This window comes from Sinorhizobium chiapasense, assembly GCF_036488675.1.
GTDB classification, from domain to species: domain Bacteria; phylum Pseudomonadota; class Alphaproteobacteria; order Rhizobiales; family Rhizobiaceae; genus Sinorhizobium; species Sinorhizobium chiapasense.
On sequence record NZ_CP133148.1, the window covers coordinates 2211203 to 2267002 of the forward strand.

At 61.8% G+C, this 55800-nt stretch carries 56 protein-coding genes and 3 pseudogenes (1 of these 59 running past the window's edge); 35 read left to right on the plus strand and 24 right to left on the minus strand.

Annotated features, from left to right (window positions below; all coding sequences use genetic code 11):
• Window positions 1-282: 282 nt before the first annotated feature.
• The 3 genes from RB548_RS10705 (at window position 283) to RB548_RS10715 (ending at window position 2737) form a co-directional block, all read left to right on the plus strand.
• Window positions 283-1254 (plus strand): ABC transporter substrate-binding protein, encoded by a 972-nt coding sequence (locus tag RB548_RS10705; protein WP_331371302.1) that lies wholly within the window; start codon window positions 283-285, stop codon window positions 1252-1254.
• A gap of 146 nt (window positions 1255-1400) precedes the next feature.
• Entirely contained in the window at window positions 1401-2543 is a 1143-nt protein-coding gene (locus RB548_RS10710) for an MBL fold metallo-hydrolase (protein WP_331371303.1), read from the plus strand.
• A 65-nt stretch (window positions 2544-2608) separates the two neighbouring features.
• Complete coding sequence (locus tag RB548_RS10715) at window positions 2609-2737, plus strand: hypothetical protein (protein ID WP_331371304.1); 129 nt, start codon at window positions 2609-2611, stop codon at window positions 2735-2737.
• 159 nt (window positions 2738-2896) lie between these two features.
• On the opposite strand, the gene RB548_RS10720 is transcribed toward RB548_RS10715, so the two are convergent.
• Window positions 2897-3796 (minus strand): alpha/beta fold hydrolase, encoded by a 900-nt coding sequence (locus tag RB548_RS10720; protein WP_331371305.1) that lies wholly within the window; start codon window positions 3794-3796, stop codon window positions 2897-2899.
• 165 nt (window positions 3797-3961) lie between these two features.
• Between RB548_RS10720 and RB548_RS10725 the strand changes: the two genes are divergently transcribed.
• Complete coding sequence (locus RB548_RS10725; protein WP_331371306.1) at window positions 3962-4345, plus strand: winged helix-turn-helix transcriptional regulator; 384 nt, start codon at window positions 3962-3964, stop codon at window positions 4343-4345.
• A gap of 331 nt (window positions 4346-4676) precedes the next feature.
• Here RB548_RS10725 and RB548_RS10730 read toward each other — a convergent pair whose 3' ends face one another.
• The gene (locus tag RB548_RS10730) at window positions 4677-5324 is read right to left on the minus strand and encodes a TetR/AcrR family transcriptional regulator (RefSeq protein WP_331371307.1); all 648 of its coding nucleotides are present in this window, start codon (window positions 5322-5324) and stop codon (window positions 4677-4679) included.
• Window positions 5325-5526: 202 nt separating this feature from the next.
• Here RB548_RS10730 and RB548_RS10735 point away from each other — a divergent pair, with 202 nt between their 5' ends.
• The 3 genes from RB548_RS10735 to RB548_RS10745 all read left to right on the plus strand — a co-directional run bounded on the left by RB548_RS10735 (window position 5527) and on the right by RB548_RS10745 (window position 8457).
• Window positions 5527-6420 carry an NAD(P)/FAD-dependent oxidoreductase gene (locus tag RB548_RS10735; RefSeq protein WP_331371308.1) on the plus strand — a complete coding sequence of 298 codons (894 nt, stop codon included), beginning with the start codon at window positions 5527-5529 and terminating at the stop codon, window positions 6418-6420.
• Between the two features lie 21 nt (window positions 6421-6441).
• The gene (locus RB548_RS10740) at window positions 6442-6915 is read left to right on the plus strand and encodes a methyltransferase family protein (RefSeq protein WP_331371309.1); all 474 of its coding nucleotides are present in this window, start codon (window positions 6442-6444) and stop codon (window positions 6913-6915) included.
• 465 nt (window positions 6916-7380) lie between these two features.
• Window positions 7381-8457 carry a D-alanine--D-alanine ligase family protein gene (locus tag RB548_RS10745; protein ID WP_331371310.1) on the plus strand — a complete coding sequence of 359 codons (1077 nt, stop codon included), beginning with the start codon at window positions 7381-7383 and terminating at the stop codon, window positions 8455-8457.
• 134 nt (window positions 8458-8591) lie between these two features.
• Here the strand turns inward: RB548_RS10745 and RB548_RS10750 are convergent, their stop codons facing one another.
• Window positions 8592-9209, minus strand: coding sequence for a TetR/AcrR family transcriptional regulator (locus RB548_RS10750; RefSeq protein WP_331371311.1), 618 nt, complete (start codon window positions 9207-9209; stop codon window positions 8592-8594).
• Window positions 9210-9287: 78 nt separating this feature from the next.
• Between RB548_RS10750 and RB548_RS10755 the strand changes: the two genes are divergently transcribed.
• The gene (locus tag RB548_RS10755; RefSeq protein ID WP_331371312.1) at window positions 9288-10262 is read left to right on the plus strand and encodes an alpha/beta fold hydrolase; all 975 of its coding nucleotides are present in this window, start codon (window positions 9288-9290) and stop codon (window positions 10260-10262) included.
• 8 nt (window positions 10263-10270) lie between these two features.
• Window positions 10271-11230 (plus strand): alpha/beta fold hydrolase, encoded by a 960-nt coding sequence (locus tag RB548_RS10760; RefSeq protein ID WP_331371313.1) that lies wholly within the window; start codon window positions 10271-10273, stop codon window positions 11228-11230.
• Between the two features lie 12 nt (window positions 11231-11242).
• On the opposite strand, the gene RB548_RS10765 is transcribed toward RB548_RS10760, so the two are convergent.
• On the minus strand, window positions 11243-12151 hold the full coding sequence (locus tag RB548_RS10765; RefSeq protein ID WP_331371314.1) for an AraC family transcriptional regulator: 909 nt from the start codon (window positions 12149-12151) through the stop codon (window positions 11243-11245).
• Window positions 12152-12248: 97 nt separating this feature from the next.
• Here RB548_RS10765 and RB548_RS10770 point away from each other — a divergent pair, with 97 nt between their 5' ends.
• Window positions 12249-13001, plus strand: a complete 753-nt coding sequence (locus tag RB548_RS10770; protein ID WP_331371315.1) for an SDR family oxidoreductase — start codon at window positions 12249-12251, stop codon at window positions 12999-13001.
• Window positions 13002-13141: 140 nt separating this feature from the next.
• On the opposite strand, the gene tnpC is transcribed toward RB548_RS10770, so the two are convergent.
• The 3 genes from tnpC to RB548_RS10785 all read right to left on the minus strand — a co-directional run bounded on the left by tnpC (window position 13142) and on the right by RB548_RS10785 (window position 15479).
• Complete coding sequence (gene tnpC, locus RB548_RS10775; protein ID WP_331371316.1) at window positions 13142-14740, minus strand: IS66 family transposase; 1599 nt, start codon at window positions 14738-14740, stop codon at window positions 13142-13144.
• Window positions 14741-14814: 74 nt separating this feature from the next.
• Window positions 14815-15132 (minus strand): IS66 family insertion sequence element accessory protein TnpB, encoded by a 318-nt coding sequence (gene tnpB / locus RB548_RS10780; protein WP_158539472.1) that lies wholly within the window; start codon window positions 15130-15132, stop codon window positions 14815-14817.
• 23 nt (window positions 15133-15155) lie between these two features.
• Window positions 15156-15479, minus strand: a complete 324-nt coding sequence (locus RB548_RS10785) for a transposase (RefSeq protein ID WP_040669324.1) — start codon at window positions 15477-15479, stop codon at window positions 15156-15158.
• A 212-nt stretch (window positions 15480-15691) separates the two neighbouring features.
• On the opposite strand from RB548_RS10785, the gene RB548_RS10790 reads away from it, so the two are divergent.
• Window positions 15692-16081, plus strand: coding sequence for a cupin domain-containing protein (locus tag RB548_RS10790; RefSeq protein WP_331371317.1), 390 nt, complete (start codon window positions 15692-15694; stop codon window positions 16079-16081).
• A 217-nt stretch (window positions 16082-16298) separates the two neighbouring features.
• On the opposite strand, the gene RB548_RS10795 is transcribed toward RB548_RS10790, so the two are convergent.
• From RB548_RS10795 to RB548_RS10815, 5 genes and pseudogenes are all read right to left on the minus strand, one after another.
• Window positions 16299-16736 carry a VOC family protein gene (locus RB548_RS10795; protein WP_331371318.1) on the minus strand — a complete coding sequence of 146 codons (438 nt, stop codon included), beginning with the start codon at window positions 16734-16736 and terminating at the stop codon, window positions 16299-16301.
• A 146-nt stretch (window positions 16737-16882) separates the two neighbouring features.
• Window positions 16883-17458, minus strand: coding sequence for a DUF1801 domain-containing protein (locus RB548_RS10800; protein ID WP_331371319.1), 576 nt, complete (start codon window positions 17456-17458; stop codon window positions 16883-16885).
• Between the two features lie 139 nt (window positions 17459-17597).
• Entirely contained in the window at window positions 17598-18494 is an 897-nt protein-coding gene (locus tag RB548_RS10805) for a LysR family transcriptional regulator (RefSeq protein WP_331371320.1), read from the minus strand.
• A 324-nt stretch (window positions 18495-18818) separates the two neighbouring features.
• Window positions 18819-18911: pseudogene (locus RB548_RS10810) on the minus strand (IS5/IS1182 family transposase); the annotation flags it as partial.
• Between the two features lie 101 nt (window positions 18912-19012).
• A complete protein-coding gene (locus tag RB548_RS10815; protein WP_331371321.1) occupies window positions 19013-19513 on the minus strand; it encodes a T6SS immunity protein Tdi1 domain-containing protein in 501 nt (166 codons plus the stop codon).
• Window positions 19514-19735: 222 nt separating this feature from the next.
• On the opposite strand from RB548_RS10815, the gene RB548_RS10820 reads away from it, so the two are divergent.
• The 3 genes from RB548_RS10820 (at window position 19736) to RB548_RS10830 (ending at window position 21181) form a co-directional block, all read left to right on the plus strand.
• Window positions 19736-20143: a RidA family protein gene (locus RB548_RS10820; protein WP_331371322.1), complete on the plus strand. Its 408-nt coding sequence runs from the start codon at window positions 19736-19738 to the stop codon at window positions 20141-20143.
• A 173-nt stretch (window positions 20144-20316) separates the two neighbouring features.
• Complete coding sequence (locus RB548_RS10825; protein ID WP_331371323.1) at window positions 20317-20898, plus strand: dienelactone hydrolase family protein; 582 nt, start codon at window positions 20317-20319, stop codon at window positions 20896-20898.
• Between the two features lie 88 nt (window positions 20899-20986).
• On the plus strand, window positions 20987-21181 hold the full coding sequence (locus RB548_RS10830; RefSeq protein WP_331371324.1) for a hypothetical protein: 195 nt from the start codon (window positions 20987-20989) through the stop codon (window positions 21179-21181).
• Between the two features lie 100 nt (window positions 21182-21281).
• Here the strand turns inward: RB548_RS10830 and RB548_RS10835 are convergent, their stop codons facing one another.
• Complete coding sequence (locus RB548_RS10835) at window positions 21282-22718, minus strand: mechanosensitive ion channel domain-containing protein (protein WP_331371325.1); 1437 nt, start codon at window positions 22716-22718, stop codon at window positions 21282-21284.
• Between the two features lie 216 nt (window positions 22719-22934).
• On the opposite strand from RB548_RS10835, the gene RB548_RS10840 reads away from it, so the two are divergent.
• Window positions 22935-23954: a cycloisomerase gene (locus RB548_RS10840; RefSeq protein WP_331371326.1), complete on the plus strand. Its 1020-nt coding sequence runs from the start codon at window positions 22935-22937 to the stop codon at window positions 23952-23954.
• On the opposite strand, the gene RB548_RS10845 is transcribed toward RB548_RS10840, so the two are convergent.
• The 4 genes from RB548_RS10845 to RB548_RS10860 form a co-directional block, all read right to left on the minus strand.
• A complete protein-coding gene (locus tag RB548_RS10845; protein ID WP_331371327.1) occupies window positions 23855-24214 on the minus strand; it encodes a hypothetical protein in 360 nt (119 codons plus the stop codon). The two genes, RB548_RS10840 and RB548_RS10845, sit on opposite strands and share 100 nt — an antisense overlap.
• Before the next feature lie 280 nt (window positions 24215-24494).
• The gene (locus RB548_RS10850) at window positions 24495-25448 is read right to left on the minus strand and encodes a DMT family transporter (RefSeq protein WP_408642367.1); all 954 of its coding nucleotides are present in this window, start codon (window positions 25446-25448) and stop codon (window positions 24495-24497) included.
• Window positions 25449-25527: 79 nt separating this feature from the next.
• Window positions 25528-25944 (minus strand): VOC family protein, encoded by a 417-nt coding sequence (locus tag RB548_RS10855; protein WP_331371329.1) that lies wholly within the window; start codon window positions 25942-25944, stop codon window positions 25528-25530.
• A 677-nt stretch (window positions 25945-26621) separates the two neighbouring features.
• Entirely contained in the window at window positions 26622-27587 is a 966-nt protein-coding gene (locus RB548_RS10860) for an MBL fold metallo-hydrolase (RefSeq protein ID WP_331371330.1), read from the minus strand.
• A gap of 563 nt (window positions 27588-28150) precedes the next feature.
• Between RB548_RS10860 and RB548_RS10865 the strand changes: the two genes are divergently transcribed.
• Window positions 28151-28504, plus strand: a complete 354-nt coding sequence (locus RB548_RS10865) for a hypothetical protein (RefSeq protein WP_331371331.1) — start codon at window positions 28151-28153, stop codon at window positions 28502-28504.
• Between the two features lie 235 nt (window positions 28505-28739).
• Here the strand turns inward: RB548_RS10865 and pdxR are convergent, their stop codons facing one another.
• A complete protein-coding gene (gene pdxR / locus RB548_RS10870; RefSeq protein ID WP_331371332.1) occupies window positions 28740-30146 on the minus strand; it encodes a MocR-like pyridoxine biosynthesis transcription factor PdxR in 1407 nt (468 codons plus the stop codon).
• 118 nt (window positions 30147-30264) lie between these two features.
• Between pdxR and RB548_RS10875 the strand changes: the two genes are divergently transcribed.
• From RB548_RS10875 to RB548_RS10890, 4 genes are all read left to right on the plus strand, one after another.
• The gene (locus RB548_RS10875; protein ID WP_331371333.1) at window positions 30265-30681 is read left to right on the plus strand and encodes a cupin domain-containing protein; all 417 of its coding nucleotides are present in this window, start codon (window positions 30265-30267) and stop codon (window positions 30679-30681) included.
• Window positions 30682-30721: 40 nt separating this feature from the next.
• Window positions 30722-31177 carry a carboxymuconolactone decarboxylase family protein gene (locus tag RB548_RS10880; protein WP_331371334.1) on the plus strand — a complete coding sequence of 152 codons (456 nt, stop codon included), beginning with the start codon at window positions 30722-30724 and terminating at the stop codon, window positions 31175-31177.
• Between the two features lie 120 nt (window positions 31178-31297).
• A complete protein-coding gene (locus RB548_RS10885) occupies window positions 31298-32257 on the plus strand; it encodes a YeeE/YedE thiosulfate transporter family protein (RefSeq protein ID WP_331371335.1) in 960 nt (319 codons plus the stop codon).
• A 111-nt stretch (window positions 32258-32368) separates the two neighbouring features.
• Window positions 32369-33097: a hypothetical protein gene (locus tag RB548_RS10890; RefSeq protein WP_331371336.1), complete on the plus strand. Its 729-nt coding sequence runs from the start codon at window positions 32369-32371 to the stop codon at window positions 33095-33097.
• Between the two features lie 66 nt (window positions 33098-33163).
• On the opposite strand, the gene RB548_RS10895 is transcribed toward RB548_RS10890, so the two are convergent.
• Window positions 33164-33787: a TetR/AcrR family transcriptional regulator gene (locus RB548_RS10895; RefSeq protein ID WP_331371337.1), complete on the minus strand. Its 624-nt coding sequence runs from the start codon at window positions 33785-33787 to the stop codon at window positions 33164-33166.
• Between the two features lie 504 nt (window positions 33788-34291).
• Here RB548_RS10895 and RB548_RS10900 point away from each other — a divergent pair.
• From RB548_RS10900 to trxB, 3 genes are all read left to right on the plus strand, one after another.
• Window positions 34292-34825: a YkgB family protein gene (locus RB548_RS10900; protein ID WP_331371338.1), complete on the plus strand. Its 534-nt coding sequence runs from the start codon at window positions 34292-34294 to the stop codon at window positions 34823-34825.
• A 109-nt stretch (window positions 34826-34934) separates the two neighbouring features.
• A complete protein-coding gene (locus RB548_RS10905) occupies window positions 34935-35090 on the plus strand; it encodes a DUF1127 domain-containing protein (protein ID WP_331371339.1) in 156 nt (51 codons plus the stop codon).
• 63 nt (window positions 35091-35153) lie between these two features.
• A complete protein-coding gene (gene trxB, locus RB548_RS10910) occupies window positions 35154-36152 on the plus strand; it encodes a thioredoxin-disulfide reductase (RefSeq protein WP_331371340.1) in 999 nt (332 codons plus the stop codon).
• 233 nt (window positions 36153-36385) lie between these two features.
• On the opposite strand, the gene RB548_RS10915 is transcribed toward trxB, so the two are convergent.
• Window positions 36386-36919 carry an RrF2 family transcriptional regulator gene (locus RB548_RS10915; protein WP_331371341.1) on the minus strand — a complete coding sequence of 178 codons (534 nt, stop codon included), beginning with the start codon at window positions 36917-36919 and terminating at the stop codon, window positions 36386-36388.
• 364 nt (window positions 36920-37283) lie between these two features.
• Between RB548_RS10915 and RB548_RS10920 the strand changes: the two genes are divergently transcribed.
• The 5 genes from RB548_RS10920 (at window position 37284) to RB548_RS10940 (ending at window position 42185) form a co-directional block, all read left to right on the plus strand.
• Entirely contained in the window at window positions 37284-38492 is a 1209-nt protein-coding gene (locus RB548_RS10920; RefSeq protein WP_331371342.1) for an NAD(P)/FAD-dependent oxidoreductase, read from the plus strand.
• A 203-nt stretch (window positions 38493-38695) separates the two neighbouring features.
• A complete protein-coding gene (locus RB548_RS10925; protein WP_331371343.1) occupies window positions 38696-39571 on the plus strand; it encodes a LysR family transcriptional regulator in 876 nt (291 codons plus the stop codon).
• A gap of 107 nt (window positions 39572-39678) precedes the next feature.
• On the plus strand, window positions 39679-40122 hold the full coding sequence (gene msrB / locus RB548_RS10930; protein WP_331371344.1) for a peptide-methionine (R)-S-oxide reductase MsrB: 444 nt from the start codon (window positions 39679-39681) through the stop codon (window positions 40120-40122).
• Window positions 40123-40629 carry a peptide-methionine (S)-S-oxide reductase MsrA gene (gene msrA / locus RB548_RS10935; protein WP_331371345.1) on the plus strand — a complete coding sequence of 169 codons (507 nt, stop codon included), beginning with the start codon at window positions 40123-40125 and terminating at the stop codon, window positions 40627-40629.
• Window positions 40630-40955: 326 nt separating this feature from the next.
• Entirely contained in the window at window positions 40956-42185 is a 1230-nt protein-coding gene (locus RB548_RS10940; protein ID WP_331371346.1) for a bifunctional alpha/beta hydrolase/OsmC family protein, read from the plus strand.
• A gap of 35 nt (window positions 42186-42220) precedes the next feature.
• Here RB548_RS10940 and RB548_RS10945 read toward each other — a convergent pair whose 3' ends face one another.
• Both RB548_RS10945 and RB548_RS10950 read right to left on the minus strand, forming a co-directional pair.
• A complete protein-coding gene (locus RB548_RS10945) occupies window positions 42221-42610 on the minus strand; it encodes a YkvA family protein (protein WP_331371347.1) in 390 nt (129 codons plus the stop codon).
• 387 nt (window positions 42611-42997) lie between these two features.
• Entirely contained in the window at window positions 42998-45052 is a 2055-nt protein-coding gene (locus RB548_RS10950; protein ID WP_331371348.1) for an SMc04171 family calcium-binding repeat protein, read from the minus strand.
• 580 nt (window positions 45053-45632) lie between these two features.
• Here RB548_RS10950 and RB548_RS10955 point away from each other — a divergent pair.
• Entirely contained in the window at window positions 45633-47312 is a 1680-nt protein-coding gene (locus RB548_RS10955) for an ABC transporter ATP-binding protein/permease (RefSeq protein WP_331371349.1), read from the plus strand.
• Between the two features lie 48 nt (window positions 47313-47360).
• Here the strand turns inward: RB548_RS10955 and RB548_RS10960 are convergent, their stop codons facing one another.
• Window positions 47361-48959, minus strand: coding sequence for a winged helix-turn-helix domain-containing tetratricopeptide repeat protein (locus RB548_RS10960; protein ID WP_331371350.1), 1599 nt, complete (start codon window positions 48957-48959; stop codon window positions 47361-47363).
• Between the two features lie 450 nt (window positions 48960-49409).
• On the opposite strand from RB548_RS10960, the gene RB548_RS10965 reads away from it, so the two are divergent.
• From RB548_RS10965 to RB548_RS10990, 6 genes and pseudogenes are all read left to right on the plus strand, one after another.
• On the plus strand, window positions 49410-50162 hold the full coding sequence (locus tag RB548_RS10965; RefSeq protein WP_331371351.1) for an SDR family oxidoreductase: 753 nt from the start codon (window positions 49410-49412) through the stop codon (window positions 50160-50162).
• A 285-nt stretch (window positions 50163-50447) separates the two neighbouring features.
• A complete protein-coding gene (locus RB548_RS10970) occupies window positions 50448-51260 on the plus strand; it encodes a class I SAM-dependent methyltransferase (RefSeq protein WP_331371352.1) in 813 nt (270 codons plus the stop codon).
• A gap of 562 nt (window positions 51261-51822) precedes the next feature.
• On the plus strand, window positions 51823-52011 hold the full coding sequence (locus RB548_RS10975; protein ID WP_331371353.1) for a hypothetical protein: 189 nt from the start codon (window positions 51823-51825) through the stop codon (window positions 52009-52011).
• A 46-nt stretch (window positions 52012-52057) separates the two neighbouring features.
• Window positions 52058-52933 (plus strand): annotated as a pseudogene (locus RB548_RS10980) (sulfatase-like hydrolase/transferase); the annotation flags it as partial.
• A 149-nt stretch (window positions 52934-53082) separates the two neighbouring features.
• A pseudogene (locus RB548_RS10985) lies at window positions 53083-54614 on the plus strand (winged helix-turn-helix domain-containing tetratricopeptide repeat protein).
• A 118-nt stretch (window positions 54615-54732) separates the two neighbouring features.
• Window positions 54733-54999, plus strand: coding sequence for a hypothetical protein (locus RB548_RS10990; protein WP_331371354.1), 267 nt, complete (start codon window positions 54733-54735; stop codon window positions 54997-54999).
• 59 nt (window positions 55000-55058) lie between these two features.
• Here RB548_RS10990 and RB548_RS10995 read toward each other — a convergent pair whose 3' ends face one another.
• A protein-coding gene (locus RB548_RS10995) for an aldose epimerase family protein (RefSeq protein ID WP_331371355.1) crosses the window boundary here: on the minus strand, window positions 55059-55800 show its 3' portion. Its footprint extends 422 nt past the window's final position; only the last 742 of its 1164 coding nucleotides appear in the window; the start codon falls outside the window, past its right edge; its stop codon occupies window positions 55059-55061.

A 55800-nucleotide genomic window follows, 5' to 3' on the forward strand; every position in this document is an offset into this window, starting at 1 on the left:
CTGGATTGACTGCCAAGCAACATGCAGGACTGTTCGCAGTAACTTGCAACGTTCGTCCGAACTCAGAAAGTGGACCATGGCCGGTGAGTAATCAATGCTTACGTCTTCAAAAATGGCCACGAAAGTGCTTAAATAATTGAGATCGCGTGCACGGATAAGTCTCTTGCACGCGACCGGCGAATGCAGGGGCGTTCTTGTGAGGGCCGTCCGAAGAATCGCAGAGTCTGTCCCCACACGAAAGGGGGGACAATGTCGGGTATCATACTAGATAGACGACGCTTCATGGCATCTGCGGCCGCCGCCGCTGCCGTCGGGCTGATCGGCGGGCCGGGCTTCGCCGATGAGGGGCCGCCCGAGACCACGACAATCCGGCTCGCCTATTACTCGAACATCTGCCTCGCGCCGACTTTGGTGGCCAGGGAACTACTACGCGCGGAGGGGTTCAAGGAAATCCAGTACGTGCGGACCTCCGAGTCCTTTACGGTCCCACAACTCGTGGCCCGTGGCGACGTGCATTTCGCCAGCACGTTCGCGGGAACGCTGGCTTACTACCTGGACAGCGGTTTGCCGATCACAGCGTTGGCCGGTATCCATTCTGGCTGCTATGAACTATTCGCTCATGAACCTGTCCGGACCATTAGCGACTTGCGCGGCAGGAGTGTGGCCATCCAGGAGCTGAACTCTGACGGGCACCACTATCTGGCGATCATGGCTGCGTATGTCGGGCTTGACCCGCAAAGGGATTTCACCTGGGTCACGAGCCCCGAGGGCAACCCAATGAAGCTCTTCGCCGAGGAGAAGGTCGATGCTTTCCTCGCATTCCCACCGGAACCTCAGGAACTGAGAGCCCGCAAGCTCGGTCGAGTGATCATCAGCACGCTCCGGGACAAGCCATGGTCACAGTATCTTTGCTGCGCGCTCTATGGCGGCAGGGATTTCGTTCAGAGCCATCCCATCGCCACCAAACGCTATTTGCGCGCCCTCCTCAAGGCTGCTGATTACTGCGCCGAGGAGCCGAGGCTCGTCGCACGGCAGCTTGCCGGCATGGGGTTCTCTCGTTTCGACTACGCGCTGCAGACGCTCAGTGAGATCCAGTACCGGGGTTGGCGCGAGTACGACCCCGAGGACACGATGCGCTTCTACGCGCTCCGGTTGCACGAGGCTGGCATGATCAAATCCGAGCCGAAGCGGCTCATCGCTGAGGGCACTGACTGGCGGTTCCTTGACGAGCTCAAGCGAGAGTTGAAGGGGTGAGCGCTGCAGCCCCGCGCCTTCCTATCGCGGAATTTCGCGTACCGGAGCGATACCTGCCCAGATTAATGCGTTGAGAGCTCCTCGTGACCTGAATCGCTTGGATGCACACCGCTCTTCGGATGCAGTCATGGAGGAGGTTTGGCGTGATGACCAACGACCAGGACGGCACAGTCGTGCATCGGCGGGATGTGGTTTGCGGTGGCGGCGCGGTCATGTTCAATGCACTGTTGGTTTCATTGCTCGGCGACGCGAGACCAACATGGGCGCAGGGAATCAACGGCCCGATTCCGGAAGTCGACCGCGTAGCGGTCCGGGTTGTTGTCGACAGCTACCAGGTCGCAGTCGCGCCGAGCCTGAAGGCCGACAGCGTCGAAATTCAGCGCTTTGGATGGCCTCTAAGCGATCAGCCGCCGCAGAACGCGATCATCAGCGAATTCGGCCTGTCTTTGCACGCGGAATCGCAGCGCGGTAGCGAAGTCCGAAATGTGCTCGTGGACTTCGGCTTCACGTCCGAGGCCCTGGTCAACAATTCAAAGCTGTTAGGCGTTGATCCTGCCGCTCTCGACGCCCTGGTGTTGAGCCACGGCCACTACGACCACTTCGGCGGGCTCGTCGGCTTCGTGCACCAGAACAGGGGGAAGCTGAAACCGAAACTGCCGCTCTATGTAGGCGGCGAAGAGTGCTTCTGTGCCCGCAGGTGGACCGCGCCACCCTTGAAAGGCAACTTCGGCGTTCTCGACCGTAAAGCGCTTGCGGGGGCGGACGTGACGGTGATCTTCGCCGAAGTCCCGACCCTTGTCGCCGACCATGCCTTTACCACTGGTCAAATCAACCTCGCGAGTTTCGAAAGAGTGCTGTCGCCGAGCGCCATGAAGATCGGCGTGCAGACCGGCATCGGGTGCTATCCGGAACAGTTCAGCGAAGCCGAGCGTCAGCAGGGCGTCATCCCCGACCAGTTCCGCCACGAACTGGCGACGGGCTTCAACCTGAGGGGTCGCGGCCTAGTCGTGTTGACCTCGTGCAGTCATCGCGGGGTCGTCAATGCGATCAAGCGCGCCCAGGCGGTCTCGGGCATCAGCAAGGTCCACGCTGTGATTGGCGGCTTCCACCTTGCACCCCACCCGGTGGAGTACGTGCGCCAAAGCGTTGCCGCTCTGAAGGAGATCGATCCAGACTACGTGATCCCCCTGCACTGTACCGGCGAACCCTTCTACGAGATATTTAAGGCTGAGATGCCAGAAAAAATGCTGCGGTCGTTCACGGGAACCCGCTTCGTCTTCAATGCCTAGCGCTGGCCGGACAAATCCGTCCGCTCGTGCCCAGGCATGGCCGCGGCGCATATTGGGACACGGAATTGGGATGGCGGTGGCACACCTCCGATCTCCTGCTGCCCCTCCCCGGCCTCTGGAAAATCAGGCTCGACATATTGATCAGCGATTTCGAGATCACCCGGATCGAGGGAGAGACCCAGATCGGGCTGTAGTGATGGTTTCGATAGGTCCGCTTTCGGTGACGAAATCAGGAGAGCGGCGATCACCCAAGATGGTAGCTCGAACCTGAATGGGCGGCGGCGGAAGGCAGCGCGCTTGCTTCGCTGCGCCCACCCCCGCTTCATCCGCCGCGCGTGCTGTATGGCGTGTCGTCACAGCGCATCGACCCAGGCGACAATGGCCTTGGTCACGTCGTCCTTGCGGTCCTGCATGATCCAGTGGCCGGCGTGCTCCCAGTAATCGACCTTGGATTTGGGGTGGAGGAACCATCCGCGCATCCGCGCTGCTTGTTCCGGGTCGCGGCACAAGTGGTAGAACGGTACCCTGACTGTCCGCAGGAAATTCTCGCTCTGCTTACCCAACCCCACCTGGTCGGGGCCCAAGAACAGTGGGCCGAAGGATTCGCGTACGGCGTGGCTGGACGTTCCCTGCAGGCGTCGTGCGTGCCAGCGCTTTATTCCGGGGTCGGTGGCCGGATCGTACACGGACTGGAACAGGGCCGGACCGACGAGCCCGGGATCAGCGTGTTGCAGGTCTTGGGCGGTCTTCAAGAAGACGGGGCGCAACGCGTCGGGAAAGCCGAGCGAGCCGTCGACGGAGACGACTGCGCTGACGAGGTCCGGGCGCTTGACGGCCAGGCGGGCGGAGATCTGGCCGCCCATTGAATGCCCCACCAGGATGAACTTCTGGCCCGCGAAATCCGTCTCGATCAGCGCCTCTATGTCGGCGACGTAGTCGGCAGGATTGTAGGTGCCCGAGGGCATGACCTGGGAGCGGCCGTGCCCGCGCAGGTCGGCGGCGACGACCCGGTATGTGCTCTCAAGTGCCGGCAGTTGCCAGGTCCAGTCATGCGAATCGCCGGTCCAGCCGTGGATCAGCATGACGTTGGGTCCGGTCCCGACGTCGGTGTAGAACAGCTTCGCGGTGCGCGCGCCCGTCGCTATAGCGGACGCGCCGATCGCCATGCCGGGCGCAAGTGTGGCCGCGGCCGTCGTCGCCCCCATCAATCTCAGCAAGCCGCGCCGGGAAAAGTCGAGACCTTCGTTCGCCATGTAGTTACTCCTGTTGAAACGCACCGGGTAGCGCTCGACTTGGCGAGCCCGGGACCGAAATTGATCGTCTGCGAAATTGATCGTCTGGAGGCATCAAGATATACGTTGTAAATCTACGATCAATTACGCACCTAGAAGTGCGTAGATATACACGAGGATATCGGCATGCCGAGGACTGGGACTGCAGATGTGGACACGGTGTATTTCGCGGACTGCGCTGCGCGTTCGTTCTTTGATCAAGTAGCCAACAAGTGGTCGGTGATGATCCTGACCATCCTCACGGAGCGGCCGACTCGCTTCAACGAGTTCATGCGCCGATTGGAGGGGATCACCCATAAGGCGCTAACGCAGGCGCTACGGCGGCTCGAACGCAATGGACTGATCGCACGCAGAGTGCTGGCCACCTCGCCAGTCGCCGTCGAGTACTCGATCACCGACCTTGGCCGCACACTGCAGGTTCCATTCGGTGCGGTCTACAATTGGGCGATCAACCATCTGCACCAGATCGAGGAAGCCCAAGAAAGCTACGACGCACGGACGGCACTGTGAGCCGCGGGGTAGCCCCTACTGCATGTTTCCTTAAATCGTAGCCGATTTAAGGATAAAAACATGCAGCAATTCAAAGTGCTACAGCGTCCTTCGTGCGTCTGAAAAGACGCACGGCGCTGTAGTGATGCCCCAGTCTACCGGCTCATGCGACCGGATCACACGGCAAGGAGTGGTGTGCATGAGGCCGGGCCGATGAATGGCTGATATCGAGGCACTGAAGTCCGAAAGCTGCCGGTCCGCTGTCGGCCCGAAGCTGACATCGATAGTCGCGTTGATGTCAGTGCGAGCATCCAAAATATCAAGCAAGTACTACTTCGCGGCCTCGTCTAGGCTATCCGCCCGCGTGGTCGTTGCGACCGTGAGCGGCGATGAACATGGTGACGGCCGATCGGCAATAGGATTCGATTTCGTTGTCGTCCTCTGCTCTCGCCTCATCGAAGCGTGCGATAATCAGGAGATCGGACCCTTTGAAAAGCGCGGCAAACAAGCGGGCGGACCGGAGAGGATCGGGCACGTTCAGAACCGCCTTCGCGTGCAAACGACGCAACAGGGCCTCGATTTGGGCGATGATGTGGGCGGAGCCGGCTTCGTAATGGAGCTTGCTCAACGACTTTTGACTCGTCCTTTCGGCCATAACCACGGCTTCGACATTGCGGACGTCCGGGCGCAACAGCGTGCGAAGCAGCGATGATCCCACCGCCATGAGCTGATCTTCGGCCGAACCGTCGACGCCTTCAAAAAGGGCCTGTGGTACAAACTGATGGCAGCGGTCCGCAAAGGCCGCGCTGAACAGCGCCTCTTTGTTCTCGAAGTGCCGATAGATGCTGAGCTTGGATATCTTCGCTCGCTGGGCGACCTTGTCCAATGTCGTCGCTTGAAAACCCAGTTCCGCAAAGAGTTCGCCCGCGGCGTCGACTATCGTTTGGCCAAGCGCCTCGTTGGCGGGCCGGCCGCGCCGGCCTCGACTATTTTCGGTCACGACAATTCCAGTCCTTGACAGTATCTTTATTCTTGAATTACGATACTACGCAGTGTCCGAAATTCCAAGAGTGAATTTTATCGTGTCCTCCAAATCAAGTTTCCCTTGGCCGCCGAGCGTCATCGAATGCGCATCGCTGGACGATATTGCGCGCCAGGCTCAGCCCGCCCCTCCATCCATCCACAACACGGAGCTTATCACCATGGATGACGTCATCATCATCGGCGGCAGCTTTGCCGGCCTCGCAGCCGCTCTGCAGCTCGGCCGTGCCCGCCGCAAGGTCACTGTTCTCGATACCGGCATGCCGCGCAACCGCTTCGCCAGCCACTCGCATGGTCTGCTCGGCCACGATCACAAGCCGCCGCTGGACATCCTGGCCGATGCGCGGCAGCAACTGACGCGTTATCCCACGGTCAGGCTGGTCAATGCCCGAGCCGACAGCATCTCCGGCGCTATCGATGATTTCTCCGTCCTCACTGGCGATGGCGAAAGCCTTGCGGCGCGCCGCCTGATCATGAGCTATGGCATCGCCGACCAGATGCCTGATGTTCCGGGCTTTTCCGAAGGCTGGGGCACGTGCATCGTGCCCTGCCCCTATTGCGACGGCTTTGAAGTCGCCGGCCAGCACTGGGGCCTCGTCTGGTCCGGCCCGCAGTCGCACAATCAGGTCAGGCTGTTCCACGATTGGACCGACAGGTTGACGGTCTTCGCCGATGGTCACGACATTCCGCCAGATATCCGGGCCGATCTGGAGCGTCGCAACACACCTGTCGTCGAGGGCCGGATCACCGAGGTCGCCCATCAAGGGGGCCATAGCGCCACCGTCAAGCTCGATATCGGCCCCGATGTCGCTGTCGACATCCTGTTCGCGCATCCGCGCAACAAGCCGTCCGCAAGCCTGCATGAATCACTGGGTCTCGCCACAGTCGATACGCCCCTCGGCATCGCCCTCAAGGTCGACGAGCGCCGCGAAACCAGCATGCCCGGCATCTACGCCGCGGGCGACCTCGCCAACCCCCTCATGCCCTCGGTCACCACGGCATCATGGCAAGGCGCTATTGCGGGCATCTCCGCCCAGCAGTCGATGCTGGTTTGAGAACACAGACTGGAGATCAGCATGGCCGTCGAACCGGACAGCGCGGGTGTGCGCTTCCCTCCGCCCATCGTCTATCTGGGAGCGCTGCTGTTGGGGCTGGCGGCGGAGCGGTTCGTCACCCTGCGCTCTTTCGGCATCGACTGGCGGTTGCTGGTCGCGACGGGCGCGCTGCTGTTCGTTGCCGGCGCGGCGATGATGCTTGCGGCGGCGGGGCTGTTCCGGCGGCTGGGCACTAACGTTCCGCCGTCGCGGCCAACGACCCTCATCGCAACGACCGGTCCCTATCGGTGGACCCGCAATCCCATGTATCTCGGCATGGCGCTTATCTATGCCGGCCTTGCGATCGGCTTCGACGGGCCGATCGCCTTCGCCTTGCTCCCGTTAGTGCTGATCGCGATCCAGACGCAGGTGATAGCCCGCGAGGAGCGCTATCTCGAAGCGAAGTTCGGCGACGACTACCGCCGCTACAAGGCCGAGGTTCGCCGCTGGCTCTGACTATTCCGCCGCTGCCGCCTGCGGGGCCTTCTGATAAACCAGCACCGGCTTCCTTGCCGCGAGCTATCATCTTCTAAAGGTTGCGGGCTGGTGTCACGGAAAACCGCCTGGCCGGCCGACCCCGCCCTGCACCCGGGGAGATGTACGTGTCCAAAAATAGGGGCACCGAAGCCAGCATCAGCATCTCTCGTCCGACCGCTCTTGGAGAAGCCTGCCACACATGGAGTTCGAACACGTCACCTTCGACCTGCCACACGGCACCTTCACGCGCCGCAGGGTGGTGATCCCGATGGTCAACCAACCGATGTCGCAGACGCGTTCAGCTGTTTAGGGGACGGCATCGACACCATGACCGCTGTTGGCGCGAAGCTGACTTGCGGGCGGCCCCTACATTCTTCTCCTTAAATCGGTCGCGATTTGAGGAAATGCAGTAGCCATACAAACCCGATTCCGTGGGAGTTTTTCGTGGCCACTTCTTCGAACAGACTGCGCATTGCCGTGCTCTTCGGCGGGCGCTCCGCCGAGCATGACGTTTCGGTGCTTTCGGCAACCAATGTCATGCGGGCGCTGGAGCCCGAAAAATACGATGCGGTTCCGATCTTCATCACCCGCGAGGGGCAATGGCTGCTGAGCCGCTTCGAGAATGGCACGCTCGCGAAGCCATCGAGCGGCACCGAAGTCTCGCTCGTGCCGGGCGGCAAGGGACGCATGCTGGCGATCCCGGCCGATGGCGCGCCCTATGCGCTGCCGGAGATCGGCGCTCTCTTCCCGGTGCTGCATGGTCTTCACGGCGAGGACGGTGCCGTGCAGGGGCTTGCGGAGGTGGCCTGCGTGCCGCTTGTCGGCTGCGGCATTCTCGGTTCCGCCACGGCGCTCGACAAGGACATCGCCAAGCGGCTCCTCAACGAGGCGGACCTGCCGACCGCGCGATCCGTCACCATCCACCTGGGTGTCGCGCCGGCCTTCGCCGAACTTGAGCGCGCGCTCGGACTTCCGCTCTTCATCAAGCCGGCCCGACAGGGTTCCTCCGTCGGCGTCAGCAAAGTTGCGACCGAAGAGGACTACGCGGCCGCACTTGACGAGGGCTTCAAGCACGACCGCAAGCTCCTGGCAGAAGAGTTCATCCGCGGCCGCGAGATCGAGTTGAGCGTGCTGGAGGATCCGGAAGGCGGCCTCTTCGTTTCCCGTCCGGGCGAGATCGTGCCGGCCGAAAGCCACGGTTTCTACAGCTACGACGCCAAATACATCGACGAGGACGGCGCGGTGCTGAAAGTGCCGGCGGAACTGCCGCAAGAGATCGAAGTCCAGATCCGCGCGACGGCCGCAATGGCTTTCCGGGCCGTCGGCTGCGATGGCATGGCGCGGGTCGATTTCTTCCTGACACCGGACATGCGCTTCCTCATCAACGAACTCAACACCATTCCCGGCTTCACCGACATCAGCATGTACCCGAAGGCGATGGCCGCAAGCGGCGTCAGCTATGCCGAGCTCATCGACCGGCTGGTGGCGCACGGGCTGGGGCGCGCTGGTCTAACCGCTTGAAATTGCGCAAATTCCGTAACCGCTGTTTGGTCCCCACGTTGCCGTGTTCGCCCTAATCTGAGATCGGCCTTCCATGGAAGAACGAAGGGAGCTTCTCCATGGAGAGTACGTTGGAGGTTCTCACGAACGGCAAGTCAATGTTTTCGCGCATCCTTGGGAAGCCGTGCTGCGACGCCCGCCACTACATCTTCAACGATCTCCTGCAGTTCCGCTGGCTCGCTACCGTCGCGCGCCTGGATCGAAATACCCTGCATGACGGCAGCCAGATGGCGCGCCAAGCGCCGAACCTCGTCCGCGCGGGCAAAGGGCTGGAGCGCTTCCCCAATCCGCTCGCGCATAGCATCACGCCGCGTGGCCGCGGCGCGGGCGAGCGGGGCATGCTCCGGGTGACAAGCAACCATGCCGCTTGAGATCAGGCAGCCACGTTCAAGGTGAGGGTCGGTTACTGCTCTTACGGCTCCCTCGAGCAATACCCGTACTGCGTCCGCCAGCGACCCCGCCGATTTGATGGACGCTACATCCAGGCATCCGAGCGTCTCCTCATAGCGTGTAACTGCTTCCCGGTAGAGCTCCGCCTTGCTGCCAAAGGCAGCGTAGAGGCTTGGAGGCGCTATCCCTATCTCGTTCGTCAGATCACCGATCGACACCCCTTCATAGCCGTGCCGCCAGAACAGCCGCATCGCGGTCTCGACCGCCTTTTGCCGGTCGAAACTCCAAGGTCGTCCGCCGCGTGATTTTGCCTTGCTTTCCATAGCGAGCACTAAACAACCCTTGACAGGCGAAGTCAAGTACGTTGAATAGCGGCCGCTAAACAACATGGAGCGACACTCATGAGCCACTCGAGACGTACCTTCCTCGCCGGCGCGGCCGGCCTCGCCACCTTGGCCATCGAAGCCGCCCGTACGGCGCCGCAAGCTCAAGCGGCATCCGCTGGCAACTCTGTCCCTGGGAGAGAGGCCGATAGAGCACCTGCGGCAGCGCGCGAGCTATTCGCCGTGCGGTCGGCGGATGGCGTGATGCTGACAGGCGAGGCGCAGGGCGACAGCCAAGCGCCGGAGATCCTGTTCATCCATGGCCTGCGTCAGAGCCGCCTGAGCTGGGAAAAGCAGTTCGCCGATCCTGCGCTGGCGGGCTTCCGCATGGCGGGCTTCGACCTCCGCGGCCATGGCGATTCCGACAAGCCGACCGCGCTCGACGCCTATTCCGATGCCGATCGATGGGCGGACGACGTCGCCGCCGTAATCGCCGGCGCCAAGCTTCGCCGGCCGGTGCTCGTGGGATGGTCACTCGGCGGCTTCGTGGCCGGCGCCTATCTGCGCAAATACGGGGGTTCGGCAGTTGCAGGCGTCAATCTGGTCGACGCCGTCACCAGGCTGTCGCCGGATCTCCTCACCAAGGAGGCGGCGACCTTCACCGGCACCTGCACCTCGCACGATCTGGCAGAACGCACCGCGGCCACGGCCGACTTCCTCGCCGCCTGCTTCCACCGGCCGCCGACCGCGGTGGAGATGCAGCGCATGCTGGTCATCAACGGCATGACCGCCCGCGCGGTGAACGCGGGCTTCATCAAGACGGAGACAACCGATCTCGAACCCGTCTTCAAAGCCTATGCCGGCCCGATCCTGCTGACGCATGGCGTCCACGACCGCCTGGTTCGCGTCGCGATGTCGGAACGGATCAAGTCCATCCACGCTAACAGCCGGCTCTCGCTTTTCTCCGACAGCGGACACAGCCCCTTCTATGAGGAGCCGGTACGGTACGGACAGGAGCTTGCCGCCTTCGTGCAGGCCGCCAACAGGGGCTGAGGATCGACGTGAACCTGGATCGGCGACACCGTTCTTCAAACTCTACCATCGACATCACGGCTGCCCGCAGCCGTGACGCGGTACCGCCGTTCTTTCCGGGCTTCCGCACCCTGGACATGGACGCCGGCGGCGTTCGCTTCGCCGGCGTCATCGGCGGCGCAGGGCCGCCGCTCCTGCTGCTTCATGGCTTTCCCGAGACGCATATCGCGTGGCGCAAGGTCGGCCCAATGCTGGCACGTCACCACACGCTGGTCATCCCCGACCTGCCCGGCTATGGCGCCAGCCGGCCGCACGCGACGTTCCCGCGCTGGACCAAGCGGCGCGTCGGTGAAGCGTTGGTCGCGCTTATGCGGGCGCTCGGTCATTCGCGCTTTGCGCTGGCCGGACATGATCGCGGCGCACGCGCCGGCTACAGACTGGTGCTCGACCATCCTGGCATAGTAACCCGCTTCGCGTCGCTCACCGTCATTCCTACCCTCGATGCGATGCTGGCCGTCGACTATCGTTATGCGCAGAAGCGCTATCATTGGTTCCTGCTGGGCCAGGAGGCAGATCTACCCGAACGGTTGCTCGCGGCCGCACCGAATGAGTTCATCGATCGGGCCCTTGCGTCCATGAATGCAGAAAGCAGTCGCGTGATTGAGGCGGCGGCAAGGGAAGCGTACCGTGCCGCTTTCCGCGACCCAGCAGTCAGGCACGCAATATGTGAAGACTATCGTGCGGCGCTGGCTGAGGATCTTGCCCATGACCAAGCGGACCGCGCAGCAGGACGCAAGCTGGATTGTCCTGTCCTCGTGCTCTGGCCACACTCCCAGGAGAAGCCGGGCCGATTGCATGCGGCCGAGATCTGGCGGCTCTGGGCCGACGACGTCACGGGCGTGGCGACGAGCGGCGGTCATCTTCAGCCCGAAGACTGCCCCGATGAGATCACCGCGGCGCTCGTTCCCTTCTTCGCCGCTAGCCGGTGATTTATGCGCTGGCTAATCGCTTCTTGGGATGCTGCGAGCATATCGAGCGGGTGGCATGCCTGCATATCGCGCAAAGGCAACGCTGAAAGTGCTTGCCGATCCGTAACCCACGCGTTCGGCCACCTGATCTATGCCCAATTCACGGCTGCGCAAGAGCTGCTTTGCAAGAGCCATGCGCCAAGCCAATAGATATTCCATTGGAGGTAAGCCGACAATGCGGCTGAACCGGGCAAAGAAGGCCGAGCGGGACAGAGCCGCTTCGGCCGCGAGGTCCGAGACAGTCCAAGGATGTTCTGGGCGCGCATGCAGGGCATGAAGCGCGGCCGCCAAGCGTTCATCGGCAAGGCCGCGGCTCAAGCCCGGCGCGGCTGTCGTTTCCGTGCCGGATCGCAATGCCTCGATCAACAACACCTCCAACAGCCGTTCCAGCACGAGTTCGCGTGCCGGCCGCCGTTCGCGCGTTTCCTCGCCCACCAACTGCATCAGCGTGGCAAGCCGGGGTTCGCCACGAACGAGAACCACATCCGGCAAGAGAGAGACAAGCAGGGCCGTATCTGGCGCGCCGAAGCTGCAATGCCCGATCCGCATGCGCAGATCGGCAGGCCCGTTGTGGCGTCCGACACGGAAATGCCCGTCGCGGACCTGCGTCGGGATCATGGCGGAGAGATCGGCCGGCGCATCGATGCTCTCGTTGACCAGATCGCGCATCGCCGGCGCAAGCACGAAGTCACCGGCCTGGAGGACGAACGGTGGATGACTGCCGAACTTCACGCGGCAAGTCCCTTCCAGGATCGCGCAATAGAATGGTTCGCCGATGGCTTCACGATGAATTCGCCAGGACCCGGCACACTCCACCAATTTCGAGAAGCGGGCGGCAGGCTGTAGCAGCGTGACGATTTCTGCAAGCGGATCGACGGCCATATTCAGGACTAACGCTAAAGGAATGAAGACTATTGCCTATATTAAGTCCGTCATGCGGTCACTACCATAGGCTCATTCATTTTGTACGGAGATGCCTATGCCTACGATATTGATTACCGGTTGCTCGTCCGGCTTCGGTCTGGAAACCGCGAAACTGTTTCTCGAACGGGGGTGGGACGTGATCGCGACGATGCGCACTCCCGACGCGGAGTTGCTGCCTGCCTCCGATCGCCTGCGGGTGCTAGCACTCGACGTCACCGATCCGGCGAGCATCGCGCAAGCTGTCGAGGCGGCAGGCCGCATCGACGTGCTGGTCAACAACGCCGGCTTCGGTGCGCCATCACCGGTCGAATTGACGGCACCCGAGACAGTCCGGGCGCTTTTCCAGACCAATACGATCGGGACGCTGGCGATGGTTCAGGCCGTCTTGCCGCAGATGCGTCAACGGAGGTCAGGCGTCGTCATCAACGTCACGTCTACGGTGACGGTGAAGACGCTGCCGGTGGTCGGGGTGTACCGGGCGAGCAAAGCGGCGGTGAACGCCTTCACCGAGTCCCTTGCGGTGGAGGTGGAGCCGTTCGGGATACGCGTGCATGTCGTTCTACCGGGACGCTCACCGGAAACGCGCTTCGGGGCCAATGCCCGCCCCCACCTGCGCGGTGTGGATGATCCTGACTACGCGCCGCTGATCCAGCAATTTGTGAAGAACGCGCAGGACGACACGGGTCCCGTAACCAATGCGCCCGACGTGGCGGCGGCGGTCTGGAAAGCCGCAACCGATCCGTCCGCCCCATTGCGTATTCCGGGCGGTGCCGATGCCGAGCTTTGGATGGCCGAGGCAGGCATGTAACCAAACCAGACTTTCCTCCGCTACCTGTGGTGTTGGCTGACTTCCTTATGGTAGGCATTTCCCGCCTCAGCCTAGAGCGCCGTGCGTTCAAGTGAACGCACAAAGGACGCTCTAGCACTGTAAGCGGTGACGTGAGGCCGTTACTTCTTGAAGTTCCAGGGCATCAGAGCGTCGAGATCGCTTGATGGCCAACCTGCGGCGATACGCTCAAGCGTCTGCGTCAGCCAGGCCAGCGGATCAACTTCGTTCATCTTGGCGGACTGGATGAGCGTAGAGAGTGTGGCCCAAGTCCTTCCGCCCCCTGCATTTCCGGCAAATAGGCTGTTCTTCCGAACAATTGCCTGGGGTCTGATTGCACGCTCAACAATGTTGGAGTCTATTTCGATGCGCCCGTCATGGAGGAACTGTTCGAAGGCTTCCCGTCGATGAAGGGCATAGCGAATGGCTTCGGCGAGCTTTGATTTTCCAGAGATGCGGGGCAGCGTGTCCTGCCAGAGTTTGTAGAGATCGGCAACGACTGCAGCGGAGGCCTCCTGGCGGGCGGCTGCGCGAACATCGGGGCTTTGTCCGCGCACCTTTTCCTCAATCGACCAAAGTGCGCCCATCTTTTCGATTGTCGCCGTTGCCACCTTGGAACTGTCGTTCGCGTGCAGTTCGTAAAACCGACGGCGACCATGCGCCCAGCATCCTGCCAATAGAGCGCCGTCGTTTCCGCGGTCGGGGCGGGCAACACGGTTATAGGCAGTGTATCCGTCGATTTGCAGGATACCGCGATAGCCTTCGAGATGCCGCGCGACACAATCGCCGGATCGACTGTCTTCAAAACGATAGGCCACCATCGGCGGACCACTGCCGCCGAACGGTCGATCGTCCCGCGCGTACGCCCATAAATACGCTGTCTTTGCCGACCCCGATCCGGGAACAAGTGTCGGTAATGTCGTCTCGTCGGCGAATATTCGTTCACCTCGTTTGATCTGGCTGAAGGTGTAGTCCGCGAGGATCTCGAGTTCGAACCCGAGCTTACCCATCCACCGCGCCATGATACCGCGCTCGACCTCGACATGGTCGCGCAGGAAGATCGCCTCCTGTCGATAGAGCGGCAACCCGTCGCCATATTTGGAGACCGCGATATAGGCGAGCAGCGCTTCCGTCGGAATGCCGCTTTCGACGATATGCGCCGGGGCTGAGGCCTGGATGACGCCGTCTTCGTTCTTGAAGGCATACTTCGGGCGATGGGTGACGATCACCCGGAACTTCGGCGGAATGACATCAAGCCGCTCGGAGGTATCTTCCCCGATCAGGACCTTCTGTTTGCCAGCGTGTTCGGGCAGTTCGTCCGGCTCGATGACTACATGGACCCGCTCCAGGTGCGGCGGGAAGCCCTTGCGCGGGCGCGGCGCACGCTTTGCAGCGCCTGGATTGCGGCCCTTGGAAACCAGCGCCTCAATCGCGGCAATGCCAATGTCGATTTCTTCGAAGACAAACGCGCCCTGTTCGTCCAGGTCTGCCTCGATGGACTTGCCCTGCTTTTCCGAACGGCGGCCATACCTGTATCGATTGAAAGCTTTGAGGATCAGCTTCAACTTGGCGATCTGTTCGTCCGCGTCCGTATTGCGGGCCTTCAGATCAGCGACTTCGTCTTCCAGAACATCGGCGCGCGCAGCCTTTGCTGCCATCGCCATGACCATGGCTTTCAGCGCATCAACGTCATCAGGAAGCTCGAGATCGGCTGGTTTCATGCCCTTATGTAGAGCATGTTTCGGCGAGATTTACCCTCAGTTTCAGCCGCCTGATTCACTCTGCCGCAGGGCTTTTACCCAACAAATTCCGGTCGTTTCACCGTAGCCGAGCGGACCCGTTTCCAGTCCATGCCGTCAACGAGTGCAAGCAGTTGCGCGTGATTGAGCTGCACGCGGGCCGGTCCGATCTTCGGCCAGACGAACTGATTTTTTTCGAGCCGCTTCGAATATAGGCAGACGCCTGAGCCATCCCACCAGGCGATCTTTATTCTGTCTGCTCTTTTGGCGCGGAAAACGTAGAGCGAGCCATTGAAGGGATCACTTCCAGCATCACGCACCAGCGCCAAAAGACTGTCTGGACCTTTGCGGAAGTCAACGGGATGACTGGCCAAGAACACCTTCGTACCAGCCGGTATCATGCAGAGCGTACCGCGCGGATCAGCCTGACGAGATGTGGCTCGTCGATCGCGACATTCACCCGGATCACAGCGTCGCCGATCATGATGTCCGCGGTGGAGCTTTCGCCCCGAGCCGTATCAACAACAGCCTCCGCTTTCAGTCGGGCATTGCGCCGCCACGTGAACAATTGCGATGGGTCGATCCCTATGCGCCTCGCTATCGCAGAAACGCTCGCACCTGGCTCCATGCTTTCGGCTACCGCCTGAGCCTTCAACTCATTTGACCAACGTCGAACCTCTCGCGGCGCGCCCTCCAGGCGACCCGCAACGGCTTCGATCATATGGAACGTTCTATGTTCGGACATAGGTTCAGACATAGCAATTCATACCAAGCTCATTCCCTGAGCTCACACGAATAAACCCGATCCACCGCTATCGCCAGACGGGGTCAATGCACCGCTTACCTAGCACTTTGATTCTAGAGCATCTTATCCGCTTTCAGTGATTCCACTTGAAAGCGGGATGCTCTAGTAAATGAGATGGAGCCAATCGCATGAAATGCCTTCGCATCTATGCTACCCCGGATGGCGAGTCACATTTCGATGAAATCGAACTGCCAACAACGAAGAAGGCGGTACATCCCGACGCCGTTCCCTTCGACGTTACTGGCAGCTATCCGGCATCTCGCGTCCGCATCACCCACATCCCCGCAGGGATGCGCGAAGTTGCGTGGCATAAGGTGCCGGAGCCCGTGCTGACGGTGAGACTTGATGGCTCAGTAGAATATGAGACGAGCGACGGTGAGGTGCGCCACGTTCAGGCGGGTAGCTTCGTGTTGGTGGAGGACACCCATGGCAAAGGCCATCTGTCCCGCCATTCGCCGGAGGCACAAACCGTAATCTGGATTTCGCTACCGAACGGTCTTGAAATGCCGCCAGCATAGGTGTGCGCGGCACACCGCTCAGGCAATTCCGGACGGAGACCCTTACGCACTTTTCCGGGAATTGCTCTAAGAGTCCGTTTGAGAACGTCAGTGGCTGACACGTCGGAGCAGAAGACCGCCCATGGCGACGTGGATCATGGCTTCTGACACGTCGATGCGGGCCTCGGTCGCGCTCGCTGACATTGGTCACTCTTCGCCGTTTCTCTTCGTATCGCGCTCAGCTGAGTTCCTGGGCGAGTCCGATGAGAAGCCCTTCAGGCCCACGGATGTAGCAGAGCCGATACGCGTCCTTATACTGAACGACTTCGCCTACGAGCTGCGCGCCGCGCATGCGGAGCCGTTGGAGCGTGTCGTCGATGTCGTCCACGGTGAACATGACGCGGAGGTAGCCCAGGGCGTTGACCGGGGCGTTCCGGTGATCTGCGACGACAGGCGGCGTAAGGAAGCGGGAGAGCTCGAGCCGGCTGTGGCCGTCCGGTGTGCGCATCATGGCGATCTCGACGTGCTGATCGCCCAGTCCAGTGACACGTCCGGCCCATTCTCCTTCGATCATGGCCCGCCCTTCGAGCTCGAGGCCGAGTTCGCGAAAGAAATCAATCGTCCCTTCGAGGTCTTCGACGACGATTCCTACGTTGTCCATCCGCTTGAGCGCCATGTTTCCAATCTCCAAGGTGGCGTTCCAATCGATAAGGTGTCGCCTACTGCATGTTTCCTTAAATCGTAACCGGTTTAAGGATAAAAACATGCAGCAATTCAAAGTGCTACGGCGTCCTTTTCAAACGGTCTCTAAGGCAGTCTGTGCTACGTCATCCAGCCGGGCAGCTCGGATGCCTGCCTGATCCAGCTTGCCACCAGTTCCTCGTCGAGATGCTCGCCCTCGTGGATGTGGAAATAGCGCGTGTTCTTGTCCTTGGACTCGACCGGCGGAAGAGGACTGAGCGATGCGCCGCGGAAGAACGTCACCTTGATGTATTTCGTGAAGCAGTGATAGGCGAGGAACCAGCCCTGGCCCTCGACGCCATAGAAGGGCGAGTTCCATTTGACCGCCTTCTTGACCCCGGGGACGGTGCGCACGATGAGCGCGTCGAGGCGGCGCCCGGCGTCGCTCTTCCAGCCCGGCATGGCCGCGATATAGGCCTGCACGGGAGCGTTGCCCTCGCCCTTCGCAATCTGCGGGTTGCCGCCTGAAAGCAGGGTCGGCTTCGCATCCTTGGTCTTGGTTGCGGCGGCCTTGGTGGCTGCAGGCTTGGTCGCTGCGGGCTTGCGGGCCGACGATTTGGCGGCCGGCTGGCGCGGCTTCCCCGCCTTCGCAGCACCCCGCTTGGCGTCGGGCTCGTTCACGACCTTCGTCGGCTTGCTGGACGTCTTCTCGGCCATAACGTTCACTCCACTGAAAGACGGAGGCTACTTTAGGGCGTTAACGCATTTTGCCCAGCGCCTTACGGTAAAGCGATCGAGCCTTGATCCGTAATTTGCGGCGACTTTCCCGAGATGGTCGCGGGCGAGCCCTGATGCTTCAGCCCCCAAGTTCTTCGACCATGAGATCGATGAAGCGCCTGACACGCGGCTCGAGGAGACGCTTGTTGGGATAGATCGTCACGATCTTTACGTCGTCGGTCTCGAGATCGGAAAGAACCGGCTGGAGGCGGCCCGCAGCCATGTCCTCCGCGACCAGAAAGTCCGGAAGAAACGCGATGCCGAGTCCCGCCATGGCGGCATCCCGGATCGCCTCTCCGCTATCGAGCCTCAGGCGGCTGCGGCCCTGGGCTTTGACCCACGAACTTCCTTCCCCGCGGAAGCGCCAGCTTTGCCTTTGGTTGCGACTGCTGAAGATCAGGCAGTCGTGTGCTGCAAGATCGTCTATGTCCAGCGGCTCGCCGCGCCCGGCGATGTAGGACGGCGAGGCACAGAACACCGCCTTGTATCTGGCGACCACCCGGGAGACGAGCCGGGTATCCGAAGTCGTAACCCCGATCCTGACCGCCAGATCGAAACCTTCCTCGACGATGTCGGCCACGCGATCGGAGAAGCTCACCTCGACCTGGATCTCGGGCCAGGCCGCCAGATATTTTCCGATGACGGGCAGAACCAGAAGCCGCCCAAAGGCATCGGGAACGGTGAGCCGGAGAACCCCGCGTGGCGTGCCGCTCTGCCCGGCCACACTCGCCTCCGCTTCGTCGATCGACGCCAGAACCTGCAGCCCGCGTTCGTAGAACACCCGCCCTTCCTCGGTGAGGCTCAAGGTTCTGGTCGTGCGGTTCAGGAGACGCGTACCGAGCCTGTCTTCCAGGCGGATGACGGCTTTTCCCGCCGCCGACCTGGACAGGCCCATGGCCTGCCCTCCGGCGACGAAGCTCCCCGCATCGACGACGGCCATGAACACCTGAATGTCGTTCAGATTCGCACGCAGCATGATGCAACTCCAGCGGCCATCGCATGATTCCTTAAGTCGGAATCGATTTAAGAACAAAATCATGCGGCAACTCAAAGGGCGACAGCGACCTTTGCGCGTTCGATTGGACGCGCGGCGCTGTAGACTACCGCAGAGGCTTCACGCTGCCGGACATGTCTCTAAAGCACGTCGCGTTCAAACCGCCTCATGCGACGCGCTTTAGGTCTTTGTTTTCATGCATGTCGTTGTCCCAGAACCGCTGCACACTTTTGAGCGACATGCATTAGATTGGGTCGTGGACTCATAATGCCGCAGCTTTAGGCGAATGCAGGCCGGCTTTGTCATCAGGAAGGTCGATCCCAGTTTGTCGTAACGCGTGGCTATCCTGCGGAAGCATTTGAGCTTGTTGAAGAAGCGCTCAATAAGGTTGCGCTTCTTCAAGACGCGTCGCAGCGGCTCTATAACGCGCCATTCAAAGTCGGTAAGACCATATCGGCTCATGCCGAGCTTGAATCAGGTTGTTGCAGACTAGACAAGCCTCAGTCGACAAACTTGATTGCGACGGTGGAGCCGTCCGGCAAGTCCTTGGTTTGCGCGTATATTGTGGCCGTAAAGCTCAGCCATTCCGTCCAGGCGCATATCCAGATGTTGTCGACCTTGTATTCGCCCCCAAATAAAGGAAGCGTCGTGAAGGCATAGCACTGAGTGGAACTAAGGACCATTCCTGCTGAGCGGCATCGATCCACCAATGGACGCAGCAGCCAACCGTCTGCATCGTCAACGCAACGTTGATGGAACTCTTCCTCAGAAGCCGCGATCTCCGCGATCGAAGCAGCGGCGACTTCCAGCATATGGATTGCTCCACCGGCATCCGCCAAGAACACGTCTCCGAAGAGGTTAGACCCCAAGACACGGCACGGAACGGGCAGTAGGTCCGCCCACGCATCAAGTTGCACGGCGGTTATCTCAACGGCAAGGAAGTCTGAGTAGTTCTGTTGCATTTGCCAATGATGGCGGGCCGGCAGTTTTGCCGCAAGCACAGGCTCCCTCGATGCACAATTTATGAGTTCACACCCTAGTACGACCTGTGGATGCAAGCGATTCAAGGTATGACGTCGCCGGGCGCCCTCGGCGTCGCGCGTGTCGCTTCTGTGTGGACGTCCATTCGTCAATCGAACGGCTATAGAAACCAACGCCTCGCGAGGGCGGCGAACGCGCAGGTCGCCGCCGAGGCGAGCCACAACCACAGGAAGGAAGCCGAAATGGCACAGTCACTGACGCGTTTGAATCCGCCTGCCCTGCCCGATGCAGGTGCGCTCGGCTACTCGCAGATCACAACCGTGGAGCCGGGTCGGCTTGCCTTCGTTTCCGGGCAGGTCGCCTGGCGCCCCCGCGGCGAACCGGCGCCGGATGGCCTTGCGGAACAGGCGGAACTCGTCGTCGCCAACGCGAAGGCAGCTCTCGACGCCCTAGGCGCCTCGCCGGAAGACCTTGTCATGGTGCGCCTCTACTTGGTCGACCTGACGCCTGAGCGCATAGAAGAGCTCATGCCGCATCTGCGTGCAATGTTCGACGGCGCGCAGCCGAGCCTGACGGGCGTCGGCGTCGCCGCTCTGGCCGCGCCCGACCTGCAACTGGAAATGGAAATGATCGTTCGCCTGCCGTCCTGAGCGGCCAACGCCCTTCGAGAAGGCCACCCTCGTCGGCCCGCGGCCTTGAGCGCCCGGGGCTGCTTGTGGTAGCCGTTGGGGGGAACGAGAGCGTGTCACCGATGACGCGCTCTTCGCGGTCAAGCGGTTGGCGCCCTGCTGCCTGTTTCCCTCGATCCGCCCGGAGGCTTCTCATGGCTGAGGTCCTGCTCTTTCATCACGCACAGGGGCTGACCCGCGGCGTCCGCGCCTTTGCCGACGAGTTGCGGCAAGCCGGACACACCGTGCATACGCCGGACCTGTTCGAGGGGCGCACCTTCGAGAGCATTCCCGAGGGTCTCGCCTACATCGAAGAGATCGGCTTCGACGAGATGCGCGAGCGCGGCGTCCGCATCGCCGACGACCTGCCCTCCGATCTCGTCTATGCCGGGTTCTCCTTCGGCGTGCTGCCGGCGCAGAAGCTCGCGCAAACCCGGCCCGGAGCCCGCGGAGCACTGCTCTTTTACTCCTGCCTGCCGATCGGCGGCGCCTGGGCCTTCGGGTCATGGCCGGACGGCGTCCCGGTTGAGATCCACGGCATGGACGACGACCCGATCTTCGTCGGCGAGGGCGACATCGATGCCGCCCGCGAGATCGTGGAAAAGGTCGAGGACGCCGCGCTTTTCCTCTACCCCGGCGACCAGCACTACTTCGCCGACAGCTCGCTGCCCTCATACGACGCCGACGCCGCTGCGCTGCTCACCCGGCGGGTGATTGAGTTCCTGAACCGGGTCTAGTGACCACCAGCGTCCAGCACTATCTTGAAGTGCAGAGAATAACTGCGACAACTGCGAGCCTGTCGCGTCGCCGCCGGGAATGGACATCATGATTCAAGCACTCAAGACCGCGATCCAAGTCATTTGGGTGGTTTTACTGGTCACCATGGCAACGACATTTGGCGCGATCTATGGGTGGGAGCATCACGGATGGGGCGGCGCGATAGCGCTCGGCTTCGTCGGGTTCTTCGCGGCCGCGTTCATCGCAAGCTCACCCGCGCTGCTTCTGCAAATTCTCACGTGAGCGTTTATTTGTTTCCCCTGCATTGTGTGTCCCCGGAGTGGCCGCGGAACCATCGGTCACTCCGTAACTGCCGCCGCCCGCTTTTTTGCTCGGCCGCCCCTCACCGCCCCAGCAAACCGTGAACCTTGCGCAGGAAGGCGTGCTTTCCCGCAGCAGGCCCATTGCCCGGCGCGTGCCCCGCAAGGTCGGCGAGATATCGGGAAAGGTCATTCTGCATTGTCGGATAGTCTCGCAACAGGGACTTCATGGCCAGACTGTCGATCTCGTAGGCCTCGACCTCGGTCAGAGCTTCGAATGTCGTGGGCTCGCCGTCGATACCGTCGGCCTGGCCGAATATCGCGCCCGGTGCCAATCGAATGACCTCCGCGCCGTTGCTATGTGCGGCGACGACGCCCGAGCGGACAAGCATCAGGCTTGGGCTATTTTCCGCTCGACCGAACACGAGGTCTCCGGACCGGTATCGCCGGATCCGCGCCGCGGCTTCGAGCTTCTCCAGTTCTTCCAGTTTCAGGTCGGCGAAGATCGGGCTGGCCTGAAGCAGATCCTTCGCCGTCTCCGCAGATCCTGGCCCGGCGACGGCGCTCTCCGTTAGGACCGTTGCCGTTGTTGGCAGCGCGAGCGACAGGCCCATCGCCGTGCATTGCCGGTAGACGAGATCGATGAGCTCGTTTTGGGCGGGAATCCGGTCGGAGGGGTGCCTGACGCGGTATTGCAGTTCGACCTCGACCGCCATGGCGTCGACCGCCGTGAGAGCGACGCCCGGAGCAGGATCGTGAACAATGTGGTTTGCCCCGATCATGGCTCGCCGCATCGCCTCGGCGATGAAGGACGGCGGATGCGTCGGCCTCACGCGGAATGCCAGGACGCGCAGATGCGTCTCGTCAGGGCGGGTGATGTTCGTCAGCCCGACCTTCGCCAGCACGCTGTTCGGCAGGACGACGATGTTGTTGGCCGGCGTCAGGATATGGGTCGAACGCCAGGTGTTCTCGACCACCCGTCCTTCGACGCCGTCGGGTAGGATGATCCAGTCACCGATGCCGTAGGGGCGTCCCAATGTCAGAGCCACGCCGGAAAAGACGTCGTTCAATGTGCTCTGCAAGGCAAGCCCGAGAATGATCGCGATGACGCCCGAGGTCGCGACCAGTGTCCCGATCGCGATGCCGAACACGAAGGAGAGGATGGAGAGTGTCACCCCGAGATACACGACCGCGACGAACAGGTCCTGAAGCAGCCGGGCTTCGCGCGGCCTGCCATCCAGCACAATGTAGATGCGGATAAAGCCGATGGTGGACCAGGAGAGATGCATCCACCAGAGCACCTTGGCGGCGATGAGGGTTCCGCCGACTTCCTGCATCGGCTCGAACTTGAACGGAGAAATGCCGTTTCCGATCAATATCGCCGTCATCGCCAGGAAAAATGCGATCTGGACCACCAGGCGCGCGTTCGGACGACCGCGCCCCTGCAGATGCCAGATGACAATGCTTGCAACACCCAGCGCGATAACCTGGACGAGAGGCGAAGCGAGCTGATCGTACATTGCAGAGATGCTTCCTGACCGCGGGTGGGAGCCGGCGCGGCGCTGCAGCCGAAGCACCGTCGTCAGCCCATACCAGCGGTATATGCATGTTGACGGCGAAGGCCGCAACCTATCCTTTTGCACGACCGATTGTCGTTCGCGCCTGCACATTGCTGGCGAAAATTCCTGCCAGGATGGCATGATCAAGATGGTCAACGCGAGCAGATGGAGGCGCGCTTGCGGGCGGGTATCATTCTACTCTCGGCCGGGTTCGCCCTTGCTGCCGGCATCGTGATCGCAGACGTCGCGGCACCCGGGCGACCGATCGCGGCGGAACGGGTGCGGGAATTCGCGGTTCCCGAGGCCAACCAGGGGGTCGGCGTGGATGCCGATCACTTCTACGCCGTCGACAACCGCGCGATCGCCAAATACGGCAAGGCGGGCCGCGAGCGGATCGCTGTTTTCGAAGGGCAAAAGGATGGACCGTTCAAGCACCTCAACAGCGCCGTCGTGGTTGGCGGAGAAATATACGCGGCGCACTCGAACTTTCCCGATTGGCCGGCGGCCAATTCGGTCGAGGTCTTTGACCCAGCAACCATGCAGCACGTCGGCACGCACGCCCTCGGTATCGATCGCGGCTTCTTGACCTGGCTCGACTACCACGACGGCTCATGGTGGGGAGCATTCGCCAATTACAACCGGATATTCGACCGCAGTCCGTTCGCCTATGGAAACAGGGACAACACGCAGGTCGTCCGCTTTGGCCATGACTGGCGGATTGCCGAGGCGTGGGTTCTGCCGGATGAAGTGCTCGAGAAATTCGGGGACATGAGCAATTCGGGCGGATCCTGGGGACCCGACGGCAGACTCTATTTGACCGGTCACGATGCCGCCGAGGCATACGTGATGGAGCGCCCGGAGACCGGCTCCGTCCTGAAATGGGTCGCGACGGTGCCACTGAAGAACACTGGCCAAGGCATCGCCTGGGACCGCTCGACGCCGGATGTGCTTTATGGCATCCGCCGCGGCGAAGGCCGCGCAGATAACCGCGTGACGGCCAACCGCATCGTGCTCGGGCCGCAAACAACCGGATCTCAAGGTGCTACAGATGAGAGGGTCGCTGTAGGCGCATCACGGCGCAGCGATGCTGCCCGGTCCTACCCTTGTTTGATCAGCTCGACACTGACCTCGCCGTCCGCCGTCACCGTGCAGGCGATGGTCGCCGCGCGCGGCTCGATGCCGCCCTGGCGCAGGTAGTCGATCTTGACTGCCAACGTGGCGATCCGCGCGCCGCCGGCGCCTGCGCGTACCGGCTCGGTCAGGCTGGTCTCGATGGCTACCGGATCGTATTGCGAGGCCCATTCGGCGATCGCCTCGTTGCAGCGGTTGACGGTCGGCTGGTCGGCCGCCGAAACGCCGTGGCTGACCGGCACCACCGGGTCTGGCAGCAAATCGGCCGCGAAGGCTGGACCGGTGAGAAAAAGCATGCCGGCGCTGAGCATTCTGATCGTGTGCATGGTCGGTACCCCCCTTTTCCTGCAGCAGTTCAAAGTGCTTGCGCGTCTGGTGAGACGCGCGGCGCTATAGAGCGTGATCGTTCGCGCGAGCGACGCCCCTCGCCCGGCAGCTCCGACGCTCTCTCCGGCACGATAAACCTCGACCGCGCCGATGGGAACGGCATCAATTTGAGTATTCCTTACGCCCGCTTGTAGCGCCACTATGGACATGCCCGGCCATCGGCGAGATCGCACAGACCGCGGCTCCACAATTCCGGGCATATCAGGACGTCCGCGAATGTTATGCCACTGCCGATTGTCTGCTCCCTCCATGGAAGGCCCGGACGGCGGTCAAGACACCTGCCGTCAGAATGGCTATTCCGGTAATCTCCAGCACCGTTGGCGATCGGCCATGCACGGCAAGGCCGAATAGCGTGCCGAAGACTGTTTCCGACACGATCAATTGGGCGGAAAGGGCGACAGGCAGCCGTTGCGAGGCAATCGTCCACGCCCATGCACCGCCGACCGAGGCCAGCAGCGCCAGACCCGTTCCCCACAGATAGAGAGGAGCAGCCACACCCCAACCAAGACCAAGCCGCGGGATCTCAAATACGCCCAAGGCAAGACCAACAGGCATGAAGGCCAGCATCTCGATCCCGCCACCGGTCATGATAAGCGCCGTCCAGACCCCGGCATCCATGCCTGGACGTTTGGCAAGGGCACTCTCATTGGCAATGCCGAACCACGTCCACAGCAATACGGCGGCAATCGCCAGCGGAATGCCGATCGAGAGTGACCGCGTCGTCGCCATGCTGGCAGCATCGAACACACTGACGTTGACGAGAGACAGGCCGACGACAGCCAATGTGAGCGGCAGGATCAGGGTGCTCCATGCCACGCTTCTCCGGCGCAAGTTGCCAACGATCGCCAGCACGACGGGCACGAATGCCAGAAATGCCGGCGCAATCACCGGACCCGCAAATATGGCCGCGCCGACGACGGTCAGGAAATAACCGAGATACCCGATGAAACCAAGAAAGGCTGTCGTCAGCAGGTCGCGAAACCTCAGCTCGCGCAGAGCTTTTCTGGTGAATGCCAGAAATCCCAGACCCAAAACGCCGGAGATCACAAACCGGAACAGCGCAAAATCGAAAACCGAATAATCGCCTATGACGAAGGGGACGATGAAATTCAGCGACCATGCAAAGGCGGCAAAGAGCGCGGCGACGACGCCGACCATCATGGAACTCGTCATTGAAGCACCCGGGTTCAAGGATTGTTGGGTGATCGCCGGAAGGCGATTGCTCGATCTTTCGATCGAGCAACCCCTCGTTTTAGCCGTGGGCTTCATCCGGACCGGCGCGGAAGACGAGCAGCTTGTTGCCGTCGAGATCGCGGAAGTAGGCGCAGTACGGACCGTCCTCGTTCGGGCCACGCGGCCCCGGCTTGCCCTCATCGGTCCCGCCAAGCTTCAGGGCAAGCGCATGCACTTCATCGACGTGAGCACGGGAGCGCGCGCTGAGCGCAACCATGTTGCCGTTGCCGATCGTGGCACCCTCGCCATTGAAGGGATTGGTGACGCCAAACTCGAGACCCGTCGTGCCGAAGTATACGGCCCTGCCGGGCTGTTCGAGGATTCGTCCTACGCCGAACAGGGCGAACAATTGATCATAGAAGTTTGCGGCAGTGTCCAGGTCGTTGGTGCCTACAACGGCGTGTCCCAACATCTGATGTGCGGCTTTGGCGGCCATGGTTTCTTCCTTTGTGCGTTTCGACTTCGCCGAGGCTTCCTGCCCTTTCGGCCGATGACGCACAAAAGCTCGCCGTTCGTGTACGGGATGTTTCGCGACTGCGGCAGGATTGTAGGTGAATGCTGAAACTGACGTATCTCGATACGCTTTGATACAAAGAGTTCGGCACAGGCCAGACGGGTCTTCAGCGGCCCGGTCCACACTGTTCAGGGTACAAGCGACGCGGGCGCGAGATGATCGACCTGCTCGCGGTCGAGGAGCCGAAGCCTAGATCATTTCATTGTTTCTTTGAAACAGCGAATGATCTAACTATTTGAAATTACGCAATTCCGGACGGAAAACCGTTACACACTTTTCCTGGAATTGCTCTAAGCCGGCGAACTCGTACGACACCGCGATACGGGCGGTGACGTACGAGGCAACGATCGATTACTGCATGTTTCCTTAAATCGTGCCCGATTTAAGGACAAAAAACATGCAGAACTCAAAGTGCTACAGCGTCCCTTGCGCGTCTGATAAGACGCGCGGCGCTGCTCAAAACGCATGCGGTCGTCTAGAGCGCCGTGCGTTCAAGTGAGCGCACAAAGGACGCTCTAGCACTTTGATTCTAGAGCATCTTATCCGCTTTCAGTAATTCCACTTGAAAGCGGGATGCTCTGGCTCGGCCTACCCAGCGGTCAGTAGTCCCACCAGGAAGGAACCCAACGAAAGAGGTCGCCGGCGGCAGCCACATGGCCGACGGACGGGAACGGCATATGCGTGGACACCAGCAACGAGCCGGTCTCCGCCAGCTCCCGCATAAGACGGAGCCGAACGCGGGTCGCCTCCTCAGGGTCGTGTTCGAAGCCGTTGTGCCACTCGGGGTGGTCGAACGAGACCGGGAACAAGGCATCGCCAGCGAACATCAGCCGGTCTCCACCGGACGCCACGCGGACCACGCTGTGCCCTGGGGTGTGGCCGCCGGTGCGAGTAACGACCAACCCCGGCGCCACCTCGCACTCCTCTTCAAAAGTCCGCAGATGGCTGCGATACTCGTCCAGGAACTGCCTGGACGCGCGCCGGGCCAGCTCCGCAAGCGCCGGCGGCATGGCGGTGCGGGAGAAATCGGGCGCCTCCCAGAACTTGGCCTCTGCGGCGGATACATGGACCCGCAGGTCCGGGCGCAGCCGGTCCTTCACGCCGTCGACAAGCAGCCCGCCAACGTGGTCAAAGTGCATGTGGGTCAGCACCACGTCGGTCACGGATGCGAGATCGACGCCGGCGGCCTCCAGTCGATGGACAAACTGCCCGGCCCGCGGGAAGTCCGGGTACTCCTCTCCTAGCCCGCTGTCGATGAGTATCGTCTGGCCGCCGCTGCGCACCACGACCGCGTTCAGTGCCCAATCGAAGGCGACCCTTGACAGGAACCTGTCGTCCAGCCAGGCGGCCCGGACGGCCGGATCGGCGTTGGTGGCCATCGACTCGGCTGGCGGCGTCAGCACTCCATCGCTGATCACCAGCACCTCGATCTCGCCGACCCGCACCGCGTAGCGCGACGGAACCAACTCGTCGAGACCCGTTCTACCGGCGTGTGAGGTGTTGTCCAAGCTCATGTTTGTCTGCTGCTGACCAATCGTACGGGGTTTGGTTTCTGCCTGCGACATGATGCACTCCTGTTTTGCGTGATCGAGACGCGTCGGCCACTACAGCGCCGCGCGTCTTATTAGACGCGCAAAGGACGCTGTAGCACTTTGAATTGCTGCATGTTTTTGTCCTTAAATCGGGTACGATTTAAGGAAACATGCAGTAGCCGCGCCGCCGACGCTATGTTGAAGCGTGTTGGCGGTCGAGCTATACATGCGGATGGGCATCTCTCAGGACCGCGCGCTCGATGCCCGCCTGCGTAAGGCATCGGCCACCGCTTTCCCCGGAAGCCGGGAAAGAGCTCGGCGGCCGCAATCGGCGACTGCATGATTCCTTAAATCGGAATCGATCTAAGGACAAAATTATGCACAAACTCAAAGCTCTGCGGCGACCTTTGCGCGTCTGATGGACGCATGGCGCTTTAGATTTGCCCGCCATCCTACACTCGTAGGATGGCCGATTTCCCTGTCCTGTGATCGAATTGCATATCGTAGTGCGTAGGTTCTCTGGTCGCGTACTGAGTGCAGTTGTGTCTTTGCAAATCTCCGAACAGATAACAGGCAATGCATACAGGGAGGCTATAATGAAGAAACTTACACGCATTCTCACCCTGTCGACGGCAATGACGCTGCTGGCGATTTCCACCCCCTTCTCCACTGATGTCGCAAAGGCCGGCTATCAAAGCGATGATGGCGACAGCATCGGCCTCAGCGATGACGACCTCTTCACTCTCGTCGCCGACCGCGAAGACCACGATGACGACGATGAAGATGATGAAGATGAAGATGATGATGATGACGACGAGGATGATGATGACGACGACGATGATGACGACGACGAGGATGATGACGATGACGACGACGAAGATGATGACGACGACGAGGAGGATGATGACGACGACGATGAAGATGACGACGACGATGAAGATGATGCCTGATGGCGAAGGCCTTGCGTGGTAAAAGCGGGCCGCGGTGACGGCCCGCGCAAGAATATGTAAGGATCAATACGCCGTCGTTGCTCTGAACTGCAGAGCAAAAGGGGGCTCTCGCCCAAAAGAGCGCGCCCTCTTCTTTTTGAGTTTCATGGAACCAATCTTGCCGCCAGCATGTCCTCGGCGCGCTGAGACAACATGCAGTGGGTGCGGTCGTGCGAACGAAGGAAGGCACCCGTCGTCAGGCGAAGCGGCCTATGATCCCCTTTAGACGATCCCAGGATCTCCCGAGCTGCCTTTGCGGCGCCGTCGCGAGGCCTAAAAGCAAACCGGATTTTGCTGACTCCGGCGACGCATACCAGACTGAGAGCGGTGCCGGCGCCATTCCGAATGCCAGCGTTTCCCGGGCGATGGCAACGTCCGGCGCACCGTCTGGCAGCCGCAGCAGCACGGCCAATCCGGCAACAGTCGCCTCCCCGGCTCCCGGCATGAGACATTTCAGCAAGGCGTCGCGCTGGGCAGCGTAGACGCGCTTCGTGCGTCTCAAGTGCCGCATGTAGTGGCCTTCGCGCATGAACTCGGCGGTTGCGAGCTGCACCGCCGGCCCCGGAGGCGGAGCGAGGCACGCCGCGGCCTCGGCAAAGCGGGAGGCGAGCGCTGGCGGCGCGACGAGAAAGCCGAGTCTCAGCGTAGGGCTGATGGTCTTGCTGAAGGAGCCTATGTGAATGACGCGCCCGGCCCGGTCGAGCGAGGCGAGCGCCGGTGCTGCGCGGCCATCGAGCTGCAATTCGCTCAGATAATCGTCCTCGATCACCCAGGCTTCGCTCCGGGCCGCCCAGTCGAGAAGGCGCAGGCGCCTTGCCAGCGAAAGCGCTGGCCCGAGCGGCGCCTGCTGCCCCGGCGTCACGACGACCAGCGCTGCGTCCGGGGCATGGCGGATGCCATGGTCGACATCGATGCCGTCCTGATCGACGGGGATCGGCGCGAGAGACAATCGCGCGAGCTCCAGCCCGCGCCGGGTGAACGGGAAGCCGGGGTCCTCCATCCAGGCCTTCCGCCCCTCGAGGCCGAGCACACGGAGCGCCAGCCCGAGCCCGTTGGCGTAGCCGCCGGTAATGATGACCTCGGAGGGCGAGCACGCGATGCGGCGCGAGACGGCGAGATAGGCGGCGATTTCCCGCCGCAGTTCCAGCTCACCGCGAGGGTCAGGATAAATGGCCGGCGCGCTCGATTCCGCGCGCACGGCCTGCGCGCGGATCCTTGCTAAAAGCGTCGCGGGAAGGGTTTCCTGCGCCGGCACGCCCATCTGGAAAATCGCCGGTCCGGCAATCATCTCCAGATACCGTTCCATGAACGAGCCGGGATCGGGCGGCTCTTCGACCCGGGCGATGGCGGCGGGCCGATCCGCGACGCGGGTTCCGGTCGCGCGCGACGCGACGATGAGCTGGGCAGCGGACAGCTTGTCATAGGCCGTTCGCACCGTGCCACGGGCAACGCCAAGCTGGGCCGCAAGGTCCAGCCAGGACGGCAGCCGCGCGCCAGGCGCGAGCACCCCGCTCTCGATCGCGGTGCTGATGCCTTTTCGTATCTGCTCGGCCAGCGGCGTCTTCGCAGACCGGTCGAGCTCCAGTTTCAGCGGCTGGTCCATGCTTCGTGGTACACGATTTTTGCCGGTTCTTGGTGCTTTTTTTAGAACCAAAAGGACGTCATTTCTAGGGCGTGAGAGAGAAACGTCATCATGACCAAGCGCAAGGAGAACCGTCATCATGACCATACGATCTGTAATTGCCGCCACCGGCGCCGCCATCGCGATCGCCATCGCAATGCCCGCGGCCGCGCATGACCTCGGCGAAACCGTTACGCCCCACTTCGAAAAGGCGATACCGAACATTTCGGGCAAGACGCTGAGCGCACTGATTGTAGACTATCAGCCGGGCGGAGCCTCGCTTCCGCACGACCACGCAAAGTCGGCCTTCATCTTCGCCTACGTCCTCTCCGGAGAAATCGAGTCGAAGGTGAACGACGGCCCGACTGAGACTTTCCGTGCCGGCGAGAGCTGGTACGAAGCGCCGGGCTCCGCCCATCTCGTCAGCCGCAATGCGAGCAAGACCAAGCCCGCAAAGCTGCTCGCCGTCATCGTCCACGACAGCGGTGAAAAGGACATCACCACCCCCCACGAGTGAACCGACGTTCAAAAACGGAATACCTTCAAGGACAAGACAAATGAGCAAGCGTCTCGACTACAACCAGATCGCCCCGGCCGGAGCCAAGGCCCTCGGCGGCGTCTACGGCTACATCATGCAGAGCGGCCTCCCTTCGGTGCTGGTCGATCTGGTCTATCTTCGTATCTCGCAGATCAACAACTGCGCCTACTGCCTTGACATGCACACCCGTGACCTCATGAAGAAAGGCCAGAAGATCGAGAAGATCGCGCTGGTGCAGGCATGGGCGGAAGCCGGCAATCTCTTCGACGAGCGTGAGCGGGCCGCCCTTGCCTGGGCCGAAACGGTGACGCGGGTCGCCGAGACCAATGTTCCCGATCAGGCTTACGAGGCCGCCCGTGCGGTGTTCGAGGAGCGCGAGCTCGTTGATCTGACGATCGCGATCGGCCTGATGAACGCCTACAACCGCATGGCGATCAGCTTCCGCAATACGCCACAGGCCGCGATTGAAAACTAGAGCCAGCAACACTTTGTGGACGCGCGGTCCCGCGCGTCCGCAAACTCTCCTGTGTTTGAGTGTAAACCAGAATCCTTGGATCTGCCTGAAACTGGAGCAGTACGCGAGGCCGTTTGCCGAATGAGCGAATTTCTCACCAACATATCAGGCATTGTCCCTGTCGCCGCTCGCTTGGAGATCTGGGCGAGTGTGGCCTTGATCGCGGCGCTGGGATTTGTTCTGGGTTTCGCGATGAACCGCGGATCGATCTGCACCGTCATCGCCACGAAGGAGCTGATATCGGAGAAGAGGCCAGCGCGTTTCATCGCTCTGATCGAAAGCGCCGCCTGGGCGGCCCTCGTCTACGCAATCCTTGAAACGGCGCCGATGATGCACGGGCGCTGGTCGTCGCTCGGCTTCCTGGTTCCCGCAGCCATTTTGCTGGGGATCGGCTCCTATGTGAACGGCGCCTGCGTGTTCGGCTCTGTCGGGCATATCGGGAACGGCGAAATCGAATTCGCGTTCACGTTTCTCGGCATCTATGCGGTCGTCTACATTGAATCTCTGTTTGATCTTTTTGCGGATCAGCCGGCGATAGATGCTGCCCCGTCGCTTGGGGTGGCGCTTCCCGCGCTTGCACTATTGGCGATCGTGGCTCTGAGGCTCGGTGTGTCACGCAGATCCGGGTCAAATTTCCGGCGGCTGACGCTGGCGATGGGAGTGGTTGGCGTCACCTCTACCGTCCTGGCGGTTCTTGCGCCCGGGTTCTCGCTCACTGCATCCTTTGGTCCGATTGCTTCGATACCGGTCGCGGGCGCCGTGATTCCGCTCTCAATGTTCGGCGGCAGCTTTGTCTCCGCAAGACTTAGGAAGCATGGGTTCATGCTGAGATGGCCGACGGTGACGACCATGGTCAAGAGAACGCTCGCGGGCATGCTCATGGGAGCGGGTGCGCTACTCATCCCCGGTGGGAACGACACGCTGCTGCTGATCGGTCTCCCCGCGGGGGCCTGGCAGGCGGCGCTCGCCTACGTGCTATTCGTTGCGACGATCGCCGCACTTGTCGTCAAATTCGGTTCGATCGCAAGAGCCTGGACATGACGCTGGCCCGCGCCGCGCCCGCCACATAGCGCCTCCCCACATGGCGTCCCCAGAGGTGGTATATATGACCCATGCGCCAATCGACATGGATCCCAACTGAGGAGAAGATCGATGAGTGGCAAATTGCACCCGCTGCTGGAAGAGGCTCTGGAAGCGCATGGCGGGCACGACCGCTGGCGAAAGTTCAAGGGTATTGCCTCGACAATACGGACCGGCGGAAAGCTATGGGAGCTGAAAGGCGCTCCTTTGATCCCCGTGCCGCGGCGGGCAACAAGCGAGTTCCGCCGCCAGTGGACTCAAGTTACTCCCTTCGGAGAAGCCGATTGGACGATGACCTGGACTCCCGAGCGTGTGGAGATCACTGCCGGAGACGGCTCGATTATCGCCGAGCGGGTCAACGGACGTGAAGCGTTCGATCGCAGCTTCAACGGACAATGGGACCCGCTGAACCTCGCCTACTTCAACGGCTATGCCATGTGGACGTATCATGCGACGCCGTTCGTGTTCGGCGAGCCCGGCTATGAAGCGCACGACATTGCCCCGATCGAGAACGAAGGCGAGACGCTTCGCCGCGTCGCCGTGCGGTTCCCCGAGGGCGTACACAGCCACACACGAGAACAGCGCTTCTACTTCGGCCCGGATGGGCTGCTTCGCCGTCACGATTATACAGTTGATGTCTGGGCGGACACGCCGGCTGCGCACTTTATTTCGGATTATGTCGACGTCGACGGGCTGAAGTACCCGAACCGCCGCAGCGTGTTCATAGTCAAGCCGGATGGCACTCTCGACCGTGATTTCAACGCCGTCACGATCGAGCTGTCGGATTACGCGCTGTTTTAAGACGACGTTGCGGCGGTTCCTGTGTTGACCTCGGTGACGTCGAGGCGGCCGATGGGAGGATCAAGTTCAGGAAGCCTGCGTTCGCTGTCCCGCTTCCTCTTTCTTGGCTGACGGTGCCATGGAGGACCGCTCTTCCGCCGCGAGCAGTTGCTGCGCCATACGCTTGGCCTGCAGGACAGGCTCGGCCGTCCGTGTGATTTGCGCAACGGCGAGCGCCCCCTCCTGCAGCAGGTTGATCTCGTTCGCGATCCGCTTCGGCTCGGCAAACCGCGCCGCATGGGCGAGTTCCTCGAAATAGGCGAGCATCAGGCGCTTGTGCATGAAGGCAGCGCGGAATACCGGAGCGGCATCGTCCTTATGTTCCCCGGCCGCGCTTATGAAGATGCAGCCGCGGAACTGCTTGTCGCGGACCGTGGTTTCGAGGAAATCGAACGTCGCCAGAAGACGTTCGGCGGGATCGCGCGCCCGCTGCTCGACAAAGGCACGCGTGGCAAGGCGGTCTTCTTCGTCGCGCCGTTCGAGCGCCGCCAGGATCAGGTCTTCCTTGGTTTCAAAATGTCGGTACAGCGTCGTCTTGGCCACCCCCGCCTCGGCGATGATCAGGTCGATGCCCGCCGCGTGATAGCCATGCTCGTTGAACAGCCGGAGTGCGGTGTCGAGCAGGTGACCCCGGATCTCTGAACGACGCATCTCATCCTCACATTATGTAACAGGTCTGTATCGTTTCTAGCGGCAGCACAAGGCAAATGCAAGGGCATTCCGGGGCATGTTCTGCAACCTTGCACGAGGTCCACTCATACGGGGATCTTCCCTTCTGAACCGATCTGTATGCTTTTCGCCCACTGATCGGCATCGTTGTAGAGAGCAGCGCGTTCTGCCTGCCTCCGGCCGCGTGCGTGTAACGCCTCTGCGATTGGGCTGGCGCTTGATCCCAGCGCGTCCGCTTCGGCCTTATGAAGCCCCTCGCACGCCTCCAAAGACACAACACAGTTTTGTACCTATCTGCACCTGCCTTTCCGCCATTCGAGCCCAAACAGGAAAGTTCCCTAGGGAACAAGGCCCGGGCATCTTTCAGAATCCGCCCTTGCTAAACGATACAGATCGGTATACTTCTTCTTCATTCGATACAGATCGGTATCGTTTATCCCGCGTCACCGGGCGGATGGCCCTCCGCGGACAACCCAGGAGAAGACAATGCCTCGCATTCCTATCAATAGCATTGCGGAGCGTCCGCGCGTCCAGGCGCGCGCCGCTTCCTCCCTCGATCTGGTCGAACACCACGGTCGGACCGTCACCGCGGCGGGCCTATACGCCTCGATGGTCGCTATCTATGGCTGGTTCGGCGGCATGAAGTTCACCACCTATGAAGCGGAGGGCCTGACCGGCCTGGTCGGCAACAATCCGTTGTTGAGCTGGACCTATTCCCTCTTTAGCGTCGGGGAGTTTTCAAGCCTTCTTGGCGTCCTCGAGCTCAGCATCGGCGTCCTGATCGCCGCACGACCTTTCAGGCCGGAGTATTCGCTCGTCGGCGGTTTGCTGTCGGCCGGGCTTTTCGCGACCACACTTAGCTTCATGGTGACGACCCCCGGAGTGTTCGTGCCAGAACTTGGCTTTCCGGCGATTTCGGTCGCTCCCGGACAGTTCCTGCTCAAGGACATCGGGCTGTTCGCCCTCTCCCTCTGGATTGTCATCGACTCGCTCGCGGCACTCCGCTCAACCAGTGCCTGACTGAACCGAGGGCGGAGCCCGCTGGCTCCGCTCGCATACCGATTTGCGTTCACAGAAATCACCGCTCTCAAACCGGCCGCGCCGGTTGGTTCAATGAAAGGAATGTCCCATGTTTATCGCATCCATCCTGTCGAAATTCCGCGCCCACCAGCGCTATCGCCGGACGCTGCGAACGTTCACGCAATTGAACGATCACTTGCTCGAGGATGTCGGCATTTCCCGCAACGAGATCGATGCAGTCGCGCGCCGGCAGTACAACCAATGAGAACCGAGGCTGCGTAAGGGCTGAAGCCGGGCGAGTACCGGTGACGCACAAGGAGATCACCTCATGAACACGCACTACGCCAGGGTCCTGATCATCGGGGCCGGGCCGGCTGGCTATACCGCCGCCATCTACGCTGCCCGCGCCAACCTGAAGCCGCTCCTCGTGACCGGCCTGCAGGCAGGCGGCCAGCTCACCATCACGACGGATGTCGAGAACTATCCCGGCTTCGCCGAACCCGTTCAAGGACCCTGGCTGATGGAGCAGATGCGGCTGCAGGCAGAGAACGTCGGCACCGAGGTCGTGTACGACACCATCACCTCCGTCGATCTCTCCAGGCGCCCGTTCCGCCTTAAGGGTGACTCCGGCGACACCTACATCGCCGATGCGCTCATCATCGCAACGGGAGCCCAGGCTCGCTGGCTTGGCCTGCCGTCGGAGAAGACATTCAATGGCTTCGGCGTCTCCGCCTGCGCGACCTGCGATGGATTTTTCTATCGAAACAAGGAAGTCGTCGTTGTCGGCGGCGGAAACACAGCCGTAGAGGAAGCGCTCTACCTGTCGAACCTTGCTTCCAAGGTCACGGTCATTCATCGCCGCGATCGTTTCCGCGCGGAACGCATCCTTGAGGACCGCCTCCTCGCGAAGCCGAATGTCGAAGTGATCTGGAACCACGTCGTCGACGAGGTGATTGGCGAGCAGGAGCCGAGGAAGTCGGTGACGGGCGTTCGCATCCGCGACGTCAATACGGGCGACGTCAAGCAGCTGTCCGCACACGGCCTTTTCGTCGCGATCGGTCACGACCCCGCGACGGCTTTGTTCCGCGGCCAGCTCGACATGGACGACGCCGGGTACATCAAGGTCGGCTCCTGGTCGACGAAAACAACCGTCCCCGGGGTTCTGGCCGCCGGCGATGTCATCGACCCGGTGTTCCGTCAGGCGATCAGCGCCGCCGGAATGGGTTGCATGGCGGCCCTGGAAGTCGAGAAGTTTCTCGCCGAGCATTCACCGGATCCGGTCGCGCCGGCGGTCGATACGCGTGAAGCGGAGATGGTTGGAGTATAGGGATCGGCGGCGACACGCGCCGGCTGCCTACTGCATGTTTCCTTAAATCGTAGCCGATTTAAGGATAAAAACGTGCAGCAATTCAAAGGGCTACAGCGTCCTTGGCGCGTCAGATAGGACGCGCGGCGCTGTAGGGAGCGCGGGTTTCCATGCGGAAGCCCGCGAGCACCGGTCCCGGCGTTGGCCGCTGAGCTGAACCTCCGCCGCTGCGCGACGCGCAAAGGCTTTGGAAACTATGAAGAGGCTTGAGTGCGGCGTCCACGCCTCGGCGTGCGCGCCGCCAGCCATTCCTTTACACGGCCGGCAAAGTCCTCCGGTGCCTTTACCGCTGCGCGCCCCTTCATGCTTGCCAGTGTGTGCGCCGCCAGCGCTTCTCTCGTCCGCTTCTCGGCCTCGATCATGACCGCGTGGATGGCGCAGACGTCGTCCACCGCCCAATCGGGCGTGCGGTCGCCGAAAAGCGCGCATTGAGCGCGGATCTCCTTGCATTCAAAGAGTGCCTTGCGTCCATCGACAGCTTCGACGACATCGAGCGCCGTGATCTCCGTCGCGGGGCGCGCCAGCGAAAAGCCACCGCCGATTCCTTCGCGGGCGACGACGATGCCGGCCTTCTGAAGCTTGGTGAAAAGCTTCGCAACGAATTCGGCAGGGACCTTCTGCAGCTCCGCCAGATCGCGCGCACTTGCCGGCTGGCCGAGCTCCTCCGCATCGACGAGGTAAAGAAGACAGTGAAGAGCGTATTCAACGCCTGCACTAACATGGGCCATGGAACCACCAAAAACACCGACAAATATTGTCGGAGATATCACTGAAGGCTCGCTTCCGCAATCCCTAATCCGTCTTCAGGGTATTGACAGAGCGTTTCCGGAAGTGGCCGGAATTATCATTGCTCGGTAACTCCGATTATATTAGTCGTAGTTAACGCGACGGACAACGATCGTCGTGGACTCCGTCTCCGCCCAGGAGACAACTAGAGCGCCGCGCAAAAGGACGCCCTAGCGCTTTGAACCTTGGGCATCTTTTCTGCTTTCAGTGGCTCCACCGAAAGCAGGATGCCCTACCGAAACGGCAATCGTTGACCGGCTGGACCTCGTCCCGCTGATAGCGAAGCCTTGTCCAAGAGGAAGAGAAATGAGCGAACGAATACTGATCATCGGCGCCGGCTTTGCCGGAATGTGGTCGGCACTCGGTGCAATGCGACTGCTTGACCAGCAAGGAAAGGCGGACGGCTCCGTCGAGGTTGCGGTGATCGCGCCACAGCCCGAACTGCACATCCGCCCACGCCTGTACGAAAAGCATGCGTACAAAATGAAGGCTCCCCTGTCGGAAGTATTTGCCAACGCAGGCGTGCGTTTCATCAAGGGCTACGCGACGGCTATCTCGACGGCCCAGAACTCCGTGACCTATTCGGGCGACGAGGGCCGCGAGAACACGATGGGCTATACCAAGCTTGTGCTCGCGACCGGCAGCGTGTTGTTCCGTCCCGACATTCCCGGACTGGACCACGCCTTCAATGTCGACCAGGTTGCCGACGCCGCGGAACTCGAGGAACATATCCTCCAACTGGGACGCCTTCCGGAAAGCCGTTCACGCAACACGGTTATCGTCGCCGGCGGCGGCTTCACCGGGATCGAGACGGCCGCAGAGATGCCGCATCGTCTTCGCGCCGCGCTTGGAGAGCATGCCGACATCCGCGTCATCGTCGTCGAGCGTAACGATGCGATTGGACCAGACCTCGGACCGGGCCCTCGCCCGGTCATCGAGCAGGCGTTTTCGGAACTGGGCGTGGAGACGCGTCTCGGCGCAGCGATTACCGCCATCGACCGCGACGGCGTGACACTGGCGTCCGGCGAACGGATCGAAGCGGCAACCGTTATCTGGACGGCGGGCGCCCGCGCCAATCCGATCACCAAGCAGATCGACGCGGAGAAAGACGCTTTTGGGCGTCTCCATGTCGACAGGAACCTCAAGGTGGTCGGCCACTCGAACGTCTACGCGACCGGTGACGTCGCCTATGCTGCGACGGACGACGTCGGCAACCGGACGATGATGAGTTGCCAGCACGCGCAGAACCTCGGCCGCTCCGCGGGGCACAACGTCGCTGCGGATCTGCTCGGGGTGGCGCCGATCCCCTACAGCCAGGAGAAGTACGTCACCTGTCTCGACCTTGGCCCATGGGGCGCGGTCTATACCGAAGGGTGGGACCGCCAGGTGAAGCTTTCCGGCGCCGAAGCCAAGCGGCTCAAGACGAGGATCAACACCGAGTGGATCTATCCGCCGAGTGCCGATCGTGCAGCGGCGCTCGCGGCTGCAGACCCCCAGCGCATCGTCGTTGCCTGATCGTGGATCAGGCGTGAGAGGCAGCCGACGTACCTATCCCTCTGCAACGGCTGCGACAGGCGAGCCCGCCCCTCGGGGGCGGGCTCGCTTCCTTTTCCGAGGCCCTTCCGGATGCCCTTGCATTCGAACAGGGCCGGAGTGACAAACAGTGTCTGCCTTTGCCAATGTGTTGGCATTCAGTCCAAGCCGGCGAGACGCGATCCATGGACATCAATCAGGTCAGGTACTTCCTCAATCTGGCTGAAACATTGAACTTCACCGAAGCCGCGCGTCGAAGCGGCGTCTCGCAGCCGAGCCTTACGCGCGCTATCCAGCGTCTCGAGGAAGAACTGGGCAGTCCGCTGATCTATCGTGATGGCAAGGACAGTCGCCTCACCGCGCTCGGCCGCGACGTCCAGGCCGAGTTCATGCGGATCGAACTCGCGCTCAGGAACGTGCGCGAGCAGTCCGAGAGTACCGTACTTGGCCGGCGCCGCATTCTCGATATCGCCGTTGCGCCGACCATCGGCCCTGCCCCGTTTGCCGCATTCTTCGATGACGCGCTCCAACAGCTTCCGTCCGTGAAGATCAACATGCATCAGCTGTTGACCGGCGAAGGTGCGAACGAGGTGCTTTCGGGCAAGTATCATGCCTGCATCCTGCCGCGGGCGCCCCGCCCCAATCCCAAGCTCAACGTCGTGCCGCTGTTTCGCGAGCGATTTCTCCTCGCCTGCGCGGAGAACCATCCGCTGGCAGCCGAAAACGTCGTCAGCACCGAGGCGCTCGCCGCCTACCCCTATGTCGACCGCCTCGCCTGCGAGTTCCACACCGAGATCACCGAGCACCTGATGGACCATGATGCCGTCATGCAGCCGCGCTTCAGCACCGAGCGCGAGGACTGGGTTCAGCAGATGGTGGCCGAGGGCCGCGCGATCTGCATCATGCCCGAGCGCTCCGTCGTCGTTGGGGGCATAGCGACCCGCGCAGTCGAAGGGATATCGCTGGAGCGCGAACTGGTGTTCGTAACGGTCTCCGGCTCCGGCACGCCGCGCGAGATCCGCAAGATCGCCGAGTTGGCGGCCCGGCACGACTGGGCGTGAGCGGGTCGCCTTTTCACGCGGCTATTGAATCTATGCACATCCGATATTGGGAATTTTCGTGATCCCTCGCCATATTCAGGCAACAAATCCAGCAACGGAGACAGGCCATGACCTATAAGAAGACCGACGAAGCGGTCAGCAAACTGACCCCCGAGCAGTTTCGGGTGACCCAGCAGAACGGCACCGAGCGCCCCTTCACGGGCGAGTATAATGACAACAAGAGGCCGGGAATCTATGTCGACATCGTTTCCGGCGAACCGCTGTTCGCCTCGGCCGACAAGTTCGATTCCGGCTGTGGCTGGCCGAGCTTCACCAAGCCGATCGTACCGGCGAATATCAACGAACTGCGGGACCGCTCCCATGGTATGATCCGCACCGAGGTGCGCTCGATACATGGCGACAGTCACCTCGGCCATGTGTTTCCCGACGGCCCCGAAGATCGCGGCGGCCTGCGTTACTGCATCAATTCCGCCTCACTGCGCTTCATTCCGCGCGAGGAGATGGAGGCGGAGGGCTACGGCGAGTTCATCAACCAGGTAGAGGATATCTGAATGACCAAGAGAGCTGTTTTGGCCGGTGGCTGCTTCTGGGGGATGCAGGACTTGATCCGCAAGCTCCCCGGCGTCATCGATACCCGCGTGGGCTACACCGGCGGCGACGTGCCGAATGCGACCTACCGCAATCACGGTACCCACGCCGAAGGCATCGAGATCGTCTTCGACCCCGAGAAGATCAGCTACCGGCGGATTCTGGAGTTCTTCTTCCAGATCCACGATCCGACCACGAAAAACCGGCAGGGCAACGACATCGGCATGTCCTACCGCTCGGCGATCTATTACACCGACGACGAACAGAAGCGCATAGCCGAGGACACCATTGCCGACGTCGAGGCTTCCGGCATCTGGCCGGGCAAGGTCGTGACCGAAGTCGAGCCGGTCGGAGACTTCTGGGAGGCCGAGCCGGAGCACCAGGATTACCTGGAGCACTACCCCAACGGCTACACCTGCCACTTCCCCCGCCCCAACTGGGTGCTGCCCCGGCGGTCGGCGGCCGAATAACCGGCCGCACGTCTCTGGCTGCGGAGACCATCCGTCAACTCCGAGGGGCCCGGCGGCTATGCCGAGCCCTTTGGACGAGGCATGCGCTTGTTTTCTCCGGCTCGTCAAGTCAGCTGAGTTTGTCGCGCACCGCCACCCCACCCACCTCATTCCTGTGCCTGTCACAGGAATGAGGTGGGTGGAGAAGCGCCTTGCCGCACAGCAACCGACGAGCCAGCAGCAGGCTGCGTTCGTGTACGCTGGCGTCTGAAAAGACCCGCAAAGGTGTAGGTACTCGGTCGCCGTTGCAGATGTAGAATGATCATTTTAGAGCGAAGGAGCGCACCATGGCTTTCAACACGCAAAGGCTCCAATTTCCCGGTCATTCCGGCGCCACGCTTGCCGCCCGCCTCGATCTGCCCAACGGGCCATTGCGCGCCTATGCGCTTTTTGCCCATTGCTTCACCTGTTCCAAGGATTTGGCGGCAGCGCGCCGCGTTGCGGCCGAGCTTGCGCGCGAAGGCGTCGCCGTCCTGCGCTTCGATTTTACGGGGCTCGGATCGAGCCAAGGCGAATTCGCCTCGACGAATTTCTCCTCGAACGTCGCCGACCTGCTTTCGGCCGCCGACCATCTCCGTCAACACTACGAGGCGCCGTCATTGCTGATCGGCCACTCGCTGGGCGGCGCAGCGGTGCTCGCCGTCGCCGGCAGCATTCCCGAAGTGCGCGCCGTCGCCACGATCGGTGCGCCGGCCGATGTCGGCCACGTGTTGAAGAATTTCGGAGCGAGCCTCGAGGAAATCGAGACAAGCGGCGCGGCGGAAGTCGATCTTGCCGGGCGCAAGTTCCTTATTCGAAAGCAATTTGTCGAGGACGCGCGCACGCAGCGCATCAAGGACGCTGTTGCCGCATTGAAAAAGCCGCTCCTCGTCCTCCACGCGCCGCTGGACCAGACGGTCGGAATCGAGAACGCCACCGAAATCTTCCTCGCGGCCAAACATCCCAAAAGCTTCGTTTCGCTGGACAAGGCCGACCACCTGCTCAACGACCCTGAAGACGCAGCCTTCGCCGGCCGGATCATTTCGGGTTGGCTGACGCGCTATCTCGCCGCCGACACGCCACAGGGCACGGGGCCGATCGAACATGTCCGCGTGACGGAGACGGGCGAAGGCAAGTTTCAGAACGCGGTTCAGGCCGGCGGCCATCGGCTTTTCGCCGACGAACCCGAAAACGTGGGCGGGCTCGATTCCGGACCTTCACCTTATGATTTCCTGTCGATCGCGCTTGGCGCCTGCACCTCGATGACGCTGCGCCTCTATGCCGGTCACAAGGGGCTTGCGATCGGCCGCATCGGCGTCGACGTCTCGCATGCCAAGATCCATGCCAGGGACTGCGAGGAGTGCACCGAATCGGAACGCAGCGGCGGCGCCAGGATCGACCATTTCGAGCGCGTCATTTCCATCGACGGCGAGGGCTCGGAGGAGCTTCGCGACAAGATCGTCGAAATTGCCGGCAAGTGCCCGGTGCATCGCACGCTCGAAGCTGTGGCGAAGATAAAGACCGTCGTGAAATCATAAACCGCGTCGGCACGATTGAAGGGTGCAGCGTCGGCTCAGCGGGCTGCCGTCCCGCCGATCGCCATCCAGACGATGAGAGCCGCGAGCAGCACCCATATCGCGACGATCGCGATCAGCCCGCCCCAACTGACGGGGCGCTCGGTGCGCTTCGCTGCCTCGATGCGCAAATGCGCCAGAACATCATCCGGGATCAGCCTGATGACGGCAATGATGCCGAGCGGGACAATGACGAGGTCATCGAGATATCCGAGGACGGGAATGAAGTCGGGGATCAGGTCGACCGGCGACAGGGCATAGGCCGCGACCGCGCCGGCAGCGAGCTTCGCATACCACGGAACGCGCCGGTCATGCGCCGCCAGCCACAGGACGAAGACGTCCCGCTTGATGCCTTTTGCCCATTGCCTCGCCCGGTCAACCCACTTCATGTTCGCTCCCGCATGTTTCCTTAAATCCTAGCCGATTTGAGGTGAAAAACATGCAGCAAATCAAAGTGCTGCAGCGTCAATGCGCGTCTGATCACAGTACGCGACGGCAGCGTAATGCGCCTCGTCGGTTGGGGCATTGTTCTCTTCCCTCATTCCTGTGCTTGTCACAGGAATCCAGTGCGCCCAAGTCCTTGGGCGCGGGAGAATCGTGCGCGCAACTGAAGTGGAACCACAACTCTCTCTCGGTCTGGGTTGCTGCCAAACAGAGTCATTCACGGCGCGGACGCGCCGTGGCTAGATTCCTGTGACAAGCACAGGAATGAGGAGCGTGGGCAGGGCGCCCCCCCCCGACGCCGCACTAGCGTTTTTCGCACAGCGCCATCGGCTTCAGACGATGCCGAATAGCACGTCGTCGGCCGTGAGGGCCGCAAGGGAAACGTCTTCGATCAGGAGCCCGTGGATGTCGGAGCCATTGAAGGCGACGTAAACGCCGGAGGCCGTGTCGGTCGAGGCAGCGAGAAAATCGGCGTAGTTGCGGATGCCGCTATTTTCCTGGGCGGTGTCAGAGAACGCGATCACGTCGCCGCTTCGGGTTTCGAAGTCGTGGATGCCGTCGATGCCCAGTTGATCCGGGCTTTCGGTCGACCAGAGAAACGTGTCCGCGCCGCTGCCGCCGACCAATCTGTCGGCCCCGTTTCCGCCGCTCAACAAATCATCCTGGGTGCCGCCATCGAGGAAATCCTCGCCGTCGCCGCCGAACAGCCGATCGTTGTCCGAATAGCCCCGCAGCTCGTCGTTCCCGCTTCGACCTTCGAGAAGATCGTTGCCGCCGAGCGCATGGAAGGCGTCGTCGCCGTCTCCACCCCGCAACACATCGTTCCTGATCCCGGTCGAGACGCTGAAGTCCTCTACATTGGCAAAAGTCAATCCGGTCTGAGTGGCCCCGCGCATCGCGTCGAAATCGATCGCTTCCGGAGAAGCGCCCAGGTTCAATTGGAGCAAGTCGCGTCCTTCGCCGCCATCGACCTCTCCCTTGAAATAAGCGATGAACGAGTCATTGCCGCCGCCCCCGAGCATGACCGATCCATCGCCCAGACTGCCGGCACCGGGCGTGGCGGCCCGGATCCAATCGTCGCCGGCGCCACCATCGAGGATGTCGCTGCCGCCGTCATTGGCGAGCGAGTCGTTGCCGGCGCCGCCAAAGGCCACATCGTTGCCGACTCCGGTCGATATCGTGTCGTTTCCTTCGCCGCCGTCGATGCGATCGTTGCCGGCTTCACCATAGAGCAAGTCACGGCCGGTACTGCCTTCGACGCGGTCGTCGCCGGCACCGGCATATACCACCAGATAGTCGAGATTGCCGCCGATCACTGTGTCGTTGCCGCTGCCGAGCGCTATGCTCACCTGCTCGATGCTGCGGAACACCGTGCCTGTCGATGCGCGGCCAGCGGCGAAATCGATCGTGGCGTCGCTCGAACGCACTCTTTCCTCGATATGCAACCAGTCTACGCCAAGCCCGCCGTCGACCTCGGCGGAATAGAGCGTCGTCGTGATGCTGTCGTTGCCGGCACCGCCGAAAAGGCGGTTGGCGCCGCGCCCGTCGACGATCGCATCGTCGCCCGCCCCTGCATCGACGAAGTCGTTTCCGGCTTGCGTCTGGATGATGTCTCTAAGGACGCTCCCCTGGATACGATCGTTTCCGCTTCCCGTCGTCAGTTCGATGCGCTCGATGTCGCTGTGCTGCACGAAAATGTGCCGCTCGTCGGGCGTCTGGTGTCCGAGGATGCCGTGACCGTTCTCTCCGTTGAACACCACCTCGTCCGAAGTCGCCGACAGATCGATCGCCAGCGTATCGTCGCCGCTGCCACCGAAGACGGTGCTGCCCGTTTTGACGAGGACGAAACGGTCGTTTCCCTCGCCGCCCTCGAGGCGATCATGGCCGCCCCTATTGGTGATGATGTCGTGCCCTGCTCCCGCTTCGACGACATCGTCGCCGGCTCCGGTGTGGATCCTGTCGCCGCCCGCCGTTCCCTTGATGCGGTCGTTGCCGCTCCCCGCCGTCAGCCTCAGCCACTCTGTATCGTGGAAGAAGATGTGCCGTTCGCTCGCGCTGCGGTATCCGATGATGCCGTGACCGCTCTGCCCGTTGAACTCCAGCCGATCGGACGTCATGGAGAGATCGATGATCAGCCCGTCATAGCCGACGCCGCCGGTCACGGCGCCACCCGTGCCGACAAGAAAAATCTGGTCGTCGCCGGCTCCGCCATCGAGGCGGTCGTAGCCCGCAGAGCTCGTAAGGACATCCCACCCGTCACCACCGTCGACAAAGTCGTCGCCGTCGCCTGCGTCGATGTCGTCCCAACCGGGAAGACCCCAGATGTAGTCGGTTTCGTCGGTGCCATGCAACACGTCATTGGAATACGAGCCTGCGATCTTGGCCATGTCGTCGTCCTCCGAACCCTGCTCGCACTGCAAATATAATTCGCGAATTCAAATATAAAACGAGAGATACGCAAATGTATACTCATGAACGTTACCAAGCAACTTGAAATTATTCCGCTATTATCGGCAATTTATTTCGAAATTTATATTAGAATCGTTCGATGTGAATGCATGAGAGACATTATGAGACGCGCAAGGTTCGACGAAGAACTTTGAATTGCGGCATGATTTCCCCTCATTCGGCTCCGATACAGGCAGTCATCCGGTCGCTTTTGCCCGCTCGCAGTGGGGCGAGATGGCGCTTGGCTTCTTTCAGTCCGGTGTCATGATACGCCTCGGAAGCGGCAGTGATGTACCGAATGCAGGCACCGGTGCCCGCCCTGAAATCGAGCAAGGTCCGCCTGTCCGCGGCGACAGCATTGCCGCGACAATGCGCGTGGCTCATTCACGCCGCGCATGCTCGAAGCGCATGGGATAATGGGGGCCGAGCGGGGCACATTCTCCTTTCGGATCGGCCGGGCGATCGAAATGCGGCGGCCGCCGGGACCTATGCTGCTTTGAACCTTCGAGGGCGACCAACATGGAACAGCAGCAAATTCCGCTCAGGGTAACCGCAGCTCGTTTTGTCCGCACCATAAGGATTTTTGCGAATTCCGATGTCGGATGGAGAGCAAAACTCCTGTTTGGCGGACTGATAGCGCTACTTTGCGGACTGAATGCCCTTAACGTAGTAAACAACTACGTCGGCCGAAATTTCATGACCGCGATTGCCGAGCGGCAGATGGCCGAATTCATCCGGCAGGCGATTTTTTACATCGCTGTTTTCGCAGCTCTCACGGTCGTCGGCGTCTTCGCCCGATTTGCCGAAGAACGACTGGCGCTGCTTTGGCGCGAATTCCTTACCCGGCGCATCGTTAATCTTTATCTGGAGGACGAAACTTACTATCGGCTGGACGTTTCCGGAAAGCTTACGCATCCGGACCAGCGAATAGCCGAGGACGTCCGCGCGTTCACGGTAACCACGCTCTCCTTCGTCATTATGCTGTTCAGCAGCACCCTTACGATGGTGACCTTTTCCGGTGTGCTGTGGTCAATCAGCCCGTTGCTGTTCGGCGTGGCTGTCCTTTATGCGGCGTGCGGCTCCTACATGACGATTGCCCTGGGGCGACCGCTGATCACCCTGAACTACGACCGGCTCGACAAGGAGGCCACCTTCCGGTCAGGCCTCATCCACATTCGAGAAAACGCCGAGCCGATCATGCTGACGCGCGGCGAAGGGCGACAGAGAGTACGATTGCTTAATAGGCTCGACGAGTTGATCGCCAACATACGCGAGATTACTGCCGTCAATCGCAACCTAGGTTTCTTCACCGGCGGCTACAACTGGATGATCCAGCTCGTACCGGACTTGATCATAGCGCCCGCTTTCATAAGAGGAGACATCGAGTTCGGTGTCGTCACCCAGTCCGGCGCAGCCTTTGCAATGCTTGTGGGCGCGTTCTCGCTGATTGTCAGGCAGTTCAATTCGATCTCGAATTTCGCTGCTGTGGTCTCGCGGTTGAGCTCCCTGCACGAGGAGGTCGCAAGATCGCACGCGACGGAGTCGGGCATCGAAGTTAGCGAGCGTGACGGTCCCTTGACCTGCGAGGGCCTCACCCTGGCCCCGTCAACGGACGCAGACCCGCCTCTTCTGAAGGAACTGTCGGTATCGATCCCGTCCGGCACCCGGGTATTGGTCACCGGATCCAGCCAGGCGCCAGGGGCGGCGTTGTTCCGGGCGATGGCCCACATTCCGACGCCGGGTAAGGGCCGCATCGTCCGCCCTGCTGGCACACTGTTTCTTCCACAGCGGCCCTACCTCCCGTCAGGCGCCCTTCGCCAAGTGTTGGTCGGCCCGGAAAAAGAAAGCGAAGTTCCGGATCAACTCATGCTCAGCGTCTTGCATGAACTCGGCCTCGAACGGATTGTGAGCCAGGCCGGCGGGCTCGATGCGGAACATGACTGGGAAAAGGAACTGTCCCTGAGAGATCAGCAGCTCCTGGCCCTGGCGAACATTCTTCTCTCGGCTCCGTCTTTCGTCGTGCTGGATCGGGCCGAGATGACATTGGGACCCGAACTGCTCGAGAAGATAATGCGCCTGCTCTCCAAGCGCTCGATCGCCTGCGTTCACATCGGGGCGGCTGAAGGCGGACGTGAAGTCTATCAAGCCGTCCTCGAATACGGAGACGATGGTCGGTGGACATGGTCGGCGAAAACATGATTTCGCCAATGCCGTCGCTACCGGGGCACCTCATGCGCTGTGCCGCCGTCACTCCGGCAGCCCGGCCAGCCGCAGCCCATCGGCGAGCCGCGCAAGATCCTCCGGGCGATGGATCGGCATCCAGTCGCGGATGCTGGAGACGCTGAGCGATGGGTCGAGCGCGCGCAGCCGCCGCATTGCCTGCCGCGCCTCCTCGGGGCGCCCGGCAAGCGCGTGGCTTGCCGCCACCACGACGGCCGCGGGGAGCAGACTCGGCAGATTCCCCAGCGCCTTCTCCGCCCAGCTTGACGCGGCATCGAAGCGCCCGGCGAAGAAATGCGCCAGCGCCATCCCAACCTGCATCCGGAACATTTCCGGATCCAGCGGACTGAGCCGTACGGCATGCGCCAGGTGCTCGATCGCGGCGTCGGTTTCACCGCGCAGAGCCCGCAGCGTTCCGCCGAGGAACCAGGCAGGCGCGAGGTTCGGATTGAGAAACCTTGCCCTGTCGATGAGCGCGATGCCGCCGTCGAGGTCACCGGTGAGATGGGCGAGCGCATGCCCGCCTCTCGTCAGCGCCACCGGATTGTCGCGGCCGAGCTCCATCGCAAGCCGCGCCAGCCGCGCACCCTCGGCGATCTCACGCGGACGGTCCGTCATCCAGCCATTGATCTTGCGCCAGAAATGGCACCAGGCCGCCATGCCATAGGCGGAGGCAAATTCCGGGTCGAGCTCGGTCGCCCTGTAGAACAAGGGCAGCGCCGCCTCGATCGCTTCGCGGGTGCCGCTGTGCACCTTCGCCGTGCCGCGCAGGTAATAGTCGTAGGCGTCGAGGCTTTCCGTCGGCTTGCGCTGGGCGCGCTCGATCTCCGCCCGCTCGAGCTGCGGCGCGATCGCGCCGACGACGCTTTCGGCGATCTGGTCCTGCAGCTCGAAAATGTCGTCGAGCATGCCTTCGAAGCGCTCCGCCCAGAGATTTGTGCCGGTCGTCGCGTCGATGAGCTGGCCGGTGATGCGCACCTTGTTGCCGGCCTTGCGCACGCTGCCCTCCAGCACGTAGCGCACGCCAAGCTCCCGGCCGACTGCCTTCACGTCTACCGCCCGCCCTTTGTAGGTGAAGCTCGAATTGCGCGCGATGACGAACAGCCAGCGCATGCGCGAAAGGGCCGCGATGATGTCCTCCACCACCCCGTCGGCGAAATAGTCCTGCTCCGGATCGCCGCTGAGATTGAGGAACGGCAGGACGGTGATGGAGGGCTTGTCCGGTAGGACAAGTGCGGGCGGCGGCGGTTCCCTCTGTTCGCTGGAGCCGTGCTCGATCACGCCCGACCCATCGGGCTGCCGGGGTTCCCCGATTTCGTCAACGCTGATCTCGCCGACGAAGCGGAAGCCCTTGCGGGCGACGGTGCGGATGAGGCGCTGCTCCTCGCCGCTGTCGCCGATCGCCTTGCGAACCGCGTTGATGTGGCTGGTGATCGTCGATTCCGAGACGATCCGGCCGCCCCACACCGCGGCGAGCAGGTCGTCCTTGCTGACGACGCGGTCGCGGTTCCTGACGAGATGCAGCAGCAGGTCGAAGACCTGCGGCCCGACGGCGACGACTTCCGCCCGCAGCGTCAGCTCCCGGCGCTCCGGATCGAGCACGTAGTCCCCAAACACGAACGGCACGTCGGTATCCCCTGGCGAATGCTTCCGTCCATTGATAGCACGGCAACGCGTGCTTAGGGCGATTCCAGGAAAAGTGTGTAGCGGTTTTCCGTCCGCAATTGCGTAGCTTCAATGGGTAAGACACGACAGTAACGCAAATGGGTTTGGCGGATGCTTTTTTCGCCCCCATCAAGTCAATCGAGTCATGACGCACGGCCGTCCCCCATCCTTCCTCATTCCTGTGACACGCACAGGAATGAGGAACGGAGGAGTGCCTTACCGTAGCGCAACCGACGAGGCGCAGTACGCCGCTGTCGTGTGCCGTGCCCGTCCGGCAAGCCGTCTTGGACGAATAACAAAGCTTCCTTCAAGATCAATTCAAGCGCGCCGCAAGGACTTCCCCGGACCGCTGAGGCACTCTCCACGCAGATCGACGGCAATGGTTGCGGTCGGGAAAGAAGGAGAGAAGCCATGAAGATCGTCGTCATCGGAGGCACCGGCCTCATCGGATCGAAGCTTGTGAAGACCCTCAAGGAGCGTGGCCATGAAGCGCTCGCCGCCTCCCCCAACACGGGCGTCAACACCATCACCCGCGAGGGGCTGGCCGAAGCGCTCAATGGCGCCGACATCGTCGTCGACGTGGCCAATGCGCCGGTATGGGAAGACAAGGCAGTGCTTGAGTTCTTCGAAACGTCGGGCCGTAACCTGCTGGCCGCGGAAGCTGCCGCCGGCGTGCGCCATCACGTTGCCCTGTCGATCGTCGGTAGCGAACGGCTTCCCGACAACGGCTATTTCCGGGCGAAGGTCGCGCAGGAAAATCTGATCAAGGCATCCGGCCTTCCCTACACCATCCTGCGCGCCACGCAGTTCTTCGAATTTGTCGGCGGCATTGCCCAGTTGAGCACCGTCGGCGAGGAGATCCGCGTGTCGCCGGCGCTGTTCCAGCCGATCGCGTCCGACGACGTGGTGGCGGCACTCACCGAAGTCACGCTCGCAGCCCCGGTCAACGGCACTGTCGAAGTCGCCGGTCCGGAGGCGATCCCGCTCGACGAGGTGGTCAGGCGCTTCCTCAAGGCAACTGAGGACACGCGCAAGGTCGTGCCCGACGTCCACGCGCGCTACTTCGGCGCCATCATCGACGATCAATCGCTGACACCCGGCCAGAACCCGCGCCTCGGATCGATCCGCTTCGACGACTGGCTCGCCCAGTCGAAGGCTCAGTAAGCGGCTTAAGACCGAACTACAGCGCCGCGCGTCTTATAGGACGCGCAAAGGACGCTGTAGTTCTTTGAATTACTGCATGTCCTTATCCTTAAATCGGCTACGATTTAAGGATACATGCAGTAAGGCCCCTGGATTCAGTGACGAAACGAAAGGCCACGCTTTCGCCTTCCAGCCGGCCGACCAATTTCCTTAGCGACGCCGCGCCCCCTTACACCACCGACGGGTTGTCGCCCCCGCCCAACCAAAGCGTGGTATAGTCGGCCTTTGCGGGAGGGGGGCCGATCCATGTTCACGCAACTGACCTTCAAGGCGCTCGAACACCGCGGCTGGAGCGAGCGCGCCCGGATCTATGATCACTATTCGGGCCGGTTCTGCCGCTTCGGCATAGCGGCGCTCATCGATGCGGCTCGGATCAGCCGCGGCCAGTCGACGCTCGATGTCTGTTGCGGCACCGGAGAGGCAAGCCTGGCGGCCGCCGCGCGCGGCGCGATCGTCACCGGCATCGACTTTTGCGAGGAAATGATCGCGGAGGCGAAAGCCAAGGGCGGCAACGTCAATTTCCAGGTCGGCGATGCCGAGGCGCTCATCTTCGAGGACGCCGCCTTCCATCGCGTCATCAACAATTTCGGAACCCTGCATCTCGCCGATCCCGACAAGGCGATCGCCGAGGCCGCGCGGGTGCTGAAGCCCGGCGGCCGCTACGCCTACACCGTCTGGCGCGGCCCGGATGTCTCGCCGCTGTTCAGCATCCTTCCGGAGGTCGTCAGCGCCCACGGCACGCTCGATGTCGACCTGCCGCCGGCGCCGCCCTTGTTCCGTTTCGCCGAGCGGGAGGAAGCGATGCGGGTGCTTTCGGTGGCGGGCTTCACCGACATCACCTTCGGCGGCATACCCGCCACCCTCGACTTCCCGCTCGCCGAGCTTTCCGACTTCTTCCACCATGCCTTCGTCCGCTCGACGATGGTGCTGGAAAGGCAGGAGCCGGCGGCACGCTTACGGATAGAAGAGGCGCTCGGAGAACGCTTTCAGCCCTTTACCGAGAACGGCATCGTCCACCTGCCGCTCCCTGCCCTCGTCGTCAGCGCGACGCGCGCCTGAACGAGCCGCCGAGGTGGTGACAGAACAATTCCTACAGCGCCGCGCGTCTTATCAAACGCGCAAAGGACGCTGTAGCACTTTGAATCGCTGCATGTTTTTGTCCTTTAATCGGCTGCGATTTAAGGAAACATGCAGTAGGAAGCCGTTCCCGGCCGAACTGATGACGATGTGGGGGACCGATCGCAAAGTCGGCTCGCCGAAACACGACAGCCGACATTGCCGACCCGATTGGCTCGATCCGATTGGCCCTGGCCTATGAATTGGAACAAGCAGGCCCATGCTCTCTCGCACAGGCCTGAATCTACAAACCACGCCTCAAGAAATGAATAGGTCATTGTAGATGTTATCTGAAGACCTTAGGGGAGCCGACCACCCCAATCCATGGACTTTAGTCCTACGCGAGCGTGGTAAAGGTCCTAGTCCAATTGCACGCAGCCGCGCCCGACATATGTGCTTCTGAGCACCAGCCCGCGGCAATGGTGGCGCTGAAGGTCCCAGAGCCAACGCAATTGTCCCTTCTGGCCGGTTCTGGGACCTTCGCACGCTACGAAGGACGTGCGCCATGCGGTCCCACATTCCCATTCAAGATATCGACATGCTCAGCGCAATCTTCGAGGACTTGCTGCAGGATCATCAAATATCCCGCGATAGCCCTGTGGCCGAGGGAATCGTGACACGCCTGATCTTCACTTATGACCTCGGCTTTCGCGATCCCAAGCTGCTGAAAAGGCTTACCGTGCCCTTTCTGTAGCGGCACCGGTCCCTGACCCGGGTGCCACGGGCAACGCCTCTCGATCAACGCGACACGCATGCACGTCTTCACCCACCTCAAACCGGATTCGCTCGGCAAGACCGGCAAGGGCATCCATGCCGACGGCATGGTCGAGCATGACGGTCACGTTGGCCAGCTCCTGCAACAGCTCGACGATCTCGGCATCACGGAAAACACGATCGTGCTCTACACGACCGACAACGGCGCTGAACTCGCCCTGTGGCCGGACGGCGCCCAGACGATGTTCCACGGCGAGAAGGGCACGACCTGGGAAGGCGGCTTCCGTATTCCGATGATGGTGCGCTGGCCGGGCGTCGTGAAGCCCGGAACGCAAATCAACGAGCCCGTGACGCTCATGGACTGGATGCCGACCTTTGCCACTGCCGCCGGCATTCCCGATGTCAAGGAGCAGATGAAACAAGGCTTTCAGGCCGGGACCAAGAACTTCAAGGTCCATCTCGATGGCTACGACCTCTCCGATCTCCTGAAGGGTGAGGCAAAGACCCCTCCGCGTGACGCGGTCTACTATTTTGACCAGGGCGGAAACCTTAATGCCATCCGGTGGAACGACTGGAAGCTGAGTTTTGCCCATGCCAGCCACGGCAACATCGCCACGGCGCAGCGCGAGGTTCCAAGCTGGGCCACGATCGCAAACCTGCGCATGGATCCTTATGAGCGGATGATGGACGATGCGGGCGGCGCAATCGAATTCCTCGCCCGCAACATGTGGCTGCTGGTGCCGATCCAGGGCAAGATCAAGGAGTTCTTCCAGGATTTCGATCAGTACCCGTCCCAGAGCGGCAGTACGCTCAACGCGAGCAACATAAACTACGGCTTGTTGCGGCAGCAGGCGGCGCTAAAGCGGCTCAACGAAGTCGAACGTCTGGCCGCGCCGCGCTGATACCGATGCTTCCCGCTGCCGGCATCGGCCGGCGGCGGGAATGCATTACGCTCCGTGCGTCGTCAGGTCGGTTTCCCTGCGTCCGGTCCGGACCTCGGCCAACACAGCCCCCGTTTCCGCCCGATGGCCGATCGGCTATATTTTCGCGCATGATGGAGCAGCCGCGTGCCTTCGGCCAGTTTGTCCTCGATCCCGCCCGCGGCCTCCTGCTGCGGCATGGCGAGTCCGTTGCTCTCGGCCAGCGGGGTCTCGCCCTTCTTGAAGCACTGCTCGACGCCGCCGGCGGCATCGTCACAAAGGCGGAACTGATGGACCGCGGCTGGCCCGGGCGATCGTCGAAGAAAGCAATCTCACCGTGCAGATCGCCGCACTGCGCAAGGCGCTCGGCCCGGACGGGCAGGAATGGATCGCAACCGTGCCGCGCGTCGGCTATCGCCTTGTCCAGCCGGCGCCGCGATACCGGGACGCAGAGGCTACGCTGCCGGCCCGCCCTGCCCTCGCGGTGCTGCCTTTCGCCAACCTCGGCGGCGACCCCGGCCAGGACTATTTCGCCGATGGCGTCGTCGACGACATCATCACGGCGCTCAGCCGGTTCCGGAGTTTTGCCGTGATCGCGCGCAATTCCTCGTACGCCTACAAGGGCGTAGCGACCGACGTGCGCCAGGTGGCGAAGGAACTCGGCGTCGGCTACGTGCTCGAAGGCAGCATAAGGCGCTCGGGCAACCGGCTAAGGATCGCGGCGCAGCTCGTCGACGGCGGCAGCGGCGCGCATCTCTGGGCCGAGACCTTCGACGGCGAGCTCGACGACGTCTTCGAGTTCCAGGACCGGATCACCGAAAGCGTCGCGACGCTGATCGAGCCGCATATCCAGACGGCCGAGATCGCGCGGTCGCGGCGCGAGCGGCCGGGAAGCATTGCGGCCTACGACATCTACCTGCAGGCGCTGGCAAAGATCTCCATCGAAACGGAGAAGGACAATGCCGAGGCCTATGCGCTGCTCAGGAAGGGGCTTGCGCAGGATCCCGACAATGCGCTCCTGCTTGCCCATACCGCCTGGGCGCTCGAACACCGGCACACCATGGGCTGGCCGTCGCTCGGCCCCGACGACGTAGCGGAATGCTCGGCACTGGCGCGCCGCGGCCTCGAACAGGCGGCGGGCGATGCTATGGTAATGGCGCATTGCGGCGTTGCCCTGCTCCACGTCGTAAAAGACTACGATTGGGCGACGGCGATCCTGCAGTCGGCGGCGGAGGCCAACCCCAACAACCTGATGGTCGTGGTCCGGGCCGGCCTCGCCCATCTTCATTGCGGCGACCTCGACAAGGCGCTCGCCTATTTCCATCGGGCGAACCGCCTCAGCCCCGGCGACCGCGGCGCCCACTTCTCGCTTTGCGGCATCGCCGACGTAGAGATGATCCGTGGCCATCATGCCGAGGCGCTTGCCTGGGCCGCCCGGGCGTTCGCCAGCAGCCCGAACTTCGATCCGACGCTCTGGGTGCTGATAGCGGCCAACGCCCATCTCGGCCGCATGGAGGAGGCGCATCGTTATTGCGATGAACTGAGAAAGATCGCCCCCGGCATCACCATCGCCCGCATCCGCGCCGGCCAGCCCGCCAAGGACCCGTCGAGAAGCGCCGCCCTTTTCGATGGACTGCGCAAGGCCGGCCTCGAGGAAGGCTGACGCGGTTCCCGCTTCGCAACATTTCGGAACTTTTCGGCGGCGGCCACAGGACCGGAAGCACCCGGCTGGCCGAGACTGCTCCTCACGACGCCATTCAGCGCGCATGAGGAAAGCGAAGATGATCTCGACGTTGACGATCCTTTCCCTCGACCAGGGCAACATCTATGCGCCACCGCCGGACCGAGGCGATGAAACGACGACGGTTGAAGGTCCGGTGAATACGCCGGCGGCGGAACCGCCGCGTGCGTCCATGAGAAACAGGATCACGGCGCAATTTCAAACTGTTGCGGCAGTTTTCTTACATTCTCGAAGCGCAGCGCGTAGCACGGTACAGCGCAACGCGTCATTTCAGACGCGCAAACGGCGCTCCAGGGTTTCGAAGTGATGCCGGCCGGGGTCGATATGCTTCCGCAATCGACCCCAGGAACGAACGCACCTGTGGTACTAGGACGCATCCGTGGAGAACTTGTGTATCGTAGTCGACCTTAGCGTTTCGCCTGGTTTCAGGACCGTCGTCGGAAAGGACGGCTTGTTCGGCGAATCCGGGAAGTGCTGCGTCTCGAGGCAGAAGCCGTCGGTCTGGCGGTATTGCTGACCGGTCGGGCCGACGAGCGTCGAATCGAGGAAGTTGCCGCTGTAGAACTGGACGCCGGGCTCAGTGGTTGAGATCTCCATGATCCGGCCCGAGCGCGGCTCGTAGACACGCGCGGCGAGCGAAAGCCCACTACCCGACCGGTTCAGCACGTAGTTGTGATCGTATCCGCGGCCATAGACCATCTGTGGGTGGTTTGAGCGGATGCGTGCGCCGATCGGCGTCCCTTGGCGGAAGTCGAACGGCGTACCGGTCACGGAGGCGAGCTCCCCGGTCGGGATCAAGGTCGCATCGACCGGCGTGTAGCGATCGGCGTTGATCGTGAGGATGTGATCGCCGATCCCGCCCGTGCCGTCGCCGGCGAGATTGAAGTAGGAATGACTCGTGAGATTGACCACGGTAGGTTTGTCTGTCGTCGCCTCGTAGTCGATGCGCAGCTCGTTGTCGTTGGTGAGGGTATAGACGACCTGGACCGTTAGCGTGCCGGGATAGCCTTCCTCACCATCCTTGCTCGTGTAGCCGAGCCGCGCTGCGGCCCCGCTCACATTGGCCAGCGGCTCGACCGCCCAGACGACCTTGTCTAAGCCTTTGCTG

Bases quoted from the DNA above. Each gene is read 5' to 3' on its own strand.
- RB548_RS10705 (WP_331371302.1), top strand. From the start codon at position 283: ATGGCATCTGCGGCCGCCGCCGCTGCCGTCGGGCTGATCGGCGGGCCG.
- RB548_RS10710 (WP_331371303.1), top strand. From the start codon at position 1,401: ATGACCAACGACCAGGACGGCACAGTCGTGCATCGGCGGGATGTGGTT.
- RB548_RS10720 (WP_331371305.1), bottom strand. From the start codon at position 3,796: ATGGCGAACGAAGGTCTCGACTTTTCCCGGCGCGGCTTGCTGAGATTG.
- RB548_RS10725 (WP_331371306.1), top strand. From the start codon at position 3,962: ATGCCGAGGACTGGGACTGCAGATGTGGACACGGTGTATTTCGCGGAC.
- RB548_RS10735 (WP_331371308.1), top strand. From the start codon at position 5,527: ATGGATGACGTCATCATCATCGGCGGCAGCTTTGCCGGCCTCGCAGCC.
- RB548_RS10740 (WP_331371309.1), top strand. From the start codon at position 6,442: ATGGCCGTCGAACCGGACAGCGCGGGTGTGCGCTTCCCTCCGCCCATC.
- RB548_RS10750 (WP_331371311.1), bottom strand. From the start codon at position 9,209: ATGGAAAGCAAGGCAAAATCACGCGGCGGACGACCTTGGAGTTTCGAC.
- RB548_RS10755 (WP_331371312.1), top strand. From the start codon at position 9,288: ATGAGCCACTCGAGACGTACCTTCCTCGCCGGCGCGGCCGGCCTCGCC.
- RB548_RS10765 (WP_331371314.1), bottom strand. From the start codon at position 12,151: ATGGCCGTCGATCCGCTTGCAGAAATCGTCACGCTGCTACAGCCTGCC.
- RB548_RS10770 (WP_331371315.1), top strand. From the start codon at position 12,249: ATGCCTACGATATTGATTACCGGTTGCTCGTCCGGCTTCGGTCTGGAA.
- tnpC (WP_331371316.1), bottom strand. From the start codon at position 14,740: ATGAAACCAGCCGATCTCGAGCTTCCTGATGACGTTGATGCGCTGAAA.
- RB548_RS10785 (WP_040669324.1), bottom strand. From the start codon at position 15,479: ATGATCGAAGCCGTTGCGGGTCGCCTGGAGGGCGCGCCGCGAGAGGTT.
- RB548_RS10790 (WP_331371317.1), top strand. From the start codon at position 15,692: ATGAAATGCCTTCGCATCTATGCTACCCCGGATGGCGAGTCACATTTC.
- RB548_RS10795 (WP_331371318.1), bottom strand. From the start codon at position 16,736: ATGGCGCTCAAGCGGATGGACAACGTAGGAATCGTCGTCGAAGACCTC.
- RB548_RS10800 (WP_331371319.1), bottom strand. From the start codon at position 17,458: ATGGCCGAGAAGACGTCCAGCAAGCCGACGAAGGTCGTGAACGAGCCC.
- RB548_RS10805 (WP_331371320.1), bottom strand. From the start codon at position 18,494: ATGCTGCGTGCGAATCTGAACGACATTCAGGTGTTCATGGCCGTCGTC.
- RB548_RS10820 (WP_331371322.1), top strand. From the start codon at position 19,736: ATGGCACAGTCACTGACGCGTTTGAATCCGCCTGCCCTGCCCGATGCA.
- RB548_RS10825 (WP_331371323.1), top strand. From the start codon at position 20,317: ATGGCTGAGGTCCTGCTCTTTCATCACGCACAGGGGCTGACCCGCGGC.
- RB548_RS10830 (WP_331371324.1), top strand. From the start codon at position 20,987: ATGATTCAAGCACTCAAGACCGCGATCCAAGTCATTTGGGTGGTTTTA.
- RB548_RS10835 (WP_331371325.1), bottom strand. From the start codon at position 22,718: ATGTACGATCAGCTCGCTTCGCCTCTCGTCCAGGTTATCGCGCTGGGT.
- RB548_RS10845 (WP_331371327.1), bottom strand. From the start codon at position 24,214: ATGCACACGATCAGAATGCTCAGCGCCGGCATGCTTTTTCTCACCGGT.
- RB548_RS10850 (WP_408642367.1), bottom strand. From the start codon at position 25,448: ATGACGAGTTCCATGATGGTCGGCGTCGTCGCCGCGCTCTTTGCCGCC.
- RB548_RS10855 (WP_331371329.1), bottom strand. From the start codon at position 25,944: ATGGCCGCCAAAGCCGCACATCAGATGTTGGGACACGCCGTTGTAGGC.
- RB548_RS10860 (WP_331371330.1), bottom strand. From the start codon at position 27,587: ATGTCGCAGGCAGAAACCAAACCCCGTACGATTGGTCAGCAGCAGACA.
- RB548_RS10865 (WP_331371331.1), top strand. From the start codon at position 28,151: ATGAAGAAACTTACACGCATTCTCACCCTGTCGACGGCAATGACGCTG.
- pdxR (WP_331371332.1), bottom strand. From the start codon at position 30,146: ATGGACCAGCCGCTGAAACTGGAGCTCGACCGGTCTGCGAAGACGCCG.
- RB548_RS10875 (WP_331371333.1), top strand. From the start codon at position 30,265: ATGACCATACGATCTGTAATTGCCGCCACCGGCGCCGCCATCGCGATC.
- RB548_RS10880 (WP_331371334.1), top strand. From the start codon at position 30,722: ATGAGCAAGCGTCTCGACTACAACCAGATCGCCCCGGCCGGAGCCAAG.
- RB548_RS10885 (WP_331371335.1), top strand. From the start codon at position 31,298: ATGAGCGAATTTCTCACCAACATATCAGGCATTGTCCCTGTCGCCGCT.
- RB548_RS10890 (WP_331371336.1), top strand. From the start codon at position 32,369: ATGAGTGGCAAATTGCACCCGCTGCTGGAAGAGGCTCTGGAAGCGCAT.
- RB548_RS10895 (WP_331371337.1), bottom strand. From the start codon at position 33,787: ATGCGTCGTTCAGAGATCCGGGGTCACCTGCTCGACACCGCACTCCGG.
- RB548_RS10900 (WP_331371338.1), top strand. From the start codon at position 34,292: ATGCCTCGCATTCCTATCAATAGCATTGCGGAGCGTCCGCGCGTCCAG.
- RB548_RS10905 (WP_331371339.1), top strand. From the start codon at position 34,935: ATGTTTATCGCATCCATCCTGTCGAAATTCCGCGCCCACCAGCGCTAT.
- trxB (WP_331371340.1), top strand. From the start codon at position 35,154: ATGAACACGCACTACGCCAGGGTCCTGATCATCGGGGCCGGGCCGGCT.
- RB548_RS10915 (WP_331371341.1), bottom strand. From the start codon at position 36,919: ATGGCCCATGTTAGTGCAGGCGTTGAATACGCTCTTCACTGTCTTCTT.
- RB548_RS10920 (WP_331371342.1), top strand. From the start codon at position 37,284: ATGAGCGAACGAATACTGATCATCGGCGCCGGCTTTGCCGGAATGTGG.
- RB548_RS10925 (WP_331371343.1), top strand. From the start codon at position 38,696: ATGGACATCAATCAGGTCAGGTACTTCCTCAATCTGGCTGAAACATTG.
- msrB (WP_331371344.1), top strand. From the start codon at position 39,679: ATGACCTATAAGAAGACCGACGAAGCGGTCAGCAAACTGACCCCCGAG.
- msrA (WP_331371345.1), top strand. From the start codon at position 40,123: ATGACCAAGAGAGCTGTTTTGGCCGGTGGCTGCTTCTGGGGGATGCAG.
- RB548_RS10940 (WP_331371346.1), top strand. From the start codon at position 40,956: ATGGCTTTCAACACGCAAAGGCTCCAATTTCCCGGTCATTCCGGCGCC.
- RB548_RS10945 (WP_331371347.1), bottom strand. From the start codon at position 42,610: ATGAAGTGGGTTGACCGGGCGAGGCAATGGGCAAAAGGCATCAAGCGG.
- RB548_RS10950 (WP_331371348.1), bottom strand. From the start codon at position 45,052: ATGGCCAAGATCGCAGGCTCGTATTCCAATGACGTGTTGCATGGCACC.
- RB548_RS10955 (WP_331371349.1), top strand. From the start codon at position 45,633: ATGGAACAGCAGCAAATTCCGCTCAGGGTAACCGCAGCTCGTTTTGTC.
- RB548_RS10965 (WP_331371351.1), top strand. From the start codon at position 49,410: ATGAAGATCGTCGTCATCGGAGGCACCGGCCTCATCGGATCGAAGCTT.
- RB548_RS10970 (WP_331371352.1), top strand. From the start codon at position 50,448: ATGTTCACGCAACTGACCTTCAAGGCGCTCGAACACCGCGGCTGGAGC.
- RB548_RS10975 (WP_331371353.1), top strand. From the start codon at position 51,823: ATGCGGTCCCACATTCCCATTCAAGATATCGACATGCTCAGCGCAATC.
- RB548_RS10990 (WP_331371354.1), top strand. From the start codon at position 54,733: ATGATCTCGACGTTGACGATCCTTTCCCTCGACCAGGGCAACATCTAT.